48 protein-coding genes (2 of these 48 cut by a window edge) are annotated in these 56,966 nt (G+C 72.3%); 21 read left to right on the top strand and 27 right to left on the bottom strand.

The features are described 5' to 3' along the window. The 3 genes in view from RT054_RS08390 to RT054_RS08380 are tightly spaced (at most 37 nt apart) and all read right to left on the bottom strand, a layout consistent with a single transcriptional unit that may run on beyond the window. Nucleotides 1-842 carry the 5' portion of an ABC transporter permease gene (locus RT054_RS08390; RefSeq protein ID WP_313023082.1) on the bottom strand. 124 nt of this gene lie to the left of the window's left edge, so only the first 842 of its 966 coding nucleotides appear in the window; it begins with the start codon at nucleotides 840-842; its stop codon lies beyond the left edge, outside the window. Between the two features lie 37 nt (nucleotides 843-879). Next, nucleotides 880-2,382 carry a sugar ABC transporter ATP-binding protein gene (locus RT054_RS08385; RefSeq protein WP_313023054.1) on the bottom strand — a complete coding sequence of 501 codons (1,503 nt, stop codon included), beginning with the start codon at nucleotides 2,380-2,382 and terminating at the stop codon, nucleotides 880-882. Beyond that, nucleotides 2,375-3,391, bottom strand: coding sequence for a LacI family DNA-binding transcriptional regulator (locus RT054_RS08380; protein WP_313023052.1), 1,017 nt, complete (start codon nucleotides 3,389-3,391; stop codon nucleotides 2,375-2,377). Before RT054_RS08380 ends, RT054_RS08385 begins: the two co-directional genes overlap by 8 nt. A 302-nt stretch (nucleotides 3,392-3,693) precedes the next feature. Here RT054_RS08380 and RT054_RS08375 point away from each other — a divergent pair, with 302 nt between their 5' ends. Then, complete coding sequence (locus RT054_RS08375) at nucleotides 3,694-4,695, top strand: hypothetical protein (RefSeq protein ID WP_313023051.1); 1,002 nt, start codon at nucleotides 3,694-3,696, stop codon at nucleotides 4,693-4,695. Nucleotides 4,696-4,862: 167 nt separating this feature from the next. Here the strand turns inward: RT054_RS08375 and RT054_RS08370 are convergent, their stop codons facing one another. Then, a complete protein-coding gene (locus RT054_RS08370) occupies nucleotides 4,863-5,555 on the bottom strand; it encodes a hypothetical protein (RefSeq protein WP_313023050.1) in 693 nt (230 codons plus the stop codon). 31 nt (nucleotides 5,556-5,586) lie between these two features. Then, nucleotides 5,587-6,453, bottom strand: a complete 867-nt coding sequence (locus RT054_RS08365; RefSeq protein ID WP_313023048.1) for a hypothetical protein — start codon at nucleotides 6,451-6,453, stop codon at nucleotides 5,587-5,589. A gap of 312 nt (nucleotides 6,454-6,765) precedes the next feature. Between RT054_RS08365 and RT054_RS08360 the strand changes: the two genes are divergently transcribed. The 3 genes from RT054_RS08360 to RT054_RS08350 all read left to right on the top strand — a co-directional run bounded on the left by RT054_RS08360 (nucleotide 6,766) and on the right by RT054_RS08350 (nucleotide 8,915). Further along, nucleotides 6,766-7,455 (top strand): hypothetical protein, encoded by a 690-nt coding sequence (locus tag RT054_RS08360; RefSeq protein ID WP_313023046.1) that lies wholly within the window; start codon nucleotides 6,766-6,768, stop codon nucleotides 7,453-7,455. Between the two features lie 136 nt (nucleotides 7,456-7,591). Next, on the top strand, nucleotides 7,592-8,047 hold the full coding sequence (locus RT054_RS08355) for a DUF1810 domain-containing protein (protein ID WP_313023045.1): 456 nt from the start codon (nucleotides 7,592-7,594) through the stop codon (nucleotides 8,045-8,047). 106 nt (nucleotides 8,048-8,153) lie between these two features. Further along, entirely contained in the window at nucleotides 8,154-8,915 is a 762-nt protein-coding gene (locus tag RT054_RS08350; RefSeq protein WP_313023044.1) for a class I SAM-dependent methyltransferase, read from the top strand. Between the two features lie 174 nt (nucleotides 8,916-9,089). Here the strand turns inward: RT054_RS08350 and RT054_RS08345 are convergent, their stop codons facing one another. From RT054_RS08345 to RT054_RS08320, 6 genes are all read right to left on the bottom strand, one after another. Further along, a complete protein-coding gene (locus RT054_RS08345) occupies nucleotides 9,090-11,375 on the bottom strand; it encodes an immune inhibitor A domain-containing protein (RefSeq protein WP_313023043.1) in 2,286 nt (761 codons plus the stop codon). A 284-nt stretch (nucleotides 11,376-11,659) separates the two neighbouring features. After that, nucleotides 11,660-13,021, bottom strand: a complete 1,362-nt coding sequence (locus RT054_RS08340) for a YihY/virulence factor BrkB family protein (protein ID WP_312718279.1) — start codon at nucleotides 13,019-13,021, stop codon at nucleotides 11,660-11,662. A gap of 68 nt (nucleotides 13,022-13,089) precedes the next feature. Next, on the bottom strand, nucleotides 13,090-13,914 hold the full coding sequence (locus RT054_RS08335) for an HAD-IIA family hydrolase (protein WP_313023041.1): 825 nt from the start codon (nucleotides 13,912-13,914) through the stop codon (nucleotides 13,090-13,092). 182 nt (nucleotides 13,915-14,096) lie between these two features. Further along, nucleotides 14,097-14,399 carry a transcriptional regulator gene (locus tag RT054_RS08330; RefSeq protein ID WP_313023039.1) on the bottom strand — a complete coding sequence of 101 codons (303 nt, stop codon included), beginning with the start codon at nucleotides 14,397-14,399 and terminating at the stop codon, nucleotides 14,097-14,099. Further along, nucleotides 14,396-14,833 (bottom strand): hypothetical protein, encoded by a 438-nt coding sequence (locus tag RT054_RS08325; RefSeq protein ID WP_313023038.1) that lies wholly within the window; start codon nucleotides 14,831-14,833, stop codon nucleotides 14,396-14,398. The genes RT054_RS08330 and RT054_RS08325 overlap by 4 nt, the downstream gene beginning before the upstream one ends. A gap of 50 nt (nucleotides 14,834-14,883) precedes the next feature. Further along, entirely contained in the window at nucleotides 14,884-15,279 is a 396-nt protein-coding gene (locus tag RT054_RS08320) for a hypothetical protein (protein ID WP_313023037.1), read from the bottom strand. Nucleotides 15,280-15,552: 273 nt separating this feature from the next. Between RT054_RS08320 and RT054_RS08315 the strand changes: the two genes are divergently transcribed. Then, nucleotides 15,553-16,122, top strand: coding sequence for a TIGR01440 family protein (locus RT054_RS08315; RefSeq protein WP_313023035.1), 570 nt, complete (start codon nucleotides 15,553-15,555; stop codon nucleotides 16,120-16,122). Nucleotides 16,123-16,194: 72 nt separating this feature from the next. Here the strand turns inward: RT054_RS08315 and RT054_RS08310 are convergent, their stop codons facing one another. Next, nucleotides 16,195-16,827: a TRIC cation channel family protein gene (locus RT054_RS08310; protein ID WP_313023034.1), complete on the bottom strand. Its 633-nt coding sequence runs from the start codon at nucleotides 16,825-16,827 to the stop codon at nucleotides 16,195-16,197. 36 nt (nucleotides 16,828-16,863) lie between these two features. Beyond that, nucleotides 16,864-17,811: an NADP-dependent oxidoreductase gene (locus tag RT054_RS08305; protein WP_313023033.1), complete on the bottom strand. Its 948-nt coding sequence runs from the start codon at nucleotides 17,809-17,811 to the stop codon at nucleotides 16,864-16,866. A gap of 277 nt (nucleotides 17,812-18,088) precedes the next feature. Here RT054_RS08305 and RT054_RS08300 point away from each other — a divergent pair, with 277 nt between their 5' ends. Further along, nucleotides 18,089-19,195 (top strand): PfkB family carbohydrate kinase, encoded by a 1,107-nt coding sequence (locus tag RT054_RS08300; RefSeq protein ID WP_313023032.1) that lies wholly within the window; start codon nucleotides 18,089-18,091, stop codon nucleotides 19,193-19,195. 54 nt (nucleotides 19,196-19,249) lie between these two features. Here RT054_RS08300 and RT054_RS08295 read toward each other — a convergent pair whose 3' ends face one another. From RT054_RS08295 to RT054_RS08275, 5 genes are all read right to left on the bottom strand, one after another. Next, the gene (locus RT054_RS08295) at nucleotides 19,250-19,801 is read right to left on the bottom strand and encodes a LiaF domain-containing protein (RefSeq protein ID WP_313023030.1); all 552 of its coding nucleotides are present in this window, start codon (nucleotides 19,799-19,801) and stop codon (nucleotides 19,250-19,252) included. An 80-nt stretch (nucleotides 19,802-19,881) separates the two neighbouring features. After that, nucleotides 19,882-21,351, bottom strand: coding sequence for a DHA2 family efflux MFS transporter permease subunit (locus RT054_RS08290; protein WP_313023081.1), 1,470 nt, complete (start codon nucleotides 21,349-21,351; stop codon nucleotides 19,882-19,884). Between the two features lie 205 nt (nucleotides 21,352-21,556). Next, nucleotides 21,557-22,753: a fumarylacetoacetase gene (fahA, locus tag RT054_RS08285; RefSeq protein ID WP_313023029.1), complete on the bottom strand. Its 1,197-nt coding sequence runs from the start codon at nucleotides 22,751-22,753 to the stop codon at nucleotides 21,557-21,559. Further along, nucleotides 22,750-23,658 (bottom strand): hypothetical protein, encoded by a 909-nt coding sequence (locus RT054_RS08280; RefSeq protein WP_313023028.1) that lies wholly within the window; start codon nucleotides 23,656-23,658, stop codon nucleotides 22,750-22,752. Before RT054_RS08280 ends, fahA begins: the two co-directional genes overlap by 4 nt. Continuing rightward, a complete protein-coding gene (locus tag RT054_RS08275) occupies nucleotides 23,655-24,923 on the bottom strand; it encodes a homogentisate 1,2-dioxygenase domain-containing protein (RefSeq protein WP_313023027.1) in 1,269 nt (422 codons plus the stop codon). The genes RT054_RS08280 and RT054_RS08275 overlap by 4 nt, the downstream gene beginning before the upstream one ends. Before the next feature lie 181 nt (nucleotides 24,924-25,104). On the opposite strand from RT054_RS08275, the gene RT054_RS08270 reads away from it, so the two are divergent. Further along, on the top strand, nucleotides 25,105-25,896 hold the full coding sequence (locus RT054_RS08270) for a hypothetical protein (RefSeq protein WP_313023026.1): 792 nt from the start codon (nucleotides 25,105-25,107) through the stop codon (nucleotides 25,894-25,896). A gap of 173 nt (nucleotides 25,897-26,069) precedes the next feature. Here RT054_RS08270 and RT054_RS08265 read toward each other — a convergent pair whose 3' ends face one another. Continuing rightward, nucleotides 26,070-27,950: a cation:proton antiporter gene (locus RT054_RS08265; RefSeq protein WP_312718301.1), complete on the bottom strand. Its 1,881-nt coding sequence runs from the start codon at nucleotides 27,948-27,950 to the stop codon at nucleotides 26,070-26,072. A 222-nt stretch (nucleotides 27,951-28,172) separates the two neighbouring features. On the opposite strand from RT054_RS08265, the gene RT054_RS08260 reads away from it, so the two are divergent. Together RT054_RS08260 and RT054_RS08255 are read left to right on the top strand one after the other, a co-directional pair. Then, nucleotides 28,173-29,207, top strand: a complete 1,035-nt coding sequence (locus RT054_RS08260) for an aspartate-semialdehyde dehydrogenase (protein WP_313023025.1) — start codon at nucleotides 28,173-28,175, stop codon at nucleotides 29,205-29,207. Between the two features lie 126 nt (nucleotides 29,208-29,333). Then, entirely contained in the window at nucleotides 29,334-30,191 is an 858-nt protein-coding gene (locus tag RT054_RS08255) for an HAD family hydrolase (RefSeq protein ID WP_312718305.1), read from the top strand. A 40-nt stretch (nucleotides 30,192-30,231) separates the two neighbouring features. On the opposite strand, the gene RT054_RS08250 is transcribed toward RT054_RS08255, so the two are convergent. Continuing rightward, on the bottom strand, nucleotides 30,232-31,266 hold the full coding sequence (locus RT054_RS08250; RefSeq protein ID WP_313023024.1) for a hypothetical protein: 1,035 nt from the start codon (nucleotides 31,264-31,266) through the stop codon (nucleotides 30,232-30,234). 427 nt (nucleotides 31,267-31,693) lie between these two features. Here RT054_RS08250 and RT054_RS08245 point away from each other — a divergent pair, with 427 nt between their 5' ends. The 3 genes from RT054_RS08245 to RT054_RS08235 are packed head-to-tail and all read left to right on the top strand — an operon-like array spanning nucleotide 31,694 to nucleotide 34,838. Next, on the top strand, nucleotides 31,694-32,995 hold the full coding sequence (locus tag RT054_RS08245; protein WP_313023022.1) for a sugar ABC transporter substrate-binding protein: 1,302 nt from the start codon (nucleotides 31,694-31,696) through the stop codon (nucleotides 32,993-32,995). Further along, nucleotides 32,992-33,996 (top strand): sugar ABC transporter permease, encoded by a 1,005-nt coding sequence (locus RT054_RS08240; RefSeq protein ID WP_313023020.1) that lies wholly within the window; start codon nucleotides 32,992-32,994, stop codon nucleotides 33,994-33,996. The genes RT054_RS08245 and RT054_RS08240 overlap by 4 nt, the downstream gene beginning before the upstream one ends. Then, nucleotides 33,993-34,838, top strand: a complete 846-nt coding sequence (locus RT054_RS08235) for a carbohydrate ABC transporter permease (RefSeq protein WP_312718311.1) — start codon at nucleotides 33,993-33,995, stop codon at nucleotides 34,836-34,838. The genes RT054_RS08240 and RT054_RS08235 overlap by 4 nt, the downstream gene beginning before the upstream one ends. Nucleotides 34,839-34,866: 28 nt before the next feature. Here the strand turns inward: RT054_RS08235 and serA are convergent, their stop codons facing one another. Next, nucleotides 34,867-36,060: a phosphoglycerate dehydrogenase gene (serA, locus tag RT054_RS08230; protein ID WP_312718313.1), complete on the bottom strand. Its 1,194-nt coding sequence runs from the start codon at nucleotides 36,058-36,060 to the stop codon at nucleotides 34,867-34,869. A 250-nt stretch (nucleotides 36,061-36,310) separates the two neighbouring features. Between serA and RT054_RS08225 the strand changes: the two genes are divergently transcribed. Both RT054_RS08225 and RT054_RS08220 read left to right on the top strand, forming a co-directional pair. Beyond that, entirely contained in the window at nucleotides 36,311-36,940 is a 630-nt protein-coding gene (locus RT054_RS08225) for a DUF4870 domain-containing protein (RefSeq protein WP_312718314.1), read from the top strand. A 253-nt stretch (nucleotides 36,941-37,193) separates the two neighbouring features. Next, the gene (locus RT054_RS08220; RefSeq protein WP_312718315.1) at nucleotides 37,194-38,228 is read left to right on the top strand and encodes an acyltransferase; all 1,035 of its coding nucleotides are present in this window, start codon (nucleotides 37,194-37,196) and stop codon (nucleotides 38,226-38,228) included. A gap of 45 nt (nucleotides 38,229-38,273) precedes the next feature. Here the strand turns inward: RT054_RS08220 and RT054_RS08215 are convergent, their stop codons facing one another. Continuing rightward, nucleotides 38,274-38,909, bottom strand: a complete 636-nt coding sequence (locus RT054_RS08215; RefSeq protein WP_312718316.1) for an LON peptidase substrate-binding domain-containing protein — start codon at nucleotides 38,907-38,909, stop codon at nucleotides 38,274-38,276. Nucleotides 38,910-39,202: 293 nt separating this feature from the next. On the opposite strand from RT054_RS08215, the gene RT054_RS08210 reads away from it, so the two are divergent. Beyond that, a complete protein-coding gene (locus tag RT054_RS08210; protein WP_313023016.1) occupies nucleotides 39,203-40,864 on the top strand; it encodes a DEAD/DEAH box helicase in 1,662 nt (553 codons plus the stop codon). A 152-nt stretch (nucleotides 40,865-41,016) separates the two neighbouring features. Here RT054_RS08210 and RT054_RS08205 read toward each other — a convergent pair whose 3' ends face one another. Continuing rightward, a complete protein-coding gene (locus RT054_RS08205) occupies nucleotides 41,017-41,769 on the bottom strand; it encodes an AraC family transcriptional regulator (RefSeq protein ID WP_312718318.1) in 753 nt (250 codons plus the stop codon). 115 nt (nucleotides 41,770-41,884) lie between these two features. Between RT054_RS08205 and RT054_RS08200 the strand changes: the two genes are divergently transcribed. Continuing rightward, nucleotides 41,885-45,493, top strand: a complete 3,609-nt coding sequence (locus RT054_RS08200; RefSeq protein WP_313023015.1) for a bifunctional proline dehydrogenase/L-glutamate gamma-semialdehyde dehydrogenase — start codon at nucleotides 41,885-41,887, stop codon at nucleotides 45,491-45,493. 237 nt (nucleotides 45,494-45,730) lie between these two features. Here the strand turns inward: RT054_RS08200 and RT054_RS08195 are convergent, their stop codons facing one another. From RT054_RS08195 to RT054_RS08185, 3 genes are all read right to left on the bottom strand, one after another. Further along, complete coding sequence (locus RT054_RS08195) at nucleotides 45,731-46,390, bottom strand: hypothetical protein (protein WP_312718321.1); 660 nt, start codon at nucleotides 46,388-46,390, stop codon at nucleotides 45,731-45,733. Further along, complete coding sequence (locus tag RT054_RS08190) at nucleotides 46,387-47,043, bottom strand: SAM-dependent methyltransferase (RefSeq protein ID WP_312718322.1); 657 nt, start codon at nucleotides 47,041-47,043, stop codon at nucleotides 46,387-46,389. Before RT054_RS08190 ends, RT054_RS08195 begins: the two co-directional genes overlap by 4 nt. 126 nt (nucleotides 47,044-47,169) lie before the next feature. After that, complete coding sequence (locus tag RT054_RS08185; protein WP_313023014.1) at nucleotides 47,170-48,189, bottom strand: enoyl-CoA hydratase/isomerase family protein; 1,020 nt, start codon at nucleotides 48,187-48,189, stop codon at nucleotides 47,170-47,172. Nucleotides 48,190-48,627: 438 nt separating this feature from the next. Between RT054_RS08185 and RT054_RS08180 the strand changes: the two genes are divergently transcribed. The 4 genes from RT054_RS08180 (at nucleotide 48,628) to pheA (ending at nucleotide 55,429) form a co-directional block, all read left to right on the top strand. Beyond that, nucleotides 48,628-52,860 carry an efflux RND transporter permease subunit gene (locus RT054_RS08180; RefSeq protein ID WP_313023013.1) on the top strand — a complete coding sequence of 1,411 codons (4,233 nt, stop codon included), beginning with the start codon at nucleotides 48,628-48,630 and terminating at the stop codon, nucleotides 52,858-52,860. A gap of 141 nt (nucleotides 52,861-53,001) precedes the next feature. Next, the gene (locus tag RT054_RS08175) at nucleotides 53,002-53,481 is read left to right on the top strand and encodes an ATP-binding protein (protein WP_396837243.1); all 480 of its coding nucleotides are present in this window, start codon (nucleotides 53,002-53,004) and stop codon (nucleotides 53,479-53,481) included. Nucleotides 53,482-53,582: 101 nt separating this feature from the next. Further along, entirely contained in the window at nucleotides 53,583-54,500 is a 918-nt protein-coding gene (locus RT054_RS08170; RefSeq protein ID WP_312718326.1) for a DUF5926 family protein, read from the top strand. After that, entirely contained in the window at nucleotides 54,497-55,429 is a 933-nt protein-coding gene (gene pheA, locus RT054_RS08165) for a prephenate dehydratase (protein WP_312718327.1), read from the top strand. The genes RT054_RS08170 and pheA overlap by 4 nt, the downstream gene beginning before the upstream one ends. Before the next feature lie 100 nt (nucleotides 55,430-55,529). Here the strand turns inward: pheA and RT054_RS08160 are convergent, their stop codons facing one another. Continuing rightward, a complete protein-coding gene (locus RT054_RS08160) occupies nucleotides 55,530-56,738 on the bottom strand; it encodes a diacylglycerol kinase family protein (RefSeq protein ID WP_313023010.1) in 1,209 nt (402 codons plus the stop codon). Between the two features lie 107 nt (nucleotides 56,739-56,845). Between RT054_RS08160 and serS the strand changes: the two genes are divergently transcribed. Continuing rightward, nucleotides 56,846-56,966: the 5' portion of a serine--tRNA ligase gene (gene serS / locus RT054_RS08155; RefSeq protein WP_312718329.1), read on the top strand. It continues 1,211 nt past the right edge of the window; the window shows 121 of its 1,332 coding nt (coding positions 1-121); it begins with the start codon at nucleotides 56,846-56,848; its stop codon lies off the right edge, out of view.

The raw sequence follows: 56,966 nt of genomic DNA, 5'->3' as shown, positions 1-56,966 counted from the left end.
AGCGCACCGATGAGGGTGCCGGTCGCCTTGCCGGAGCCACCCGCGAGGCTGGCCCCGCCGATGACGACCGCGGCGATGGCGTCGAGTTCGTAGCCGCTCGCCGCCTGCGGTTGCGCGGAGGCGAGCCGCCCGGCGAGGACCATGCCGGCGATGCCGGCGAAGAGCCCGGACAGCGCGTACACCGCGGCGAGGGTCCGCTTGACCGGCAGTCCGGCGAGCCGGGCGGCCTCCTCGTTGCCGCCGATGGCGTAGAGCGAACGGCCGAACACCGTGCGGTTGAGGACGAAGGCGGTGACCGCCCACGCGACGAGCAGCACGAGGATCGGGACCGGCACCGGGCCGAGGTCGCCACCGAGGGCCGCGACGGAGTCCGGCATGTCGATGGGGCGTCCGCCTGAGACGACGAGGGCGAGGCCACGCGCGATGGACAACATCGCGAGCGTCGCGATGAACGCCGGGAGCCTGCCGTACGCGACGGCCGCGCCCGAGACGAGGCCGGTGAGCAGACCCACGAGTGGGGCGGCGAGGAGCGCGGTCGGCCCGGGCAGCCCGGCCGAGGCGACGAGCCATCCCGCGCAGATCGAGGACAGGGCCGCGACCGACCCCACCGAGAGATCGATGCCGGCGGTGATGATGACGAACGTCATCCCGAAGGCGAGCACGGCGACGACGGCGGCCTGGACGCCGACGTTGAGCAGGTTGGGGACCGTGAGGAACGCGGGCGTGGCGATGAACATGACGACGCAGACGGCGGCGAGCCCGACGAGGGCACCGTTGTCGGCGAGCCAGTCCTTGACCGCACGTCGCCGGTCGGAGGTGGCGGCGGCCTTCGTGCCCGTCATGGGCGTCTTGCCTCCGTCGGCGGTGTTGGTGAGCGATTCAGCGGGCACGGGACGACTCGACCTCCTTGACGGCCAGCGACATGACCGCATCTTGCGTGGCCTCCTCGGCGAGGAGTTCTCCGACGACGCGACCCTGGGCCATGACGAGGACCCGGTCGCTCATGCTGATGACCTCGGGCAGGTCGCTGCTCGCGAGCAGCACACCCCCGCCCTTGGCGGTGACGGCGTTGACGAGCTCGTAGATCTCGACCTTGGCTCCCACGTCGACCCCGCGGGTCGGCTCGTCGAGGAGCAGGACGTCGGAGCCGGCCATCGACCAGCGTCCGAACACGACCTTCTGCTGGTTGCCGCCGGACAGTCCCTTGACGGGTTGGTCGAGGGAGGCCATCCGGATGCGCAGCTTCTCGGCGACCTCGGCGCTGCGGCGGCGTTGCCCCTTGAGGTCGGCGAGACCGGCCTTGCGGGTGGGGCGAAGGGTGGCGTAGCCGAGGTTCTCCTCGACCGAGGCCCCGAGGACGAGTCCGGCCGACTTGCGGTCCTCCGGGACGAGACCGACCCCCGCGGCGACGGCGGCGGCGACGTCTCGTGTCGGCAACGCGCGACCGCGGACGCGGACCGAGCCGCGCTCGTAGGTGTCGGCCCCGGCGATGGCACGCAGGACCTCGGTGCGACCGGCGCCCATGAGACCGGCGAGTCCGACGACCTCCCCGGCGCGCACGGTGAGGGAGATGTCCTCGAACACGCCTGTCTGCGTGAGGGTCTCGACCTCGAGGAGGGTCTCACCCGTCTCGCCGCGGCGCCGGGGGTAGAGGTCGTCGATCTCGCGACCGACCATGAGGCGGACGAGCTCGGCCTCACCGGCACCCGCGGAGACGGTCTCGACGGCCGTGCCGTCGCGCAGCACCGTGATGCGGTCGCCGATCTCCTCGATCTCGTCGAGGTGGTGGCTGATGAAGATCATCGCGACCCCCGCCTCCCGCAGCTCGCGGACGACGCCGAAGAGGACGTCGGTCTCGGTGCGGGTGAGGGCGGCGGTGGGCTCGTCGAGGATGAGCAGGCGGGCGTCCATGGCGAGGGCCTTGGCGATCTCGACCATCTGCTGGCGGGCGACGCCGAGGGTCCCGACGGGCCGGTCGACGTCGACGTCGAGCCCGATACGGGCGACGGCCTCCTCCGCGTATCGCCGGGCGGCCCTGCGGTCGACGAGACCGAAGCGACTCGGCGTGCGTCCGAGCGTGAGGTTCTCGGCCACCGACAGGCCGGGCACGAGGTTGAGTTCCTGGTGGATGGTCGCGATGCCGAGGGCCTCCGAGGCGCGGGTGTCGGCGATGCGCACCTCCTCGCCGTCGAGGACGATGCGGCCCTCGTCGGGTTCGTGGACCCCGGCGATCATCTTGATGAGGGTGGACTTGCCGGCACCGTTCTCCCCGAGGAGCACGTGCACCTCGCCCCGGCGCACCTCGAGGCTCACGTCGTGGACGGCGCGCACGCCTCCGAAGGACTTCGACACCCCCTCGAGGCGGAGCAGGACGTCAGACATGGGCGTTCTCCTTCACGTCGTCGGTCTCGCCGAGGGATCGGCGGACGATCAGGCTCGTGGGGACGGGCTCGACGCGGACGTCGCGCCCGGCGATGCGGGAGAGGAGGGCGGCGACAGCGCGCTCGGCGAGGTCGGTCGTGTCCTGGGCGACGACGGTGACCGGGGTGTCGAGCACGGCGAACCAGGGGTTGTCGTCGAAGGCGGTCACCCCGACGTCGACGCCCGCGCGGAGTCCGCGTTCGCGAAGAACGGCGAGGACGCCGAGGGCCATGAGTCCGTCGGCGGCGATGACCGCCTGCGGGGCGGGCTCGCGGTCGAGAAGGCGTCGGGCGGCGCGCAGACCGCTCTCGAAGCGGAAGTCGCCCTCGACCACGTCGTCGTCGGTGAGGACGAGGCCGTGGTGGGCGAGTCGTTCGCGAGCGGCGCGCAGGCGGATGCGTCCGGTCGAGGTCGACTGCGGGCCCGCGACGACGGCGACGCGTCGGTGCCCGAGGGAGACGACATGGTCGACGAGGTCGTGCATCCCGGTCGCGGAGTCGGAGGCGATGACGGGCACCCCGAGGCCCGCGTCGCGGTCGATGGCCACGGTGGGGAAGCTGTCGACGACGCGGCACAGGCCGGGCGTGGCCCCACCCTGGGGGACGACGAGGAGGCCGTCGACGCGGTGGCGTTCGAGCGCGGCGAGGTAGCGGTCCTGGGCGGCGCCGTCCTCGTCGGCGTTGCCGATCATCACGGTGAGGCCGGAGCGGGCCGCGCTCTTCTCGACGGCGTAGGCGAGGTCGGTGAAGAACGGGTTGCGCACATCGGGGATGAGCAGGCCGATCGTGTCGCTGCGGCTCGTGCGGAGACTGCGGGCGGCGGTGTTGCCGACGTAGCCGAGACGGCGGGCCGCCTCGGCCACCCGGTCCCGCGTCCCCGCGGACGCCGACGCCGTGGGATCGAGCGCGCGTGAGGCCGTGGCGGGGGAGACCCCGGCCAGCTCGGCGACGTCACGCAGCGTCACGCTCATCCCACACCCCTTCGTGCGCATGTGCAATCGATTGCATGGAATCGATTGCACCCATGCTGCCCCCGCCGGGTTGCCCCGTCAACCCCCGTGCCGACAGCACTCCGCACCGGAAACCACCGCTCCGCACTTGAAGGTTCGCGAGGGATGAGGTCGTTTCCGGTGCGGAGTGGGGTTTCCGGTGTGGAGTGGGGAGGAGTTCGGGGAGTCGGCACCGCTCCACAGGGTTCGCCGGGGGTCGGTGTCGTCCACAGACGCGGGTGCGGGGTGTGGCGGTGCCCGTGGCGCGGCGCAGAGTGGTCGGCATGGCCGTGCCCGAACACCTGCTTCGGCAGCTCTCCCAGCTCCACGGGCAGGGTGTCTTCTCGGCGGTGGAGGCAGGGCGCGTCGGGGTGTCCGGGCCGGTGCTGGCCCGGTGGGTGGCACGCGGGATCGTCCTGCGCGTGATCCACGGGTGGTACGTGCTCGCCGGTGAGCCCGGAGCCCGCCCGGATCGGCACGACTGCGTGCTCGCCGCCGTGCTCGCGGCCTACGACGGCGCCGTCGTCGCGAGCCACCACAGCGCGCTTCGGATGCACGGCCTACCCGTGTTCGGCTGCCCCGACGAGGTGCACGTCACGCACCGGCGACGTCCGTCGATCCGGATCGGCCGCGGATACGTCGTCCACGCCGCCGACCCCGTCGCGGTCGCCTCGGCCCACTCCGTACCGGCGGGAGCGCTGGCCGCGGTCCCCGTCGCGGCGGCCCTCGTGCAGTGCGGACTCCGGTTCGGGCCGGTGCCGTTGCTCGTCGCAGGAGACGCAGCGCTGCTGGAACGACGGGTGGCTCCGCCCGAGATCGACGAGATGGTCCATTCGTACGCGCACGCGCCGGGGATGGCGGCGGTGCGCCGAGCGGTGCCGCTGCTCGACCCGCGCAGCGAGTCGGTGGGTGAGTCGCTGCTCCGGTACGCCCTGCACCTACTGGGGTGGGCCGTCGAGAGCCAGTACCGCCCTCCGGGGGTGGCGCGGCGCTGCGACATGCTGCTGCTCGGCACGCGGCTCGTGGTGGAGTTCGACGGGATGGCGAAGTTCACCACCGGCCGAGCGGTGGACACCGTAGGCGCCACCCAGGCCGCCGTACGGTCGGCCGTGACGTCGGTGTTCGACCGCGACGAGGAACTCGCCGGCCGCGGACTGCACGTCCTGCACGTCACCTGGCGGCAGCTGCTCGATTCCGACGGCACGCTACGGCTCGCCGACCTCCGACGTCGTGTCCGCACCCGGCTCGCCGCGATCCGTGAGCAGGAGTCGCAGGGAGCCGGGTGAGCACGATCCGGGCGCCCGGCGGGTCGATGTCGAACCCACGTTCCACCCGGCCGGACCAGTGTCGGCGCGGAGAGGGCGTGTCGACGGTCCAGGGCGTCCGGCGACACTCCGAGGGCATGGTCATGGCCCGCCCGGCGTGCAGAGGCCACCCCGTGCGACGTCGCCCCTCACCGGGGGAGGCGACCGAGCAGGGTCGCCACATCCTTCGCCTCGCCTCGGGCGATCCCCCGGTCACCCTCGGTGCGGGGGGCCCACGGCATCATCCACACGCTCGAGGCGGCGACCGAGCGCCCCCTGCGGGCGACCACCGTCGAGCGCCCCCACGGGTAGTCGGCCACGGAACCATCGCGGTAGCGCAGGGCCTGGGTGTTGAGGGCGACGGACTCGTCCCACCTGCCCTTGACCGGCATTCGCACGGCCCACGCGCTGCGTCCGACAACCGTGTCGGTGCTCTGGCAGCGGCGGGCGGCACCCCTGACCTGTGCCATGAGGAGCTTTGCCGACGCGACATCTCGCATGACGATCCCCGCCTGCATCGAACCGCTCTCGGCGGTGTCGCTCACCGTCACGCCGAACAGGCTCGCGCGTCGGCGCGCGAGCGCGGGCAGTGCGCCCGACCCCAGCCAGCACAGACCGAGGATGTCGGTCGAGGAGTCCCGCGACATCCGCGAGGTGAACCGGAACCCGGCCGGCATCCGCCCGACGTTGGCCACCGGCGGCTTGGCTGCCGCGGTCGACGCGTGGGTCGGCGTGGCCGTGTGTGTCGGTGTGGCCGTGACCGCTTTCGCGGGGCCGGTCGCGGCGCCACCGGCGACGAGCGCGAACGCGATGCCGCCGGCGACGACGATGCTGCGTGCCATCGGACCTCCCGGGTGCGTTTGTGGGTCGTCGTCAGCTGAAGCAGCGCTGACCGCGGTCGAGCTGAAGTCGGCTGACCCGTTCGCCACGGATGTCGGCGGTGTCGTCGGCATCGGCCGGTCCCGCTCCCGGGAAGTGGATGCCGAGCACCGGCCCGTTGCTGCCGCGAGCGTCGACACCGGGGCGGGTGCGGTAGTCGCGACCCACGGCGATGTAATCCCACGTGTTCACGTCGAGGCGGGTGCGCGTGAACCGGTAGATCGACCGGGCCTTGGCATAGGTGTCGCCGACGCCGAGACCCTCGGCGGTCAGGACGTCCTTGCGGGCGGTGATGAACGCCAGTCGACCGTCGGGGTTGAAGACGACCGTGTCCGCGAGCGAGGACGTGGCGGATACGCACAGATGGCGGTCACGGACCCGCAGGCTCGGATCGGCCTGCCGTGCCTGGGCGACGGTCATGCCGAGGCGAAGGGTGCCGAGGCCGTCGAAGGTGAGCCGCGCGGGCCGGTAGCGGCGGACGACGCTCGGGCGCGGAGTCTTGGCGTTGATGGTGACTCGCGTCGTGGTCCGATCGGGGTAGCGCAGCCCGGCGCCGCGCCCGAGAACCCCCAGCCTGACCGTGTACACCCCGTCGGTGCGCAGGCGGAGCGTCGCCGTCTTCCGCGCCGTCCCGAGCCTGACCTGCTGCCGGAACCCGCGGGGGCCGGTGATCGTCGCGGTCGGGGCGGACTTCGCCGGTAGCCCCCGCAGACTCACGGTCAGCGTCCGGGGCGCCGCCACGGCGGTCGACGTGGCCGCCGTGGTCGGGGCGGCCCACGAGCCGGAGGCCGTCGCGGAGGCGGGCGGCGCCGTCAACGCGAGCATGGTCGCCGTGGCGGTGATGAGGGCGGCGCGTCTCATCTGTCTTCCTCTCTCTGGTCGGCGTCCACCCAGAGGGACCGACCCGGGGGAGATCGGACCTGAGCGGGGCGAGGGGAGTGGCGCGGCGCACTGCCGGCGAGTGGACGCTACTCCGCCGGGGTCTCGCGTGGATGCCCCCCGAGTGGGTGACGCGCCGAACGCCGCGCCATGGCGCCGGCCGCTCGACCATGGTGGTGCGATCGCCGCCACGGATCGACCTCACCGAACACTCGGGCCGGGGTTCCTCGCTGGCGTGTCGCACGTGCTCAGCGACGGCGCGTCGGCGTCGTCGCCCGATCGAGAGGGTTCGACATGGTCCGTCACCGCCGCCCCGTCGTCGCTGGAATGGCCGCCGTCGTCCTCGCGGGTGGAGCGACGCTCGCCGACGGGACGGCCGGGGCCGCGACCCCCGTCGCCATGACGCCCACCGCGCGGCCGGTCCCGCGGATGACCGTGAAGGTCGTGGACCCGTGGCGCGATGGTTCGACCCGCCGGGCGATCGCCGCGAAATCCGTGACGAGGGTCACCGGCAGCTGCTCCGACTCCACGATCTCCGGTCGTCGAGACGCCTATCGGTGCTTCCTCGGGAACCTGGTGCTCGATCCGTGCTTCGTCAACCCCCGCTCGTCTCGACAGATCGCCTGTCCAGGAGGAAGCCGCACCGGCTGGCTCGTCGCGACGAACGTCAGGACGCGCCGGAACATGGCCGGCTCGTCGCCGACGAAGGGCTGGATCTTCCAGGTGCGCCTCGTCAACGGCGCAATGTGCTACCGCGCGACCGGGGCCTTCCCTCCGGGGCCGCGGGGATGGGAGGCCGGCGCCGGCGCCTGTCGCGGCGGACCGTTCAAGAACGAGGACGACCTGTGGCGGGTCGGGGATCGATCCACTGAGTCCCCCGCCTTCTATCCCCTCGTCTCCCGCGGTTCCGGCCGGTGGGCGGCGGCGGTCGAACGCGTCGAGGGGCGGGTCACCCTGTTCCCCGTGCGCACGGCGTGGCGGTGACCCCGCGCCGGATCGCACCGCCGCCCCGGGGCGCTGGGCACCAGGAAACCCCCTCTGCACATCGGAAACGCGTGGGCGAAAGAGGGGGTTTCCGGTGTGGGGTGACGCCTCGGGGTCTCTCCCGCAGGATGGACCCATGAGCGATCTCGAGCGGTTCGTCACGGCCCAGGACGGCGGCACCTACGACGCGGCGATCGCGGAGTTGCGGCGGGGGCGCAAGACGTCGCATTGGATGTGGTTCGTCTTTCCGCAGATCAGCGGGCTGGGACGGAGCCCGATGGCGCAGCGGTACGCGATCGCCGATCTCGCGGAAGCCCGGGCCTACCTCGCGCACCCCGTGCTCGGCCCGCGGCTCGTCGAGGCTGCGCAGTCGGCCCTGGACTCCGGGGTCACCGACGCCGTGACCCTGTTCGGCGGCATCGACGCGGTGAAGTTCCGCAGCTCCATGACGCTGTTCGAGGTCGCGGCCTCGGGCGAGGGGGCCGCGGCATCCGGTGGGGGGCAGGCCGGCGATGCCGAGCGAGTGTTCGCGACGGCGCTGGAGACGTTCGCGAACGGCGAGCGCGACCCCGAGACCCTCCGACGCCTCTGACCCCGTGCACGTCGAGGTCCGTCGCCGGCCGGTGCGTCCTGCCCGTGCCGCCGCCTCGTCGCAAACCGCACCCGGCCGGGCCCGGAGGTCGCGTAGCGTCGACGGCATGAGTGCCGACGCCCGCCGCCGTGGGGCCGACGCCTTCACCCGAGGTGGTGGCGCCTACGAGCGGCTCCGCCCCACGTACCCGCGGGCGGCCGTCGCCTGGGCGCTCGCCACCGCGCCTCCCGGCAGGGTGGCCGACGTCGGCGCGGGCACGGGCAAGCTCACCCACGTCCTGCTCGATCTCGGACGGGACGTCGTGGCTCTCGACCCGAGTCGAGACATGCTGGCCCGCCTCCGGGCGTCGAGTCGCGGGGCGTCCAGGACCGACCTCGACATCCGCGTGGGCCGCGGCGAGCAGACCGGGCTCGACGACGCCTCCGTCTCGGCCGTCGTCTACGGGCAGGCGTGGCACTGGGTCGACGCCGACGCGGCGTGCGAGGAATCCGCTCGGATCCTGGTCCCCGGCGGCACCCTCGCGTTGGTGTGGAACCTCATGGACGTGGACGACCCCGCGACGGCCGCCTGCCATCGCGCCATGCACGTGCTGTCGGAGGGCCGGGAACACACCGATTCGGTCGCGGACGTCACCGCGGCCTTCGGGCGACGCGAATCGCGGACGTTCCGATGGTCGCGGCACCTCACCACTCGCGAGCTCGCCGACACCGTGACGACCCGGAGCTACTACCTCGCCGCCGACGAGCCCGATCGTGCACGTCTCCGTGCAGCGGTCGCCGCCGCCGTGACGCAGCACTTCGGACCGCTCGGAGAGGCCGTGATCGAGGTCCCTCACCTCACCGAGGTCCACCGCTTCACCCGCGCCTGAGACAGCCCTCGACTCCCGGACGGGCGCGGGCCGCGTCCTTCGCCGCGACGCCGCGACGCCGCGACGCCGTGACGCCGTGCCGCAGCGACGCCTCGGCTACCCGTGACGGCCGCGACGCGAGGGCGCCCCGGCCCGCGCGAGGCGGACCGGGGCGCCGGGGCGAGAGTCAGGAACTCACTTGGTGAACGTGACGTCGACCTGCATCTCGTCGCCCTGCTTGGACATGCTCTTCACCGTGATCCGGGTGCCGGAGCCCGCGACCTTGGTCGAGTTCCACGGGTTCGCGGCCGACCAGTAGCGGTCCGGGTCGGAGTCGTCGAACGTCGGGATCGCCGGCTGCGACGGCACGTCGACGGCGACACCGTTGCGGTGGAACGTCACCGGGTCGGTGGCCTCGAGGCCGAAGGTCGCGTCGAACGGCTGACGCCGGTTGCCGAGGCGCGCGCCGTTCGGGAACACGATCGGAGCCGGGCGGGCGTCGACCGGCAGGCTCTGCCCGGCGCCGGGGTGGACGCTCGTGTTGTTGTCCGAGACCGTCCCGTCCTGGAACCAGACGAGCAGACCGTTCTGGTAGGGGTAGTGCTCGACGAAGTCGGGGCGGGTGTCGAGCCAGCCGAAGTTGTACGGGCCGGTGCGCAGGTACCTGTCGTACCCGGCGTAGACGCGGTTCTCGGCGAGGTAGGACTGCGGCACGGACTTCGTCACCGAGCCGTCGATGCGGCTGAAGCCCTTGGCGACCCATCCGTTGTCGCTCTCGGCGTCGTCGGAGAGCAACGTCGCGCCGTCGGCCGTGATCGTGATGTCGTCGATGAAGGCCCCGGCCTCGTGCATCGCCCCGTCGGTGGCGTAGCGGAACCGCACGTCGACCTTCGACCCGGCGAACGGGGTGAGGTCCCACGTCCGCTGTGTCCAGTCGGCCTTGCCCGTGAGGGACGGCGGCACCTGGGTCCACGTCGTGCCGCCGTCGCGGGAGACCTCGACGTGGAGGAAGTCGTAACCCTCCTCGATCTGGTGCTGCACCCACGCCGACAGGGAGGCGGTCGTGCGGCCGGTCAGGTCGACGGTGCGGCTCAGGGTGGTGTTGAGGTCGTCGTCGCTGCCGCTCCACCACTCCCCGGTGCCGGAGTGCGGGGTGTTGTAGTCCGTGCGCACCTTCTTGTCCGGGAGGTTGACGGCGATGGCCTGCGGAGTGTTGCGGCCGTCGCGGTCGGCCGGGCCGAGCTTGACGCGGGTGTTCGTGCCGTGGTGGACGGTCTTCACGTCGAGCCAGCCGAGCTGCAGCTTCTCCCACGGACCCATGTAGCCGGGCTTGCTGCCGATGTCGACGGTGCCGTCGCCGAGCCACGACCCGGCGCTCATCAGCGTCCAGTGGCCGGTGCCGTTGTCGCCGCCGCGGGTGTCGTACAGGTCGGGCAGGCCGAGGTCGTGGCCGAACTCGTGCGTGAACACGCCGAGGCCGCCGTTCTCGGGTTCGGTCGTGTAGTCACCGACCCACAGGCCGGTGGTGCCGATCTGCACGCCGCCGGCCTTGTTGCCCGTCGGTCCGGTCTTGCCGAACTGGGTGCCGTAGGCGTACCAGCGGTGCGACCAGATCGCATCCTCGCCCTGCGCACCGCCGCCGGCCTCCTCGCCCTCGCCGGCGTGGATGGCCTGGAAGTGGTCGATGTAGCCGTCGGGCTCGTTGAAGTCGCCGTCACCGTCGTAGTCGTACCGATCGACCTGATCGAACTGGGCGAGGTAGCTCTTGATCTGGGCGTCGCTCCTGCCGGCGGCCTTCTGCGCCGCGTACCAGCCCTGCAGGCTGTCGCCGATGAACGACCAGGACCCCTCGGCCTCGCTCGTGCCGTCGCCCGGGACGGGGTTGTGGCCGTATCGAGCCTCGTTGTAGGGCACCGTCACCCAGTCGGACACGTCGCCGGAGGTGTCGAAGCGGCCGTTGGACTGCTTGAGGTAGAAGTCCCGGAACGACTCCCCGCCGCCGAACATGAGGTCGAGGTAGTGGGCGCGGGAGAAGTCGGGCTTCCAGATCGTCGTGTTGTCGTCGGTGGCGCTGCCGTCGTAGACGCGGTCGGGCTGCGGGATCTGGTTGTGCAGCGGACCGGGCGTGCCGCCCTGAGGGCTCTTGGTCCGGGTGCCGAACTCGGCGAGGACCGTGAACACCTTCTCGTGCCGGTCGACGTCGTAGTTGACGAACTTGCCCTTGCCGAGCTTGACGACCTTCTTGCCCTTCTTGTTGGTCGTCACGTTCGCCGTGCCCTTGATGACCTGCTCGGCCGCGGTCCGCGTGAGGGTGCGCTGCCGTTCCGAGAGGGGGCCGGGCCGGTCGTCGTCCCGGTGGGCGCGGACCGAGGGGTGCCCCGGATCGATCGGCGGGGATGCCGCCGCGCTCTGGGCCGGGATGAGGCCTGCCGTGACCACCCCGAGGGTGAGGGCGGCGAAGGCCGCGGGTGTACGTCGCATGTCGGTGGTGCTTTCGTGAGTTGGGTCAGGGGTCCCCGAGTGAGCGAATCCTCGCGCGGTGAAAGCCCTTTCGGACCCCGAAGGAAGCGCTGTGATGCGCCTCACCGTGCGCTCGTGATGCGTCCCTCCCCCGGCCGGGGGCCCGGCCCACCTCGGCGGCGCACGCCGCCCGGCAAGCCCGCACCACGAGCGTTTCGGCGCCTGGACCGGAACGCGGACGCGCCCCCCGCGACGGTGGCAGGGGGCGCGTCGACGTGCGCGTCGAGGCTCGGGCGGACGAGGCCTCAGGCGTTCTTGTGCCTCTTCTTGAAGCGACCCGTGATCCCGCGGCGCTTCCAGTACTCGAGCTCGGCGGCCTCGAAGCGAGGACGCTGCCCGAGGCGCGCGCGGAGCTCGACGGCGGACCGCTCGTGCTTGCGGGCCTTGCGCATCGTGCTGCGCACCGACCACGGGCTGACGAGCACCTCGTCGATCGGCTCGCCGTCGGGCCGCAGGTCGTACGTGCCCGGCTTGCGGTCGCGTCCCTTGGGGGCCTTGTAGCCCGGACGCAGGGTCTCGTCCACGTCGATCTGGCCGGTGACGTCCTGGTGCTTCCACTCGAGCGTCCGGGGGTCGGACAGGGTGACGAAGTTGGGCGTCTCCTTGAAGTGGACCTCCTCCGGGGATTGCGGGGTGTCGGGCGCGGGCGGGTTGGCCGTGAACGCCGCGACGATCATGAGCACCTGGGCGAGGAGGTTGACGAACAGCAGCAGGGTGACCAGGGAGGCCGACGCCGCGAGGAGGGGGTTGTCGCTGACGGACTTCACGATCCCGACACCGAGCGCCAGGATGATCTGGACGACGAGCCCGCCGATCGCCGACCCCAGCCACAGGTCCTTCTTGAGCGGACGCACGGCCGCGGTCACGCGGAAGAGGAACGCGAACGTGAGGGCCGCGACCGCGGCGGCGACGAGGAGGCTGACCGCCCGCAGGACGAACCCGATGATCGGGTTGTCCCCGAGCCCGATCCAGCCGAGGACGACGCCGCCCATCGTGCCGGCCGCGGAGCCCAGCGTGGAGGACAGCACGATGCCGAGGGCCATGACGATGAATCCGAGCAGGTCCCGGAGCTTGCCGATGACGAAGTTCTCGGCCGGGGCGACGATGCCGAACATGGCCTGCACGGTGGAGCGGATGTTCGTCATGAGCCCGACCGCGCTCCACAACAGCACGAGCGCCGCGATGATCGACGCCGGGTTGAGCGCCGTGTCGAGGACGAGCGAGTCGGGGTCGACCATGCCCGCGCCGGTTCCGTCCTTGAGGATGCCGGGGAGCGCGTCGTTGACCGCGTCGATGACCTGAGCGCGCAGCGTGGGATCGCCGCCCAGCGTCGCGGCGAAGACCGTCCAGGCGATCGTCAGCGCCGACACGATCGAGAACAGCGAGGTGTAGGCGATGCCACCCGCGAGGAGGCTGCCACGGGCCTTGCCGAACCGCATCACGGCGCGGACGGGCCGGGACTCCTTGATCGTCTCGATGAGCTTCTTGGGCGTCGACTCACCCCCCGAGGAGTCGTGGCCACTCGAGGACGGGCTCGATGACGGCGTGGGAGACCCCGGCGCGTGGCCCGGGGAACGATTCGCGGTGTCGCTGTGCGCGGTCGACATGGGACAAACGTAGCCAGGACACGCCGTTCCGGCACGTCACGCCACCCCGCGGATCCGCCGGGGCGGGATCACTCCTCGTCGCGGCGGGTGCGCTCGTGCACGAGGTCGACGACGTCGGCGATGGAATCGGCGATGCGCGTGGGCCGGAACGGGTGCCACTCGACCTCCTGCCGGCTCGTCGACCCGGAGAGCACGAGGATGGTCCGCATCCCCACCTCGAGGCCGCTGATGACGTCGGTGTCCATCCGGTCGCCGATCATCACGGTGTGTTCGGAGTGCGCCTCGATCCGGTTGAGCGCCGTGCGCATCATGAGCGGGTTGGGCTTGCCGACGTAGTAGGGGGTGCGGTCGGTGGCGGCGGTGATGAGGGCGGCGACGCTGCCGGTGGCAGGGAGCTTGCCCTCGGGCGAGGGGCCGGAGACGTCGGGGTTCGTGGCGATGAACCGGGCGCCGCGGTCGATGAGCCGGATCGCCGTCGTGATCGCTTCGAAGGAGTACGTGCGGGTCTCGCCGAGGACGACGTAGTCGGGGTTGCGGGAGCTCATCGTGTACCCGGCCTCGTACAGCGCCGTCGTGAGCCCGGCCTCTCCGATGACGTACGCCGACCCGTGCGGCCGCTGGTCGGCGAGGAAGCTCGCGGTGGCGAGCGCCGAGGTCCAGATCGCGTCCTCCGGCACGTCGATCCCGCTGCCGAGGAGCCGCGCTCGCAGGTCACGCGGGGTGTAGATCGAGTTGTTCGTGAGGACCTGGAAGCGCAGCCCGTTGCTCTTGAGCGCCTCGATGAACTCGGCGGCTCCGGGGATCGCCTCCTCTTCGTGGACGAGGACGCCGTCCATGTCGGTGAGCCAGGAGTCGACGGGTGCGGCATTCGCCGGTTCGGGTGAGATCGCCATGGGGCCAGTCTCTCGCGTCCCGGGCCCGGTGTCCGAGGGACCCGACCTCCGCGGCCCGGAGACGCACAGCGCGGAGATGCGCGGCCGGGATGGGTGGGGCCGGGATGGGCGAGGACCCGGACTCGTGGTCGGCGCCGGTCGGGCAGGCCTGCCCGTGGAGTGGGCGTCGCGGGTGGAGGGGGTCAGGCCGACCCGGCGATCTCGCGGAGCGCGGCGAGGTGCGCCTCGAACGCGGCGCGCCCCGCGGGGGTGAGGGACAGCCACGTGCGCGGACGTTTGCCGACGTAGCCCTTCTTGATGCGCACGTACCCGGCCGCCTCGAGCGCCGAGGCCTGCTTGGAGAGCACGGAGTCGCTCACCTCGACCGCGTCCCGGACCGCCTTGAACTCGGCCTGATCCACCTTGGCCAATGCGGCGACGATGCTGAAGCGCACCGGGGCATGGATGACCTCGTCGAGGCGGTGGCGGGCGTGTTCGAGCGTCATCCGGCCCTCCCGAGTCGCGTGATGGCGCGTGCCCCGAGGAGGGCGGGCAGGACCGTGAGCAGCGAGAACAGGGCGGTGACCGACCACGAGGCACCCTGGGGGATGACTGCGCATCCGAGTCCGTACATCGCGGAGGCCCCGGCGATGCCCAGGCCGTACCGGAGGCCGTAGCCCCGCGGGGCGGCGGTGACGGTGCGCTGCCAGCGCAGGAGCAGGGCGAGGATGACGAGGTAGGCGAGGAGCGCGAGACCCATGCCCCACGGGTGGCCACCCGTGGCCTTGAGGAGCGGGAGCAGCACCGCCATCGCCGCCCCCACGCCGAGCAGGACCCGGGGGAGGACGTGGCGGTCACGGTGGGAGAGCACCCGGATTCCGGAGGCCTCGTCCAGGGCGCGTCGTGCCTCGTCGGGGGTGGGGCGGGTGGGGTCGGTCATCATCGGTCCTCTCGTGGTGGCGGGGGATCGGGTCCTGGTTCGGCGGGGGGTCAGAAGGTGGGGGCCACACGGCCGGGTCGTGAGACGGCGTGGGCGGCGAGGAGGGCGGGGGTGGCCGTGGCCATCGCCATCATGAGCGCCGCTCCCTGGTCGAGCAGGCCCGCCGAGAACAGTGCGACGGCGAACGCGTACACCGCCGTCGCTCCGGCGATCCCCCTCTGCCCGAGCCGGCGATGCTCGGGCGCGACGGGCACCCGGCGAGTGCGGAGTGCGAGGCCGACGATGACGGCGAGGCAGCCGGCCATCCCCAGTCCGAGGGCCACGGGCACGCCCTCGGTCGCCGTCACGACGAGGACGGCGGATCCGAACGCCAGCCCGATGCCGATGAGGCCCTGCTCGAGAACGCGCAGGTCGGCCGAGATGGTCGCAGTGGTGGTGTTCCTCATGGTCGGCATCCTTTCGGGGGCTGTCGTGTTCTCTCGTCGAGAACACTCGAACCGTAGCAACTACTTGCCATACGGGCAAGTACTTTATCGAGATCACGCTCGGGGGTGCCCGACCGTCCCGTCGGGCGCGATGGGACGACGGACGATCGAACAGGGTTCTCCCGGCGAGACCAGCGCGTTCCCCATCCGTCCCGCAGGCCGCGTCCATCGGTGGAGGGTGGTGGGGCGGTGATTCGGCGGGTGCGGGAGCGGCGACCGCGCGAGACTGGGGTGATGGACCAGGTGGAGACCTCGACCCTCGATCTCGGCGACGTCGCCGCCCGCGCGGGCGCCGCGATGCGCGAACTCCTCGACATCGCCGCCGTGCCGGAGGGTGGGCTCGTCGTCCTCGGGGCGAGCAGCAGCGAGATCCGCGGCGGACGCATCGGCAAGGCCGGCAGTGCGGAGGTCGGCGAGGCCGTCGTCGCGGGCATCCGCCCTGTCGCCCTCGACCGCGGCGTCCGTCTCGCCGTCCAGGGCTGCGAACACATCAACCGAGCCCTCGTCGTCGAGGCCGAGTACGCCCGGGCCGAGCGTCTCGAGGTGGTGAGTGTCGTGCCCGCCCTGCAGGCGGGAGGTGCGGTGTGCCGGGCCGCCTTCGTCGCGGCCGACGACCCGGTGATGGTCGAGCACGTCGTGGCCGACGCCGGTCTCGACATCGGTGACACCGAGGTCGGGATGCACGTGCGCTTCGTCCAGATCCCCGTGCGACTCGCGACGTCCGAGGTCGGTGGCGCGCGCGTCACCGCCCTCCGCAGTCGACCCAGACTGATCGGCGGGGAACGGGCGCAGTACCGACTCTGACCGGGACGATCTCCCGCGGGGTGAGCCGGGCGTCGGGCGCCCTGGGCCGACGACCGAGCGCGCAGGGGTCCCTCAGGTCGTCGTCGGTCCGGCCTGGGGGAGCTGCCACCGCTGTCGCAGAGCCAGCCCCCGGAACCCGAACACGAGGGCGATGACGACGAGCTCGCCGAGTCCGACCCGCAGATGGGGGTTGAAGCCGAGAGTGGCCGACGTCGCGACGAGCGCGGCGCCGATGGCCGCGGGAACGGCGTACAGGCCACCGTCGATCCGGACGACCTGTGGGATCTCGCGGGCGACGACGTCCCGCAGGAGGCCACCGCCCGCGACGGTCGTCACGCCCATGAGTGTGGCGCCGACGGGGTTGAGGCCGTGACGGAGCGCGATGAGCGTGCCGCTCACGCTGAACAGGGCGAGTCCGCCCGCGTCGAAGAGCAGCAGGGTGCGGTGAAAGCGTCCGGGTGTGATCCAGCCGAGTCGCACGACGATCGTCGCGATGAGCGGCGCGACCAGGTAGACGGGACGGTCGAACGCGGTCGGCACGAACCCGTCGAGGATGACGTCGCGGATGATTCCACCGCCGAGACCCGTGAGCAGGCCGAGCAGGAACGAGCCGACGATGTCGAACCCGCGGCTCACGGCGAGCAGGCAGCCGGAGAGCGCGAAGCAGAAGACCCCGAGGAGGTCGACCGCGAGGAGCAGGCTCACGCGTCGCGTCCGGTCGGTCGGTGCGGCGGGCCGGGCTCAGCCACCGGCCACGTCGAGGACGATCTTGCCGGGGGTGTGGCCGGCCTCGACGATGCGGTGGGCCTCGGCGACCTCGGCCAGCGGCAGGACCTCGGCGATCGTGAGCGTGAGTCGGCCGTCGGCCAGCGCGGCGCCGAGGGCGTCGAGACGCTCCCGGTCGGGCGCGATGCGGGGGATCGAGACGTCGATGCCGCGCTCCTTGGCCGGGCCGATGTCGGCGAGGGAGGGCAGCAGGACGAGCCGTCCGCCCTCCGCGAGGTGGTCCATCGAGGGCTCATAGGTGCCCATGTAGACGCAGTCGATGATGACGCTCGGGCGGGGCGTGACCTGGGTGAAGTCCTCGGAGGTGTAGTCGACCGGCGTCGCGCCCACCTGGCGGAGTCGTTCGGCGTTGCGGGCCGAGGCCGTCGCGTAGACCGTCGCCCCCGCCTCCCGGGCGAGCTGGACGGCCATGAACCCGACGCCGCCGCCACCGCCGTGGACGAGGACGACGTCCTCGGGGCCGACGTGCGCGAGGTCCTGCACCGCGACCCAGGCGGTGAGTCCGACGAGGGAGAGTCCGGCGAGAGCGACGTCGTCGACCCCGTCGGGGGAGTGGGCGAGCGCGCTCTGCGGGAGGGAGACGTACTCCGCGTAGCAGTGCCCCTTGTGGTCCAGCGGCGCCATGCCGAACACGCGGTCGCCGGGAGCGAACTCGCTCACCCCGGGGCCGACCTCGTGGACGGTGCCCGCGCACTCGCGGCCGAGGACGAGGGGGAAGTCCTCATCGCGCAACTGCGCCGCCATGCCGGAAGAACCGTCGCGGATCTTGTGGTCGAGCGGGTTGACCCCGGCGTCGGCCACCTGGACAACGACCTCGCCCTCGCCCGCGGTGGGGTTCGGGAAGTCGTCGACGATCTCGAATTCCTCGGGGCCGCCGAAGCGGTGGATCACGGCTGCACGCATGGTCCGATTCTTGCGCGTCCCCCGGGGTGAGCCCAAGGGTGGTCGGCGAATCGGACCGACGGACGGTCGACCTGAGCGGGTGAAGAGCGCCCTTCACCCCGGGGACGAGGTGCCCCTCGTCGCCCGCCGTCACCCCGGCCGGCACCCCGACCACCACCGCGTCCCTGCCGGATGGCGCGAGTCAGGGCGAGTCGGGGCGGGCGGGCCACGGGGCGGTGCACGGGAGGCATCATGGGCGGGACCCCCTGCGTCACACGGTCCGGCCCGAGGAGTCACGGTGATCGACGTCGATCCACACGCCCCTGAAGCGCCGGCGACCAGGCGGGTGCGTGGTCTGTTCGCCGGGCTCGCGACGCTGGACATCGTCAGCCACGTGGACCGCGCTCCCGGCCCCGACGAGAAGGTCACGGCGACATGGCAACTCGTGGCGGCCGGCGGTCCCGCCCTCAATGCGGCGGTCACCTTCGCCGCGCTCGGGGGGCAAGCGCTGTTGCTCACCCGCGTCGGCTCGGGTCCGACGGCCGACGTGGTGCGCGCCGACCTCCGCGCCTGCGGGGTCGAACTCCTCGACGTCGCGCGTGACGGGATGAGCCCGCCGGTCTCCTCCGTCACGGTCGAGGCCGACGGCACCCGCCGCGTCGTCGGCCTCGATGCGGTTCAGTCCGCTCACCACGTCGTCGCCGACGGTGGTCCCACCCCGAGGACGCCCGTCGCCGGGTCGGCGTCGCCCGTCGTCGACCCTCCCGTCGACACCGACATCGACATCCCCGCCATCGACACCGACATCGAGATCGACACCGACATCGACATCGTGCTCGTCGATGGTCACCATCCCGACCTGGCGGAGCGTGCTCTCGACCTCGCGGGGTCGCGGGTCCCGCGTGTGCTCGACGCCGGGAGGTGGAGGCCGGCGATGGGTCGGATCGTGCCCCGCTGCACCGAGGTCATCGCCTCGAGCGCCTTTCGGCTCGACGGGGTCGAGGACGATGTCGACACCCGGCTCGCCCGGGTGCTCGACCGACTCGCCGGGGCCGGGGCCGGTGCAGGTGAGGGTGCGGCATTCGCGGCGGTGACCGCCGGTGACGGGGCGATCCGGTGGCGGCGGCGCGAGGCCGGCAAGGTCGTCGTGGGGGCCACCCGCCCGCCGTCGGTGCAGGTCGTCGACACGCTCGGCGCCGGGGACGCCCTGCACGGTGCCTACGCCTGGGCGCTCGCGGCAGGGGAGGAGGATCCGCTCGCTGTCGCCGCGGCGATCGCCTCGGCCTCGTGCGAGGTCCGAGGCACCCGCGCCTGGTTGGCGGACGCGCCGGCGGTCGCCGCGCGGGCGGGGGGCCCCGGCGGCGTCACCACCGCCATCCGTCGCGGGGCGCCGCCCGGGCCGTGAGCGGCCTCCGGCACCGGCCTGGGCGGTCGCGCCGGCCCAGGTGGGCGCTCTCCCTCAGCCCTTCTGCCGCTTCCACCACTTCGGGGGCTCCTCACCGATCTCGAGGGTCCGGACGGTGACGTCGCCGAAGACCCCGTAGGCCGAGAGGACGACGGTGCGCGCGTCCGGCCCCGGGGCGGCGCGGCGCGTCTTGTCCTTCTGGTCCCCGAAGATCTGCACGCCGCGGACGTCGACCTCCCATCCGGGCGGGACGATGAGCGTGAGGTCGCCGAAGAGGGTGTACAACCGCAGGTCGACGGTCTCGTGGTCGACCACGGCCTCGCGGAGGTCGAGTTCGATGTCCCCGAACACGCTGAACGCCGACGTCGTGGGCGCCACCCGCCACGCGCCGCGGCGTCGGCAGTCGCCGAACACCGTGACGATCGTCGATCCGCCGGGGCGGCCCGCGGGGAGGGGAGGCGAGGCCCGTCGCGGGGTGAGTTCCCCACCGGGTCGGTGGATGCCGGTTTCGCCGATGACCGGCATCGGGGCGTCGACGTCTGCTCCGTCGATCGGGCGTGGGTTCCGGCGAGGGACGTCGTCCTGCGGCGAAGGTGGCATCGTCATGCACCAACGCTATCCGCGGCTCGTCCCGTGGGGGTGGGGTTCGGGCGCCGCCCGTCGCGACGTGACGTGGCGTGACGGCGTCAGGGGGCGAGGTGGCGGGGCCGTTCGTAGAAGAGGGCCGCGACCCACGCGAGAAGCAGGACCGCGGCGGGCAGGAGCATCGTCTGGGCGAGGGCGGTCGCGAACCTCTCGGCGACGGCGGGAGGCATGTGGCCTCCGGCGCCCATCGCCGCCGGACCGACCCCGCCGCCGGCGCCGGGCAGCTGCGCCGAGATCCGCGCCTGCATGAGCGCGGCGATCGCGGCGCTGCCGAGCACGGAGCCGATCTGCCGGGTGGTGTTGTAGACGCCCGACCCGGCGCCCGCGAGTGCACGCGGCAGGTTGCGGCTCGCCGAGGTCGCGAGCGGGCCCCACACGAAGGAGCTGAACGTGCCGATCGCGACGGCGTTGAGCAGGATGGCCCAGGTGGGGGAGCCGGGGACCATGAGGCGCGTGAGGGTGAACACGCTGAGGGCCCAGCCGAGAGTGCCGATCCCCGCGAGGATCCGCGGGTGGGTGTTGTCGACGAGCTTGCCGACGGGTCGGGCGAGGATCAGGGCCATGACGGCCTGGGGCGCGAGCAGCAGGGCCGCGCCCGTGGGGGTGAGGCCGCGCACGGTCTGGGCGTAGATCGTGAACGGGAACGCGAAGGAGGTCACCGAGAAGCCCACGGCGGTGATCGCGATGTTCGAGAGGCAGAAGTTGCGGTCCCGGAACAGCGACAGCGGCACGAGCGGCTCGGTGGGCACCCGGGACTGCCACCACACGAACGCGGCGAGCAGGACCCCGCCGACGACGAGCAGCAGGGGCACCGAGATCGGGCCGACGATCGTCCCCCAGTCGTAGGTGGAGCCCTCCTGGATGGCGAACACCCCGCAGAACAGCCCGACGGCCGAGAGCGCGACGCCGACCCAGTCGAAGCTGCGCGCATGGGTGGCGAGGTCGGGGACGAGTCGCCAGGCCAGGACGATCCCGAGGATCCCCACGGGCACGTTGACGAAGAAGATCCACTCCCACCCGAGGGAGTCGATGAGGAACCCCCCGAGGATCGGGCCGACGAGCGAGGCGATGCCCGCCGTGGCGCCCCAGAGGGCCATCGCGCCGCCGCGGCGGTCGGGCGGGAACGTGCGGGTGATGACCGACATCGTCTGCGGCGTCATGAGCGAGGCGCCGAGGCCCTGGACGACGCGCGCGACGACGAGCCCCGTGATCGAGCCGGTGAGTCCGCACCACAGCGACGACAACGTGAACACCGCGAGGCCCGCGACGTAGACCCGCTTGGGTCCCACCCGGTCACCGAGTCGGCCGGTGATGAGCAGGGGCACCGCGTAGGCGAGGAGGTAGGCGCTCGTCACCCACAGCACCTCGGTGACCCCCGCCTGGAAGTGGGACATGAGGGCGGGCGTCGCGATCGAGACGATCGTCGCGTCGACGAGGATCATGAAGAAGCCGAGGACGAGTGCCCACAGCGCCGGCCACGGGTTCTCGACGGCCTCGGAATCCGGCCGCATCGGGGAGGGCTCGGGCTGGGGTGGGGCGATGCCGTCCGACGACACGTTCTCGGCCACGGGCCCTCCGGGAGTCTCGATGGGGAGTCGCGGGACGGCGGACACGTCCCCGAGGAAGGGTACGCCCGGTCGCGGGCAGCCGATCCCTCGCGCCCCGGACGGGAACGGCCGGCCTCCCGTGAGGAAGGCCGGCCGCCGAGGGGGTGGATCAGCGCGCGGGGAGGATCGTCGTGCGCACCTCGCCGAAGGACAGGCGCTCGCCGCCTGCGCCGGGCGCGGTCGCGCGGATGACGATCGTGTCGCCGTCCTCGACGAACGTGCGCTCCTCGCCGCCGACGGTGACGGGTTCCTTGCCCCCCCAGGTGAGTTCGATGAACGCGCCGCGCTGGTCCTTCTCGGTGCCGGAGATCGTGCCGGAGGCGAAGATGTCGCCCGTGCGGGTGCGGGCGCCGTTGACGGTGAGGTGGGCGAGCATCTGGGCCGGCGACCAGTACATCGTCGCGTACGGCGGTCGGGAGACGACCTGCCCGTTCCACTCGACCTCGAGCTCGATGTCGAGACCCCAGGGGGAGTCCATCCGCAGGTAGGGCAGCGGGGTGGGGTCCTGGACGGGGGTGTCGACCTTGGCGTCGGCGAGCGCGGCCATCGGCACGATCCACGGGCTGATCGAGCTGGCGAAACTCTTGCCCAGGTTCGGGCCGAGCGGCACGTACTCCCAGGCCTGGATGTCGCGGGCGGACCAGTCGTTGAAGATCACGGCGCCGAAGAGGTGGTTCGAGGCGTCCTCGGTGCTGATCGAGGTGCCCATGTCGTTGCCGACGCCGACGACGAACCCCATCTCGGCCTCGATGTCGAGGCGGGTGCTCGGCCCGAACACGGGTTCGGGATCGTTCGGCCCCTTGCGCTGACCCTTGGGGCGCACGACGTCGACGCCGGAGGGGACGATCGTCGAGGACCGACCGTGGTAGCCCACCGGGAGGTGCTTCCAGTTGGGCATGAGGGGGTCGGGGTTGTCGGGCCGGAAGAGGCGGCCGAGGTTGGCGGCGTGGTTCTCGCTCGCGTAGAAGTCGACGTAGTCGGCGAACTCGCACGGCAGGTGCATGTGGACCGAGTCGGCGGGGTGGAGCGCTCCGTCGGGCACGTCGCCGGTGAGGATCTGCTGGAGTTCCTCGCGTACCTGCGCCCACTTCGCGGGACCGGTGCGCATGAACCGGGCGAGGCTGCCGCTCGCGAAGAGCGCGTGGGCCGCGCGGTCGCGCCGATCGAGCACGCTGGCGAGGTCGACGACGGTGTCGCCGACGCGGGTGGCGCAGCGCCGCTCCCCGTTCTCGCTGGTCGAGTACACGCCGTAGGGAAGGTTGGCGAGGCCGAAGCCGGAGCCGGCGGGAACGACGGGGGTGGTCATGACGCTCCTGGTGGGTCGATGAGGCCGAGGGCGGTGAGCTCGTCGAGGGGTTCGCGGACGCCGCAGCACCCGAACGAGGTGAACGAGGCGCGCACGGCCATCGCCCGGGACGGTTCGAGGGCGGCGACGCGCTCTGCAACGACGTCCCGATCGCGGTCGGCGAGCGTGGCGGCGAGCTGGTCGCGCAGCCCGTTCTCCTCGCTGTCGACACCCTGGCGGGCGGCGTCGACGGCGAGGAAGAGGTTGAGGAATCCGTGCTGTTCGAAGCCGTTCTCGGCGTCGGTGTTGCGGATGGCGTGGTGCAGGCCGGCGGTCGCCTTGAACGGCAGGTGCCGGCGGACGGCGCCGAGGATCGCGTCGGCGAGTTCCTCCTCGCCGGGGTAGAGGTCGGCCCGCATGCCGCCGGTGCGGAACTTGGCGTCGAACTCGGAGTCGGCGAGGGCGTCGAGGACGTCGTCGCGTCGGTCGTCGCGCGGCACCTCGACGTAGATCTCCGTGCTCGACACCCCGGCCTCGACGAGGGCGGCGGCGAGGTGGCGCGGCAGGTGCCGGGGCGTCGTGTCGGCGGCGAGGGCGACCTCGGCGCCGGCGAGCCGGATCGCGGGCATCGCGAGCGATCTCGACAGGGCGTCGCCGAGCGCCTCGGGGCTGGGCACGGTGACGGCGAACCACAGGGAGTGCGGTGGGAGGTCGGCCGTGAGGGGTGCGAGCTCGTCCAGGCGGTCGGCGGAGACGATGAGCGGGCCGAGGAACCGGCGGTAGGCCGACCACGAGCCGTCGACGTGCGCGGCGAGCGCGACGTCCAGCGGCGCGTTGCCGGGCGGGAAGATCGCCGCGTCGTCGCAGAGCCGTTCGAGGTGCGGCGGGATGCGATATCGGTGCGGGTCGGGGGTGCGCTCGGTCATCGCGCGCCTCCGGGGCCGGGCGCGTCGGTGCCCGCCTCGCCACCGGTCCACGACCACTGGTACCGCCCGTCGTCGCAGGCCAGCGCGCCCTCGCCGAGGTCGAGGGGTCGGAACGTGTCGACCATGACGGCCGTCTCGTCGAACCGTTCCGCGCCGAGGGAGGCCTCCATCGCGCCGGGCTGCGGGCCGTGGGCGTGACCACCGGGGTGCAGGGACACCGACCCGCGCGCGATGCCGGATCCCTTGCGGGCCTCGTAGTCGCCGTCGGTGTAGAACATCACCTCGTCGGAGTCGACGTTGGAGTGGTAGTAGGGCACCGGGATCGCGAGCGGGTGGTAGTCGACCTTGCGCGGCACGAAGTTGCAGACGACGAAGTTGTGGCCCTCCCACACCTGGTGCGTCGGCGGCGGCTGGTGCACGCGGCCGGTGAGCGGCTCGTAGTCGCTGATGTGGAAGAGGAACGGGTAGAGGCAGCCGTCCCAACCGACGACGTCGAGGGGATGGAACGGCGCCGTGTGGATCGTGCCGCCGATGCCCGAGGGGCCGGTGCCGCGGTGCTTGATGTGGACGGCCGTGTGGGCGCGGGGGTCCTCGTCGATGTCCTCGGCGAGCAGGGGAGCGGTGGGGACGACGTAGTCGCGCTCGCAGTAGGGGGAGTGCTCAAGGAGTTGGCCGTGCGTGGACAGGTAGCGCCGCGGCGGCCCGACGTGGCTGTTCGCCTCGACGAACATCGCGCGGAAGGGCTCGGCGTAGTCCGCGTCGCCCTCCACGAGGGGACGCCAGCGGTGCGTGGTCGCCCGCGGAAGGATGGCGTAGTGGCCCTCGCGCACGTCGAACGCACCGAACACCGTCTCGAGACGGGCGCCGCCGCGCTCGACGTAGACGCACTCGTCGCCGATCGCGTTGCGGTACCAGGGACTCACCGCGTCCGCGGCGACGTAGGAGAGGCGCACGTCGGCGTTGCCGAGCACGAGACGGCGCCCGCGCACGGCGTCGACGCCCTTCGCGTCCCCGGGGGCGAACAGGTCGTGGAGGCGCAGGTGCAGCGGCCGCAGCGGGGAGTTGGGGGTGAGGCTCGTGTCGCCGAGATCCCACGGCTGCACGTCGGCGAGGGCCGAGGGGATGTTGCGGTGGTAGAGCAGCGAGGAGTCCGAGGAGAAGCCCTCCTCGCCCATGAGCTCCTCGTAGTAGAGGTCGCCGGCCGCGTCGCGGTGCTGGGTGTGACGCTTGGGCGGCACCGAGCCGATCGAGCGGTAATAAGGCATTCGACGTCTCCTTCGAGCCACGTGCGCACGGCCACCGGGTGTGCCGACAGCGTGCCCCGCGGGCAGGCCGTGTACGGGCGGCCGCCGGCTGTGATGCAGGTGACACGACACTACCGGCCGGGGCGCCACGCATCTCGTGGTCGAGAGAACTCCTCGCGCACCGTGGGCGCAGGATGGACGCATGTGGACCGGATACGCCGCCGCGGTCGGTGGGATGGTCGTCTACGGGGTGGCCTCCGTCCTCCAGGCGTACGCAGCTCGGCGGGCGACGGGGCCGCGGGTGGTCGTCGACCCCTTCTACCTGGCCGGGCTCGTCGGCGACGGAGTCGCGTTCGTGCTGTCGGTGGTCGCGCTCGCGACCCTGCCGCTGTTCGTCGTGCAGTCGCTTCTCGCGGGCTCGTTGGCCGTGACGGTGCTCCTCGCCCTGCCGGTCCTCCACCTCCGCCCGACGCGCCGGGACGTCGTCGCCGTCGGCGTCGTCACCGTCGGACTGTTGCTCGTGTCGGCGTCCGCAGCGGCGGAGTCGACCCGGACCCCGCCGGCCTGGTTCTCGACGGTGATGGTCGTCGTGGCCGGTGTCGTCGTGGTGGCCTCGGTGCTCCTCTACTCACGGGGGACGTCCGTCGCCGTCGCGGTGTGCGCGGGTCTCGGGTTCTCCCTCGCCGCGCTGGGTGCACGTGCCCTGCACCTCGGCGAGGGGCACTGGCACGAGCTGCCGGGCGAGCCGATGACGTGGGTCGTCGTCGTGGGCGGAGGGCTCGGGGCGCTCATGTACGCGCGATCCCTGGAGCGCGGCGACGTCGGCCCGGCGACCGCGGCGCTCTGGGTCGTCGAGGTCGTCGTCCCGGGTGCGGTCGGCGTCGCCGTGCTCGGCGACGCCGTGCGCCCGGGCTGGGAGGCGGCGGCCGTGATGGGCGTGATCGCCGCCGTCGCCGGCTGCGTCGTCCTCGCCCACAGTCCCGCCCAGGCGTGAGGCCGTCGGCCGCCACGGGCGGGCCGAGACGCCGACGGATGCCGACCCTGGGTGACGTCCACGCACCCCGTGTTCGCGGGTGCACCGGCGGTTCCGGCGAAGCCCCCCCTGCAGGGAGTGCATGGGCGAAGGTGGCGGTGCCTCGGCGAGGAGGCGGTGCACGGTCCTCGGCTCTACCCGAGGATCGTGTCGACGAAGCACCAGCGCCAGGCCTCGCCCTCCTCGAAGGAGCGCATGACCGGGTGTCCGGTCTCCTCGAAGTGCCGGGTGGCATGGCGTCCGACGGAGGAGTCGCAGCAACCGACATGACCGCACGTGAGGCAGAGGCGCAGGTGGACGGGGTCGTCACCGTTGGCCTGGCAGGCGAGGCAGGTGGTGCTCTTCGGCCGGGGGTGTCGGTGGCGGGTCCGGCGCAGGTGTTCGCAGCCGTCGCCGCTGCCTTCGGGGGCGACGAGGTCGGCGGCGGCCGACCAGCGTTCGGCCCGCTCCGTGAGACGCAGGAGCATCGTCTCCTCGAGTTCCAGGGTCGCGAGCAGGCGGACGATGATCTCGTTGTCCACCTCGCCCGCGTCCCGGGCGCGGAGGATCTCTCGCCGCTCGGCGGTCATCATCGCGAGCCGGGCGCGACGGTAGGCCTCGCCGGGCGCCTCCTTCTCTCCCGCGCCGCCGCGCAGCTGCTCCCAGGCGGCGTTGACGGTGCGGGTGGAGCGGCCGACGAGGTCCTGCCGCACCTGGTCGCTCACGGCCGTCGTGGGGTCGGCCTGGAGTTCCTCGAGTTCGGCGAGCCCCGCGTCGACGGAACGACGCAGGAGGGCGCTGCCGTGGAGGGCATCGGCCCGCGGGTCGGGGCCTTTCGCACCGAGACGCCGCGCGACCAGCGGCAACGTGAGCCCCTGGAGCAGCAACGTGCCCGCGACGACGACCATCGCGACGAGTTCGACGACCTCCCGGTGTGGTGTCGAGGGCGGCAGCATGAACACCGCCGCCAGGGTGACGACGCCGCGCATCCCCGCGAACGACAGCACCCCGAGCTCGCCGTTCGTCATCGTCGCGCCGGTCCTGTCCGGGGAGTTGAGCAGCCACGCCATCGCGAAGATCCACAGCGGACGCACGAGCACGACGGTGAGGAACACGGCGACGCAGAGCGCGGCGATGGGGCCTGCGCCGAGGCGCGACTCCCGCACGGAGGCGACGATGACGGCCAGTTGCAGCCCCGAGAGCAGGAACACCGAGTTCTCGAGGAAGAACTGCACCGTGCTCCAGTTGAGGCGGGTGGCGTGGCGGGCCGTCGCCGACATCTGCTCGGGGGCGCGGTGGGCGATGAGGAGACCGGCGACGACGACGGCGAGGACCCCCGACCCCTGGATCGCCTCGGCGGGCAGGAACGCCACCCACGGGGTGACGAGGGAGATCGCCGTGCTCGTCAGCTGGTCGTCGGTCTGCGTGTGCAGCCACCCGACGAGACGGGAGACGAGGAACCCCACGACGAGCCCTCCGGCGACCGAGAGGACGAACGCGAAGCCGAGCTGGGCGGCCGTGACGCTCCCCACGATCGCCGCGGTGGTGGTGTGCAGGAGCACGATCGCCGTCGCGTCGTTGACGAGGGACTCGGTCTCGAGCACCGTGACGAGCCGTCGGGGAAGGCCCACGCGCCGACCGACGGCGGTCGCCGCGACCGCATCCGGCGGACCGACGACCGCTCCCATCGCGAGGGTCACGGCGAGCGGGACGGGCAGGAGCCACACCCCCACCGCGCCGACCGCGAGCGTCGTGACGATGACGAGCCCCACGGAGAGCACGAGCACCGCGCGCCATTCCTTGGCGAAGTCGATGAGACTCACCTGGATCGCCGCGGCGTAGAGCAGCGGCGGCAGGAGTCCGGTGAGGATGAGGTCGGGGCTGAGCTGCGGGTGCGGGATGAACGGCACGAAGCTGCCGACGAGCCCCAGTGCGGTGAGCACCAGCGGCGCGGGCAGCCCTCGACTCCGGCACCAGGACGCCACGATGATGACCGTGACGACGAAGGCCAACAGCCACCCGGCGAACTGCTCCATGGGCGTAAAGGTAATGCGCGCGCCACCTGTGCTGCGATCGTGCTCGCCGCCCCCGGGGGCCGGATGGCCGGGCCGGCCGTCGTCATCGCCCGAGGTCCCCCTCCGCCGCCACAGCCCGGCCGCACCCGCCGCACCGAGACCGTCCCGCAGTGCTCACCGAATCGTTGTCCATCCTTCGAGTCGTTCGTACCGGCAGGTGGACCGCCCTCGTACGCTGGTCCCATGCGTGTTGCTGTCTTCGGAGCCACCGGCCAGGTCGGAAACGTCATGCGGACCCTCCTCGAGGAGCGCGAGTTCCCCCTCGACGACATCCGCTTCTTCGCCTCGGCGCGATCGGCGGGTACGACCCTGCCCTTCGCGGGCCGTGACGTCACGGTCGAGGACACCGAGACCGCCGACTTCTCGGGCATCGACATCGCCCTGTTCTCCAACGGCGGCTCGGCGAGCAAGGAGTACGCCCCCAAGGTCGCCGCCGCCGGGGCGACCGTCGTCGACAACTCCAGCGCGTGGCGCAAGGACCCGGAGGTGCCCCTCGTCGTCTCCGAGGTCAACGCGGACGACCTGCGCGACATCCCCAAGGGCATCGTCGCGAACCCCAACTGCACGACGATGGCGGCGATGCCCGTGCTGAAGCCGTTGCACGACGAGGCCGGTCTCGTCCGGCTCCACGTGAGCAGCTACCAGGCCGTCTCCGGCTCGGGCGGCAAGGGCCTCGACGAGCTCGACAGCCAGTTGCGCGCCGGGTACGCCGCGGGCGACCCCAAGGACCTCGCCCTCCACGGCGACGCCCTCACCCTGCCCTCGCCGACCGTCTACGAGGTGCCGGTGGCGTTCAACGTCGTCGCGATCGCCGGGTCGCTCGTCGACGACGGCTCCGGCGAGACCGACGAGGAGCAGAAGCTCCGCAACGAGTCGCGAAAGATCCTCCACGCCCCCGACCTGCGCGTCTCCGGCACGTGCGTCCGTGTCCCCGTCTTCAGCGGGCACAGCCTCACCATCCACGCCGAGTTCGAGCGGGACATCACCCCCGAACGCGCCCTGGAGATCCTCGGCGCCGCGCCGGGCGTCATCGTTGCCGACGTCCCCAACCCGCTCGAGGCCACCGGCCGCGACGAGGTGTTCGTCGGGCGGGTCCGGGCCGACCAGGCCGCCCCCGAAGGCAGGGGCCTCGTGCTCTTCGTCGTCGGCGACAACCTCCGCAAGGGTGCCGCCCTCAACGCCGTGCAGATCGCCGAGGGGCTCCTCGCGGCCCGGTGACGCGATCCCACCTCGAACCGGAGGTCGGCGCTCGAACCGGAGCGCGTCGCCACCGGTGTCAGCACTACTCTCCGGTGTGAGAGAGAGCATCACCTCCGGTGTGAGAGGGGGAGAGGATCGATGAGGATGTCGGCCCCCCGGCTCGTCGCCACCGACCTCGACGGCACCCTGCTCGATCCGCGTGGACGGGTGACGCCGTTCACCCGCGGCGTCCTCGAACGCGTGTGGGCCGCGGGCATCGAGACGCTGTTCGTCACCGCTCGCCCACCCCGCTGGATCGACGCCCTCGCGGACGCCGTCGGCGGACACGGCTACGCGATCTGCGCCAACGGGGCGTTCCTCTACGACGTCAACGCCCGCCGGGTCGTCCGCTCCGACCTCATGGGCGTCGAGGACGTCCGCGCCCTCGTGGCGGACCTCCGCGCCGCCATCCCGCACATCGGGTTCGCCCTCGAGCACGCGCGGGGCATGCATCGGGAGGACGCGTACGGCGCCGTCGATCTCGCCCTCGCCGGGGCCGGCGCCACGCACGGCCCGCTCGACGGCGACGACGTCACGGCGTTCGGGGGGATCGGCAAGCTCCTCGCCCGCCTGCACACCGACGACCCTGGCGCCGATCTGCGCCCCTCGGCCGAGACGCCCGAGGGCCTCGCGTTCCTCGACCGGGTCCGCGATGTCGTCGGGGACCGGGCCGTCGTCAACTACTCCGGCGCATGCGGCCTCGCCGAGATCGGTCCGTCGGGGGTGAGCAAGGCGAGCGCGCTGGCGGCCTGGTGCGAACGTCGCGGCATCGACGCCTCCCAGGTCTGGGCCTTCGGCGACATGCCCAACGACGTCCCCATGCTCACCTGGGCCGGGCGTTCGTTCGCCGTCGCCGGGGCACCGCCCGAGGTGCGCGACGCCGCCACCGACACCTGCGGGTCCAACGACGCCGACGGCGTCGCCCGCGCCCTGCTGCCCCTGCTCGAGGACTCCGGCATGTGACGAGGGGCCCGACGCCTGTCGGGCCCCTCGTCGGCTCAGGTCAGGGACGTAGACCCACCTGGCCGTGGTTGGCGATGTCGCGCCCCGATCCGTCGGTCGCGTCACGGTCGACGTAGAGGCGCACGGACCGGCCCATCGTGCCGAGCACCGGGACCGACCGCGTGACCCGCGCCGAGGGCGACGAACTCGTGAAGCACGCCCCGGCGTCGACGCGGGTGATCGCGCCCCATCCGCGCCCGACGAGCTCCCGCGTGATCACGCGCGGCCGCTCGGTGCGGGGAACGGTGTACTCGACGAGGCGGGCGCCGTCGAGGCCGACGAGGACGTCGGCCGGGACGCCGCGCACGGTCGTCTGTCGTGTCCACGTGATCGACCGGACTCCCGCGAACCCGGCTGTCGCCGCGTGCGGACCGGTGCGCACGATGGCGTTCCCCTTGGCGTCCGGCCGGACCGTGTAACGGTTGAGGCGATCACCGAGCAGGGCGAACAGGTACGGGGCGCGCTCCTCGCCCGGCACCGCGACGTCGCGGACCTGGTGCCACCCGCGCCCGACGCGGACCGGCGGGTCGACCTTCCACGCCGCTGCGGGGGCGTTCGCGAGGCCCCAGGAGAGCCCGGGCGAGGCGGTCGCGCCGCCGGTCGACGCCGCGTGGACGCGGACCGATTCGAGGATCCCGTCGGGGCGGGCGACGAGAGACGTCAGGGTCACCGACCGCCGTCCCACGTCGTACCCCACGGGCTCGACGAACCGTGGCGCGGGCGAGATCTTCCACCCGTCGTAGGCGTAGGCGGCGAACTCCCGGTCGGCGTAGGTGAGCGAGGTGACGACGCCTCCCCGGCCCGTGACGGTGTATTCCGCGAAGCAGTGACGCGGCAGCGCCGCGCTGCCTGCGGTGGCCAGGAGCGGTGACGAGGCCGACGACGTGGCCGCCGGGGGTCGTGCCGAGGCCGACGTCGATGGCGACGTGCTCGCGAGGGAGGCGGGTGGGGTGAGGAGCGCCGGTGCGGCGAGCGCGAGGGCGAGTGCCGCGGCGCCGGCGAGGCGGGTGCGTGCCCGAAGGCCTGAACGAGTCATCGAACTCCCTTGTTCGGCAGCGACGTTCGGCCGTCGCCGGGTGCCCCAGCCTACGTCCGGAGTCCCCCCGTCCGGGGTGACGACGTTCGTGCAGGTGGCCGTGAGGTCACGAACCGGTCTCACCGCGGCGGCGATCCGCACCTGGACGGCGGGCCTGTGGTCCCCGAGGGCTCGGAACCTGGTTGAATCGGCTCCCACGGACGAAAGGACGCGCGGTGAACGTGATCGCGCGACCCGACGCTCCGGTGACACCGCAGAACCGCACCGGTGCCACGAGGGACGGCACGACCGCATGACGACACGACGGCAGGACGCACGACACAGACGACGAACAGCGATGCACGACATCACGAGCGACACGCTCGACACGGCGTTCACCGGCCACCCCCGACGGCCGGGTCCACGAATCCCCTGAGGACACCCCGCAATGACTCTTCCCCCCTCCGACGGTCCGCAGCTCACCCGGCGACGACTCCTCGCCCTCACCGGTGGCCTGGCCGCGGCGGCGAGCCTCGCCGCCTGCGGTGACGACACCGGACGCCCCGACTCCTCGCCCGGAACGGGTGGCCCCACCGGCGGCGGGCCGACGCTGCAGCAGTGGTATCACCAGTACGGAGAGGCGGGCACCCAGCAGGCGGTGCAGCGCTATGCCGAGGCCTACCCCGACGCCTCCGTCGAGGTCACGTGGAAGCCGGGTGACTACGACCAGGCCGTCGCGGCCACGTTGGTCACCGACAAGGCTCCCGACGTGTTCGAGTACGGCAACGGCCCGACGATCGACATGATCCGCAGCGGTCAGGTCGTGGACCTCACCGACGTGTTCGGCAACGCCCTCGGCGACTTCAACCCCGCGCTCGTCAAGCGCGTGTCCTATCAAGGGCGCATCTGGGCGGTGCCGCAGGTCATGGACATGCAGCTGCTCTTCTACCGCCCCTCGATGTTCAACGCGGCGGGCATCGCGCCGCCCACGACGATGGACGAGCTCCTCAAGGCCGCCGAGAAGCTCACGAACGACAAGGTCAAGGGGCTGTTCCTCGGCAACGACGGTGGCGCCTCCCTCATGGGTGGCCCGATGTTGCGCTCGGCCGGGTTCGACTACCTCACCGACTCGGGGTCCTTCGGCTTCGACGACCCGGCGGCCGCCAAGGCCCTCGCGACGCTGCGCACGCTCTTCACGAGCGGGCATCTCCTGCTCGGCGCGCCGAGCGACTGGTTCGCCCCCGACGCGTTCACCCAGGGCCTCGCCGCGATGCAGTTCACGGGCCTGTGGAACCTCCCCGACATCTCCAAGGCACTCGGCAGCGACTTCGGGGTGCTGCCCTGGCCGGCGATGGACGGCGGCTCCGCCAACGTGACGATCGGGGCCTACGGGGCGTGCGTCTCGGCGAAGAGCGCCCACGTCGACGAGGCCAAGAAGTACGTCAAGTGGTTGTGGGTCGACGGCACCGACAAGCAGATCGACTTCGCCACGAGCTACGGGCTGCACGTCCCGGCACGCCAGAGCATCGCCCGGGAGGCCGAGAAGCTCCAGAGCGGTGCCGCCGCCGAGGCCGTCCAGCTCGCCCAGCGTCATGGGCACGCCCAATCGCATCTGTTGTGGACTCCCAAGAGCACGACGGCGTTCACCGACATGATGTCCCGCATCGTCAAGAACGGTGCCGACCCCGTCAAGGAGATCGCGGCGCTCAAGAAGATCGTCGACGCCGAACTCGCCCGCGTCACGGCGTGACGTCCGTGCCGGCCCACGACGGTGGCGGGTCGGGGACCCTCGCCACCCGCGGTCGTCCTCCGCCCGATCCCCGCGGGTCGCGAGCGCCGCGCCGCACCCTGGCGCGGCGCCTGCGCGGTCGCGGGGACGACACGCTGTGGTTCTGGGTGTTCGTGGGCCCGTTCTTCGCCGGGCTCGTGCTCTTCACGTACGTGCCGATCGTGTGGAGCCTCGTCCTCAGCTTCTTCGATGCGTACAACACCGTGACCCCCACGCAGTTCGTCGGCCTGCGCAACTACGTCGACATGCTCTCCGACGCCGCGTTCGTCGCCTCACTGCGAACCTTCCTCGTGTTCGCCGCGGTGATCGTGCCGGTGACCTTCGCCCTCAGCCTCGGGACCGCCGTCCTCGTCGCGCGCTCGCGGTGGGGGCAGACGTTCTTCCGATCCGTGTACTTCCTGCCCACCGCGTGCTCCTACGTCGTCGCCGCGCTCGTGTGGAAGATGTCGATCTTCTCCGGGGTGCACTTCGGGTTCGCCAACACCGTGCTGTCGTGGTTCGGGCTCGGCCCGGTCCCGTGGCTCTCGGTCACCGACCCGCCCTGGTACTGGCTCGTCATCGTCACCGCGCGGCTGTGGTTGCAGATCGGGTTCTTCATGATCCTGTTCCTCGCCGGGCTCCAACGCATCGACCCGAGTCTGTACGAGGCCGCCGCGATCGACGGCGCGCAGGGGTGGCGGGTGTTCCGCTCGATCACGCTGCCGCTCCTGCGGCCCACCTCGGTCGCCGTCACCCTGCTGCTGCTCGTCAACGCGTTCCAGGCGTTCGACGAGTTCTACAACATCCTCGCGAACTTCGGGTCCTACCCGCCGTACGCCCGCCCCCCGCTCGTCTACCTGTACTTCGTCGCGCTCGGCAGTGGGCAGGACTTCGGCCACGGAAGCGCCGGGGCGCTCATCCTCACGCTCCTCATCGCCCTCGTCGCGCTCCTGCTCGGCCGCTTCGCCCGGGAGGACTCATGATCGTCGGTGGTCGCCGCGGCCGCGTGAGCGCCGCGATCCGGTACGTCGTCCTCGTCGTGGGCGCACTGGTCATGCTCGTGCCGTTCTACCTGCTCGTGCGCAACGCCCTCATGACCTCGGCGCAGATCACCGCGCCGCAGTGGCAGTGGCTGCCACCCACCCCGAGCCTGTCGAACCTCACCGGGCTGTTCTCGGACCCGACGGTCCCCTTCGCCCGCGCGCTGCTCAACTCGGCGTTCATCGCCGTGACCCAGACCCTCGGGGTCCTCGTGCTCTCGGGCCTCGCCGGATACGGCCTCGCGCGCATCCCCTACCGGTGGAGCGGGCTCGTCATGGGCCTCGTGACGGCGACCCTGCTCGTGCCCGCGGCCGTGACGTTCGTGCCGAGCTTCGTCCTCGTGTCCACCCTCGGGTGGGTCTCGACGCTGCGCGGTCTCATCGTGCCGGGGTTGTTCCAGGCCCTCGCCACGTTCCTCTTCCGGCAGTTCTTCCTCGGGTTCCCCCGTGAGCTCGAGGAGGCCGCCGCCATCGACGGTCTCACCCCGTGGGGCACCTTCTGGCGCATCGTCGTGCCGAACTCGTGGGGATTCGCGGCCGCGATCGGCACGATCACGTTCATCGGCACGTGGAACGCGTTCCTCTGGCCGCTCGTGGTCGCGCAGGACCAGAACGCGTGGACCGTCCAGATCGCCCTGTCGACGATGCTCACCGCGCAGCGCGTCGACCTCGGCCACCTGTTCATGGCCGGCCTCGTCTCGATCCTGCCGCTCATGGTCGTCTTCGTCCTGCTGCAGCGCTGGATCGTCGAAGGGGTCGAGCGCACCGGCATCGCCGGGGACTGAGCCCCCGGCGATGCCGGGTCCGGAGGACTCAGATGACCCGCAACCGGCGCGTCTCGGGCATGGCGCGCATGGCCTCGATGGCGTCCTGGGAGATGTCGCCGCTGACGTCGGTGACGACGTAGCCGTACTCTCCGCGCGTGGCGAGAAGCTGCCCGTCGATGTTGATGCCGCCCTCGGCGAGGATCGCGTTGACCGTCGCCATGACGCCCGGCGTGTTCGCGTGGATGTGCGCGAGCCGAACCTCGCCCGGGGTGTGCGACAAGGTGAGGGTGGGGGCGTTGACGCTGAGCGTCGTCGTGCCGAGCGCCGTGTAGTCGCGGAGCTTGCCGGCGACGAACCGGCCGATGTCCTCCTGCGCCTCCTCGGTGGAGCCGCCGATGTGGGGGGTGAGGACGACGTTCGGGATGCCTTGCAGCGGCGAGGTGAACGCGTCGCCGCGACTCTTGGGCTCCTCGGGGAACACGTCGACCGCCGCCCCCGCGATGTGCCCCGACAGCAGGTGTTCACGCAACGAGGCGTAGTCGACGACGAATCCGCGCGACAGGTTGAGGAACAACGACCGTGGACGCATCCGGGCGAACTGCTCGGCGCCGAAGAACCCGGCGTTGTTCTGCGCACCGTCGACGTGCAGCGTGATGCACTCCGCGACGTCGAGGAGTTCCTCGAGAGAGCCGCAGCGCGTGGCGTTGCCGAGGGCGAGCTTGTCGTCGCGGTCGTAGAAGTACACGTCCATGCCGAGCATCTCCGCGACGACGGACAGCTGACTGCCGATGTTGCCGTAGCCGACGATGCCGAGCCGGCGGCCGCGGATCTCGTGGCTGCCCTTCGCCTGCTTGTCCCACATGCCCTGGTGGAGGTTGCGGTCCTTCTCGGTGAGGCGTCGCGCGAGCAGGATGATCTCGGCGATGACGAGCTCGACCACCGAGCGGGTGTTGGAGAACGGCGCGTTGAACACCGGCACCGCGAGGGAGGACGCCGCGGCGAGGTCGATCTGATTCGTCCCGATGCAGAACGCCCCGACGGCGAGCAACTGCGGGTTGGCCGCGAGTGCCGCGCGGGTCACCTGGGTCGTCGATCGGATGCCGAGGAGGTCGACTCCGTCGAGTGCCGCGGTGAGCTCGGCCTCGTCGAGGGCGCCCGTGCGCGTCTCGACGTCGAACCCGGCCTCCTCGAGGGTGGCGACGGCGACGGAATGGATGTTCTCGAGAAGCAAGGCCTTCACGATCCGATCGTGCCACCGTCTCGCACCTCGACATCATCGGTGTCCACGTGTCGTACACCCGAATCTCGTGGGGTGGCTCTCCGTGTGGCGGAGGGGCGGGCCGGGCCGGGCCTCGACGTGCCTGCCCACGGCACTCGGGGGCGTGACGGAGGGTCTCGGGGCCGGCTCGGGGTGGGGATCCGGGTCGTCCCCGATGACGTGGTGTGGTCGTTCTCACTACCGTGGTGGTCAACCGATCAGGAGGCTCATCATGTCCTACCCGTACTCGCCCGACGGCTCGCAGTCCGACCCCACCAGCTCGACGTACGGCTCCGAGGCCGGGCGTCCGATGCCCGCGCCCTCCGGATCCGGTGCCGGATCCCCCCAGGACTCCGTGCATTCCCCCGGCTTCTCCTTCGACCCCGGGTACTCCGGGTACGCCGGTGACGACTCTGCCCAGGGCGTCCGCCCCGGATCGACCGGGAGTGCGCCGTACGGGTCGCCGGGCGGAGGAGGCGTGACCGGCTTCGGCCCGACGGGCCCCGTCGACACCTCCGAACGCTCGATGGCGATGCTCGCTCACCTGTCGATGATCATCGGCATGCTGCTCAGCGCGGGGTGGTTGACGTTCGTCGGCCCGCTCGTCCTGTGGTTCGTGTACAAGGACCGCAGCCCGTTCGTCCGCCAGGCCTCTGCGGGCGCGTTCAACTTCTCGCTCGCGGCCTCGGTCGCGGCGATCGTCGCCTGGCTCCTCCTGCTCACGATCATCGGGATCCCGGTCGCGATCATCATCTTCATCGCCGTCGCCGTCGTCACGATCCTCTTCCCGATCCTCGGGGCGATGAAGGCGAACGGTGGGGAGCCCTACCGCTATCCCTTCCAGATCCCCGTCCTCACCTGACCCCACCCTGAACGGTGGACGAGCCGATGACGTCATCACGACGTCATCGGCTCGTCCGTCGCCTCCGTTGCACGTATCCCACACCCTCCCGTAACGTCAGGGTTACGGAACCGGGGCGGCATAGGGTGACGACGGGGGGATGACGGGGATGGCATTCGTGACGAGGAGCACCAGCAGAACGGGTTCGGAGCCGGCTGGGCCGACTTCGCTGAACCTGCGTGAGGCTTTCGACCCGAGGCGCAACAGCCTGACGATGATGCGCCTTGCCCTCGCGGGGCTCGTCGCCGTCGCCCATGCCCTCGCGGTGGCCTTCGGGTGGCAGCCCCAGTTCCACGAGGACCCCGTCCTCGGCAGGACGACCCTGGGCGACCTTGCGGTCGACGGGTTCTTCGTCGTCAGCGGCTTCCTCGTGACGATGAGCTACCTGCGGCTCGGGAACGTCGGCCGTTATCTGTGGCACCGGTTCGTCCGCATCATGCCCGCGTTCTGGGTGTGTCTCGTCGTCACCGCCCTCGTCGTCGCCCCGATCGTGGCCTGGCTGGAGGGCGCGAGCCCCACGTCGGTGTTCCCCGAGTCGCTGGCGTACATCACGCGCAACGGGCTGCTCCTCATCCGGGACTACGGCGTCGCCGGGCTCCCCAGCGGGACGTACGAGCCCGGCGTCATCAACGGGGCGCTGTGGACGCTCTACTACGAGTTCCTCTGCTACCTGGGGGTCGTCGCGCTCGGACTGATCGGGGCGCTGACCCGTCGTCGCCACCTCGTCCTCGTCGCCGTCGGGCTCCTGTGGGCGGTCGGCCTCGCCGGCGTGGTGCTCGCCGTCGAGCTCCCGGCCTTCCAGATGCGCCGCCTCGCGCTCATGTTCCTCTTCGGCGTCGTGGGTTACGTGTATGCCGAGAAGGTCCGCGTCGACGGACGCCTCGCCGTCCTCGCTCTCGCCCTCCTGGCGCTCGCTCTGGCGTGGCTGCCCGACTACCGCGTCCTCGCCGGGCCGGCCTTCGGTTACCTGGTCCTGTGGGCGATGGTGCGGTTGCCGTTCACGTGGAACCCCCGCACCGACCTCTCCTACGGTCTCTACATCTGGCACTGGCCCGTCGTCGTCATCCTCGCCCTCCTCGGCGCGACCGCCCTCGGGCAGGTCGGGTTCGTCATGCTCACCCTCTGCGTCACGGCGCTCGTCGCCCTCGGCTCGTGGCGGTTGGTCGAGGCCCCGGCCCTCGCCCACAAGTCGATGGCCGCACCGTGGCACGCCCGGTCCCGCGGCGTGTCGGCGGACCCCTCGACCTGAGCCTCGCCCGACTCCGCCTGAACCTCGACGACGGACCGGTCGCCCTCAGTTCGGGTTGAGGCGGGTGCTCGGCGTCACCGCCGCATTGCGGACCCCGAGGGTCTCGGCGAGCGCGGCCTCTCGACGGCACAGCCGACGGACCGCGCGGAGGCGCTCCGCGGCGTCCCCCGCCTCCAGCAGCGCCTGTTGCTCGGGCAACGGCAGGCCCAGCCCGTCGAGGATCGACGCGGCGAGGAGATCGGGGTCGTCGGGGAGGAGGTCGGCGCGGCCACCGACCGCGTCGAGGAAGTCGACGAACCCCTGCCGGGCCTCGCGCGCGAGATCCTCGGTGCCGGCGTCGCCCGGTTCGTCGAGCCACGTGACGTCCGCGACGAGATAGGGCGCCCGCTGCTCGTGGACGGACTCGATCCGGAAACGCCGCTCGAGGTTCGCCTCGATGAGCAGATGCCCCTCGTGCCGGACGACTGCGTCGAGGCTCGCCGAGCACCCGACGTCGAACAACTGCGGGGTGGCGACCCCCACCTCGTGACCCCGACGGATCGCGACGACGCCGAACACCGGTTCGTCGCTGCGCTCCAGGTGCCCCACCATCGCGACGTACCGCGGCTCGAACACCCGCAGCGGCAGCCGCACGCCCGGCAGCAACACCGTGCCGAGCGGGAACAGGGGCAACGACTCCATGTCGCGAAACGCTACCCGGCCGATCGCCGCCCACGCCTTCCGACGAGGCGGTGACGCGGTGTGGGGTCCGCGACGGGGCGGCGCGGGCGGCCCGTCGGGGCGGGCGGCGCGGCTGACCCGACGGGTCGACGTGCACGGATGTGCGGCGCGTGACGTAAGCTGGGAGGACGTCCGTTCCGAGTGCCTGACCTTCAGAGCCTCCGCCCGGCGGACATCGACGGCCACACGAGTCGTCGTCACGACGCAGCCATCGACGGCGCGCGTGTGCGGGCCCCCACCGAAGAAGGACGTTCTTGACCACCTCTGCTTTCGCGCGCCTCGGCGTGCCCACCGCCCTCGCCTCCGTTCTCGAGGCCGACGGCATCACCACCCCCACCCCCATCCAGGCCGCGACCCTGCCGGACTCCCTCGCCGGGCGCGACGTACTCGGCCGGGGACGCACGGGCTCGGGCAAGACGTACGCGTTCTGCCTGCCGCTCGTCGCCCGCCTCGCCGCGTCGCCCGCGCCGCGACGGGCCGGTCGCCCGCGCGCGCTCATCCTCGTGCCGACCCGCGAACTGGCCCGTCAGGTCGAGGCCTCGCTCGCCCCCCTCGCCAAGGCCGCCGGCCTCAAGACCCTCCTCGTCTTCGGCGGCGTCGGTCAGAACCCGCAGGTCCAGGGCCTGCAGCGCGGCGTCGATGTGCTCGTCGCCTGCCCCGGACGCCTCGAGGACCTCATCGGTCAGGGGCACTGCCGGCTCGACGCCGTCGAGATCAGCGTCCTCGACGAGGCCGACCACATGGCCGACCTCGGCTTCCTCCCCGGCGTGAAGCGGCTCCTCGCCGCGACGCCGTCCACCGGCCAGCGGCTTCTCTTCTCCGCCACCCTCGACGCGGGCGTCGGCGTCATCGCCGACCGCTTCCTCCACGACCCCGTCACCCACCACGCGGACTCCGCGCAGTCGCCGGTGTCGAAGATGGAGCACCACGTCCTCCACATCGCCGCCGCCGACCGGCTCGACGTCGTCGCCGGGCTCACCGGTGGGGAGTCGCGCACCGTCGTCTTCACGCGCACGAAGTACGGCGCCAAGAAGCTCGCCAAGCAGCTCAACGGCGCCGGGGTGCCCTCGGTCGAGCTTCACGGGAACCTTGGGCAGAACGCCCGCGTGCGCAACCTCGACGCCTTCCACGCCGGCGACGTGACGACCCTCGTCGCCACCGACATCGCCGCCCGCGGCATCCACGTCGACGACGTCGAACTCGTCGTCCACGCCGACCCGCCCGTCGAGCACAAGGCCTACCTCCACCGCTCGGGCCGCACGGCGCGGGCGGGGGCGGCGGGCACGGTCGTCACCCTCATGACCGACGAGCAGGTCAAGGACGTCCGGCAGCTCACCAGGGCCGCCGGTATCGCCCCGACGACCACCCGCGTCAACCCGACCCACCCCCTCCTCGCCGAGCTCGCCCCCACCGGCGGCGCCGCCACGGGTGAGGTCCGCGCCCCGATCACGCCGATCGCCGCGTCCGAGCGCTCCGGTGGCCAGGGTCGCTCCGGTGGACGTGCGGGCGGACAGCACCGCCCGGCCGGCGAAGGTCGGTCTCGCCGCGGTGACTCCCCGCGTGGGGAGTCGGGCGGCGCGTCCGGGCAGGGCCGTCGTCGCTCCGGTGGCGCCGGTGCCACCGGTGAGGGTCGTCGGTCCGCCGAGCAGAGCGAGCAGCGAGGCTCCGACGGGGGCCGTGGTCGTCGTGGCGGGACCGGCCGCAGCGGCGCCGGCCGTGGCGCCGGGCGCCCCGCGGCGTCGTCGAGCACGTCGACGTCGGGGTCGCGCTCCGGCGGTGGCACGACGCGGCAGGGTCAGGGGTCGGCCCAGTCCGCCTCGCGTCGTGCCGGTGGAACCGCGGGCACCGGGGGCGCCAGTGGCGCCGGTGGCGCCGCGGCGTTCTCGGCCCGCTCCTCGGCCGGTCGTCGCCGCTGACCTCCCACCGATCCTCACCGTGCTCCGGCCCGGCTTCCCGTTCTGCCACGGGAGCCGGGCCTTGGCATCTCCTCGGCCGCTTTCTCGAGGTGACCTCGTGACCTCGTGACCTCGTGCGCTCTGCTCGGACGGCGACGACGGAGGCGCCTTGCCTAAGCGCCTCTGCGGTCGAGGTGGGCGCGGCGGAACTGGGCGGGGGTGCGGCCGGTGAGGCGGGCGAAGGTGCGGGTGAAGGCGGCCTGGTCGTAGAACCCGCACCGGCCGGCGATCTCGGCGAGGGGGAGGTCGGACTCCCGCAGCAGGGCCGTCGCGAGGTCGATGCGCGTCGTGAGGACGAGCTGCCCCGGGGAGCGGTGGAACACGCGCCGGACGCGCCGCTCGAGGGTGTCGACGCTGCACCCGGCGACCTCGGCGAGTTCGGGGACCCGGATCGGTCGGTCGATGTGTGCCGCGATGTGGTCGACGATGCGGGTGAGCGACGTCATCGCGGGATCGTCGACGGCGTCGGCGCCGACGTCCTGGCTGAGGGAGGCGAGGCCGACGACACGTCCGTCGTGCCGCAGCGGGACCTTGTTCGTGAGGAACCACCGCGGTCGACCGCCGCGGGCGCTGATGAGCTCGAGCTCATGATGGAGCGGGCGGCCCGACTCGACGACCGCGCGATCCTGCGTCTCGTACCGCTCCGCGAGCTCCGGGACGAACAGCTGTGCCGCCGTCCGGCCCAACACCTCGCGCCGCGACCGCTTGCCCGCCCGGTGGACGAAGGTCGCGTTGACCGCGACGTAGCGTCCCTCGTCGTTCTTCACGCAGAACATCGTCGACGTGAGGTCGTCGACCAGGTCGAGCATCGCGCCCGCCAACGCCGCCCGAAGCTCGGGGGTGAGGAGGTGCGGTTCGCCGGTCATGTCCATCATCGTCGGCCATCGAGTCCTTGGAGAACGGCGCGGGGGACCGCGGAGGCGCGACGGATCCGCGGGGATTCGACAAGACGACCCCGCTCGCGGTCTCGATACTGGCCGGATGACCGAGCCGACGACGTCCCACGCTCACAGCGCCCACCCCGCCGCCGACACGACGTCGGCCGCCCCCACCGACAGCGCGACACCGCTGGAGACCGCGACACCCGCGGACACGGCGGCCCGCGACGCCCTCGCCCCCCTCGTCGAGGACGCCGTCGCGCTCGCCTACCGCTGGGTCGAGGCCACCGAACGCGAACAGACGAAGACCGAGCGCGCGACCACCGGACAGCTCGCCTCCCTCGTGCGTGACGAGGCGGGTCTCGACTTCGCGGTGCGGTTCGTCGACCGCGTCGCCCGCCCCGAGGACAACGCCGCCGCGGCCCGGGAGCTCTCGCACCTCACGACGAAGAACGCCTCGGGGTTCCTCGACACCGGCGACCGCGCCCTCCTCGGCCTCGGGGCCAAGGTCGCGACGCTCGCGCCGAGCCTCGTCGTGCCCCTCGCGCGTGGGCGGCTCAAGCAGATGGTCGGGCACCTCGTCGGCGACTCCCACGACCCCGCGCTCAAGAAGCACCTCACGCAGGCCCGTGCCCAGGGCTTCCGGCTCAACGTCAACCTCCTCGGCGAGGCCGTGCTCGGCGAGGCCGAGGCCGCCTCCCGCACCGAGCGGGTCACCGAGCTCCTGCGCCGCGACGACGTCGACTACGTGTCGATCAAGGTGAGTTCCCTCGTCTCCCAGATCAGTACGTGGGACCACGAGGGCACGGTCGCGCACTGCCTCGACCGGCTGCGGCCGCTGTACCGGGTCGCCAACGAGAAGCCCGAGAAGGCGTTCGTCAACCTCGACATGGAGGAGTACCGCGACCTCCACCTCACGATCGACCTCTTCCGCCGCATGCTCGAGGAGCCCGAGTTCCACCAGCTCGAGGCCGGCATCGTGCTCCAGGCGTACCTGCCCGACGCCCTGCCCGCGCTCGAGGGACTCATCGCCTTCGCGCAGGAGCGGGTCGCCGCCGGCAAGGCGGGTATCAAGATCCGCCTCGTCAAGGGTGCGAACCTCGCGATGGAGGCCGTCGAGGCCGCCGTCCACGGCTGGGAGCAGGCCCCCTACGACACGAAGACCGAGGTCGACGCCAACTACCTGCGCTGCGTCGAGCGCGCCCTGCGCGAGGACGCCGCCGCCCCGGTCGACGGCCGCCCCGCCCCGATCCGCGTCGGTGTCGCGAGCCACAACCTCTTCGACATCGCCACCGCCCACCTCCTCGCGCAGAAGCGAGGCGTGTCCGACTCCCTCGACATCGAGATGCTCCAGGGCATGGCGCCCGCGCAGTCGCGCGCCGTCAAGGAGGCCGTCGGCACCGTGCTCCTCTACACCCCCGTCGTCGCGCCCGAGGACTTCGACGTCGCGGTCAGCTACCTCATCCGCCGCCTCGAGGAGAACGCCACCCCCGGCAACTTCCTCCACGCGATCTTCGACGACGGCGCGAGCACCGCCGCCTCCGACAGCCCGATGGCCGAGCAGGAGGAGCGCTACCGCGAGTCGGTCGAGGCGATCCCGGGCACGTCGGTCGGGCCACGCCGTCGCGCCGAGCGCGCGGAGTTCGGCGAGGTGTTCGACAACACACCGGATTCCGACCCCGCCCTCCCCGAGGTACGGGAGTGGGCGGTGGCGGCGCTCCGGGCCACCCCCGCGCCCCTCACCTCTCCGGTGCTCCGGACGACCGAGGCCGTCGACGAGGTCGTCGCCGCCGCCCTGCGCGCCCAGCGGGAGTGGGTCGCGCGACCGGCCTCCGAACGCGCCGCGCTGCTGCGGGCCGCCGCCCGTGAGATGGAGAAGCGCCGCGGGGAGTTCCTCACGGTCATGGCCGCCGAGGGCGGCAAGACGATCGAACAGGCCGACCCCGAGGTGAGCGAGGCGATCGACTTCGCCCGCTACTACGCCGATCGGGTCGCCGACCTGGGCTCCGGTCTCGCCGCCGACGGTGCGCGGTTCCGGCCCTCCCCGGTGACGCTCGTGACGCCGCCGTGGAACTTCCCCGTCGCCATCCCGCTCGGCGGTGTGCTCGCCGCGCTCGCCGCCGGCTCGGCCGTCGTCATCAAGCCCGCGCACCCCACCCCCGGGTGCGTCGAGGTCGGCATGGCCGCGATCCACGCCGCCGGCATCCCCGCCGACGTCGCGCAGGTCGTCCGCACCGACGAACGGGCGGTCGGCCGGCACCTCGTCGCGCACGCCGACGTCGAGACCGTCGTCCTCACCGGGGCGAGCGAGACCGCCCACCTCTTCTCCGGGTGGCGCGTCGGGCACGAGCACGGCGCGCGGGTCTACGGCGAGACCTCCGGCAAGAACGCGCTGGTCGTCACCCCGGCGGCGGACCTCGACCTCGCGGTCGCGGACCTCGTCAAGTCCGCGTTCGGGCACGCCGGTCAGAAGTGCTCGGCGGCCTCCCTCGGCATCCTCGTCGGCTCGGTCGCGACCTCCGACCGGTTCCGGCGGCAACTCATCGACGCCGTCCGCTCGCTGCGTGTCGGCTGGCCGCAGGAGCTCTCGACGACGATGGGCCCGATCATCGAACCCCCGGAGGGCAAGCTGCTGCGAGCTCTCACGACCCTCGAACCGGGGGAGCGGTGGATCGTCGAGCCGCGCCGGCTCGACGACACCGGTCGGCTGTGGAGCCCCGGCCTCAAGGAAGGCGTGCGGCCCGGCTCGTTCTTCCACCTCACCGAGGTGTTCGGTCCCGTGCTCGGCCTCATGCACGCCGACTCCCTCACCGAGGCGATCGAGCTCCAGAACGCGACCGCCTTCGGCCTCACCGCCGGGCTGCACTCCCTCGACGCCGACGAGATCGACGAGTGGCTCGAGACCGTCGAGGCCGGCAACCTCTACGTCAACCGCCACATCACCGGCGCCATCGTGCGGCGGCAGAGTTTCGGTGGCTGGAAGGAGAGCTCGGTGGGCCCCGGCGCCAAGGCCGGCGGACCCAACTACGTCGCGCAGCTCGGCCACTGGGCGCCCGAGGGGCTGCCGCGGCAGTTCGGCGACCTCGAGCCGGCCGTGCGCCGTGCGCTGCGGGCGTTCCTGCCGATGCTCCCCGATCGCGAGGAGCGCACCTGGCTCCGCGCCGCCGCAGCGAGCGACGCGCGCGCCTGGCAGGACGAGTTCGGCGTCGACCGCGACGACTCGGCGCTCGTCGTCGAGACCAACGTGTTCCGCTACCGCACCCACCCACAGGTGTGGGTGCGCACCGAGGCCGGTGCCTCGCTCGCCGCACTGCTGCGACTCGTGCTCGGAGCGATCGTCACCGGTTCGCCGCTGCGCCTCAGTCTCGACCCCGGGATGAGTGCGCGGCTCAAGGACCTCCAGGGCCGCGACGCCGACGTCGACGAAGCGCTGCTCGTCATCGCCCGGTACGTCGACGCCGCCGAGAGCGGCGAGGACTTCATCCTCCGCGTCGAACGCGGCGACGTCGGCGGACGCCTCAAGGTCCTCGGCGAGAACCCGACCCTGACGACCGCCCTGCGCGAGGAGGAGGCGCGCGGTCTCGTCACCCTCTTCACCGACCCCGTGCTCGCCACCGGCCGCCGCGAACTGCTGTTCTTCCTGCGCGAGCAGGCCGTCAGCCGCACGCGCCACCGCTACGGCCACCTCGACAAGGGCGCCGGAGCCTGGTGATCCGACGCGACGCGCCCCCTCCGGTCTCCTCGACCGGGCGGGGGCGCGTCGTCGTCTCGGGCGTGGCGTCGTGTCGGGCGTGGCGCCGCGCCGCGGGCGTCGCAGGGCCGGGTGGCGGCGGGCGGGTCGGCACGCGGCGGGGCGGGGGTTGGCCCCGGCGGGGCAGTGTTGGCACCCGGTTGGGGGCGGCGGCACGCGTGAGTCACGCGCGGCGGCGCGGGCCGCGGGGGACGTAACTCAGGCGGCGGGGGTGCGGGGCGCGCCAGGGGTGTCCGGGATGTCCGGGGTGTCGACGGTCGTGACGACCGACGTCACGCTCGGGCGGGCGGGGGTGGAGCCGAAGCCGAACCGCACCGGCGGGGTGACGGGGCGCAGGTCGCCGAGGTCCGTGCCGGTCCACGACGCGACGAGCGAGGTGAGGTCGTGCACGTCGTGGGCGCCGTAGTACTCCCGACGTCCGTGGCCCGCCGTGCCCGCGGTGCGCAGGCCGACCACGCGGGCGGGAAGGTCGGTGAACCGGCAGAATGCGGGGGCCGTCGCGATTGGACGCGGGATCGCCCGGAGCAGCCACCCCAGCCCGGTGCGGCTCCCGGTCGTGAACGCCAACCGGAGGGGACCGGCCTCGACCGTCCACGTCTGCGCCGGCCCGATCGTCGGGGCGCCGGCGATGTCGCAGGTCACCGGCGTGAGGACGACGTCGTCGAAGGAGTACGTCGCCGTGACGAACTCGGCGACCTCCATGCCCGGGGCGAGCAGGAGGCGTTGCCCATCCGGCCGCTCGACCATGACGTCGGTGAACGAGCCCAGCGGTGAGGTGGGCCAGTGACCGACGACGAGCCGCGTGCCCTCGGCCGTCCCCATGCCGGCGATGAAGCCCTCGAAGGTGTGACGGGTCATCGGGTCTCCTCGGGTGAGGTCGGGAGGTGGTCGGCGTCGTCGCCGTTCGCGGTGTCGCGGCCGCCGACGTCGTCGGGGACGTCGCGGGAGAACACCCCGAGGAGGAACTCGACGTCGGCGTGGGTGACGACGCGTCCCCACCCCCGCTCGGCGAGCGCGGCGCTCGCCTCGTTGAAGGCCTCGAGTCCGGAGACATGGGCGTCGTCGGGGTGGGGTCCCCAGTTGACGAGCACGAGATCCGCGGCAGGGGCGGCGATCTCGTCGACGAGCGCGTACGTGGCGGCCCGGTCGTCGGCGTCGAGGTAGTAGAGGACCTCGCTGACGACGAGGAGGTCGGGGGCCTGCGCGAGGCCGTCCGGGCGTTGCGGCAGGGGGGAGTGGGCGACCTCGACGTGCGGGGTGTCGGCGAGGCGCGTCGTCGCGAGGGCGACGGCCGCCCGCGAGGCGTCGGTCGCGAGGATCCCGTCCACCCGCTCGGCCAGCGCGGCGACGAGTTCCCCCGTGCCGCAGCCGGCGTCCCAGGCCGATCGGTATCGCGGGCGCCGCAACGACGCGAGGACGATCGCGATCTTGCGCCGTTCGTACCAGCTCGACGCGACCTTCCACGGGTCCGGATCGTCGGCGTACAAGCGGTCGAAGTCGGGGGTCCTCACCCGCTCATCGTGCCAAAGCCGCACCGTCTCGCCACCCGAGCCCGACCCGAGACGGCAGATGGGAGGGAAGCTCTCCTACTCCTGGGGCAGTAGTGCCGCTGCCATCCCATCTGCCGTCTCGGGTTGTCAGCGGAGGAGGGGTGGGAGGTCGGTCCGGGGGACGTCGGCGACCGAGGCGTGCCGCCAGCGGGGATCGTTGCTCTTGTCGACGAGCAGCGCCCGGACGCCCTCGCGGAAGTCGGGCTCCTCGGCGAAGACGCGGGCGAGGGCACGGTCCTGGTCGAGGACGGCCTCGAGCGTCCCGAGACGCGCGGCGCGGCGCAGCGCGGCGAGGGTGAGGCACACCGAGAACGGTGAGCGGGCCCTGATCGCCGCGGCCGCCTCGTGCGCGCGGTCGGCGCCCTCGCCGTCCCACTCCTCGAGCCGGGTGAGGATGGCCGCGGCGTCGTCCCCGGCGTAGCAGGCGTCGATCCACGCGCGGTCCTTCTCCAGGGGTGCGGGGTGGGAGGTCGACCCGAGGTCGGCCGGCGCGGGGACCTCACCCGAGGCCAGTCCCTCGACGATCCCGGGGAGGTGCTCGCTCGAGACGAGGACGTCGGCCATCCCGAGCATCACCGCATCGGCGCCGGTGGCGACGGTGCTCGTCAGTGCGAGGTGCGTCCCGAGCTCGCCCGGCGCGGCCGCCAGCAGGTGCAGCCCGCCCACGTCGGGGAAGAAGCCGATCTTCGTCTCGGGCATCGCGATCTTCGTGCGCTCGGTGACGAGACGCAGTGAGGCGTGTCCGCCGATGCCGATGCCGCCGCCCATGCACACCCCGTCCATGAACGCGACGGTCGGGACGGGGAAGGTCCCGATGAGCGCGTCGACGTCGTACTCGGTGTCGAAGAACGCGAGCGCCGCGTCGGGATCGCCGTCGAGCAGCGAGCGACGCACCGAGACGACGTCCCCCCCGGCGCACAGCCCCTTCTCGCCCGCGCCGGTGATCGCGACGACCCGCACGGCGTCGTCGGCGGCCCACTCCCGGAGCTGCGCGCGCATCGCGTCGACCATCGCCCACGTGAGGGAGTTGATCGCCTTGGGCCTGTCGAGGGTCACGAGGCCGGATGCACCCCGGCGCTCGAACCTCACCTCGGTCGTCTCGCTCACCGTCGTCCTCCTTCGTCCTCGTGCGTCGCCCTGTGATCCTCGTGCGTCGCCGTCGTCGGTCTCACCCTCGTCGTCATCCGGCCGACCTCGTCGCGCCCACGAACCCGCGGTGACTCGCGACGTCCCGCGTGCCGCTCCTCCGCGACACCGGGAGGACGGTCGGTCACCGCGATGTCCCCGGCCAGACCGGAGGCCACGTGAACGGTGGCGCCGGAGCGGCCGATCGTGGGCGGATCGGCGCCGCGGCGGGCCACCGGCCGGATCGCCACCACCGTATCCCCGGCCCCGGGAACGGACGCGACATGGTGCCGACGGTGCGGGTCCGGTCGTATCGAGGAGGCATCCGCGCAGACCGAGAGGCTGTCAGTGGGCTGTGGCAGACTCCCGATCGTCGGCCACGGGGATCCTGCGTCGACGGTTCGACTCATCGGAGTTCGCGTGTTCCTCACCCGGTTCAGCCTGCGCAACCGCGCGCTGATCGCTCTCGTCACCGTCTTCGTCATGATCGGCGGGTTCATCGCCCTCGGGGGCATGCGTCGGGAGCTCATCCCGCCCATCCAGATTCCGGTCGCCGGAGTCGTCACCGTCGTGCCCGGCGCGGGCCCGGGGGTCATCGAGGACCAGGTCACGAGCCCCATCGAGGCGGCCGTGCTCGGCGTGGAGGGCGTCGAGAAGGTGGAGTCGACCTCCTCGGCCGGCCTGTCGTCGGTGACGGTCAACCTCCAGTACGGCACCGACCTCCCGCAGGCACAGGCCAAACTGCAGCGCGCCGTCCTCGCCGTGCGCAACCTCCCCGACGGCGCCGATCCTCGTGTCATCACCGGCAGCATCGACGACTTCCCCGTCATGCAGATCTCGGCGAGCGGTGGCGAGAACGCCGATCAGCTCGCCACCCGCATCAAGGACCTCGTCGTCCCCGACCTCAAGGACGTGCCCGGAGTCCGTGAGGTGCAGGTCAGCGGCGCCGCCGACAAGATCGTGCGCATCGACCTGGACGAGGACGAGATGAAGCGCACCGGCGTCACCGCGTCGTCGGTCACGAGCCTGCTGCAGGCCAACGGCATCGTCGTGCCCGGCGGCCGCCTCACCGAGGGCTCCCAGGACCTCGACGTGCAGACCGGCAGCCGCCTCACCAGCGTCAAGCAGATCCGCGAGCTCCCACTCGCCTCCCTGCCGGCGCGCGCGGCGAACCCGCTCGCGCAACTGTCCGGCGGCGGGGCGGGTCGGGGTGCCGCGGGTGGTGCCGGTCGTCCGAGCAGCGCGGGAGGGGGTGCCGGGGCCGGCGGCGGATCGTCCCTGGGCGGGTTCGGCATGCGGGCCCCGATCCCGCTGGCACGGCCCCTCGCGCCCACGACGCCCCCCTCGCCCACGACGCCCCCCGCCCCCACGGGCTCGCCCACCACGCCTCCCTCACCGTCGGCGCCCTCGCCCACTCCGGCGCCGACGACGGCCCCGCCCACGCCCACGACGTCGCCGACGCCCCGGCCCACGGGACGGCCCACCACGCTCCCCACGGGCCTGCCCACGGCCATCCCCACCAGCCTGCCGCCGGGCACACCGTGGCCCGAGGGACTGCCGCCGCTGCCCGAGCTCCTCGCGCAGCTCGAACAGCTCCCGCGCCTGATCTCCGCCCTCGAGCAGCTCGAACAGCTGCAGGGTCAGCTCCAGGGCCTCGACCAGTTGCAGAAGCAGCTGCAGGGCCTCGAACAGCTGCAGGAGTTGCAGGGCCAGCTCGGTGAGCTGCGCCGGCTGCAGGGCCAGCTCGAGCAGCTGCGTGGCCTCCAGGGGCAGCTCGCGCAGCTGGCGCAGCTGCAGGGACAGCTGCAGCAGCTCCAGGGTCTGCAGGGTCAGCTCGCCGGGCTCGCGCAGCTGCAGGGCCAGTTGCAGCAGCTCCAAGGGCTCCAGGCCCAGCTCGCCGGACTCTCCGAGCTGCAGAAGCAGCTCGCCGCGTTGCAGGGCGGTCAGACCGTCCCGACGCCCAAGATCCACACCCTCGGCGACGTCGCCAAGGTCGCCCTCGTCGACGCCCCCGGCGCCGGTGTCTCCCGCTCGGACGGCCGCCCCAGCGTCACGCTCGCCATCACCAAGACGCCCGAGGCCGGTGCGGTCGACGTGTCCCACGCCATCCACGAGAAACTCGCGGACGTCGAGGCCACGATCCCCGGCGGCAAACTCACCGTGGTGTTCGATCAGGCCCCGTTCATCGAGAACTCGATCGAGGACCTCGGCACCGAGGGCGTCCTCGGACTCGCCATGGCCGTTCTCGTCGTGTTCGCCTTCCTGCTGTCGCTCCCGTTGACGCTGGTCACAGCTCTGTCGATCCCGATGTCGCTGCTCATCGGCATCATCGGTATGAAGATCGGCGGCCTCTCGCTCAACATCCTCACGCTCGGCGCGCTCACGATCTCCGTCGGCCGCGTCGTCGACGACTCCATCGTCGTCATCGAGAACATCAAGCGGCACCTCGACCTCGGCGAACCCAAGAATCTCGCGATCCCCCGCGCGGTCAAGGAGGTCGCCGCGGCCATCACCGCCTCGACGGCGTCGACGGTCGCGGTGTTCCTGCCCATCGGCGTGGTCGGCGGGCAGGCCGGCGAGTTGTTCCGGCCGTTCGCCATCACGGTCGCGCTCGCGATGAGTGCCTCGCTGCTCGTCGCGCTCACGATCATCCCCGTGCTCGGGTACTGGTTCGTGCGTGGCTCCTCCGAGGCCGGCCGAGGCCGGTGGCGCCTGCCCTGGCGCCGCCGGAACGCGCACGCCGAGGGCGACGGCGCGGACGAGGGCGCCTGGGGCCAGGCGGAGAACCCGGGTGCCGAGAACCCGGGTGTCCTCGGCGCCCGTGACGACGTCGATGACACGGGCGGGAACGTCGTTGACACGGGCGAGAACGTCGATGACACGGGCGTGAACACGGACACACGGCCGCAACCCGTGGCCGGATCCGCCGCCCACGGCTCCGCCGGGATCGTCCATCGCGCCTACCTGCCGGCGCTCGGATTCGCCATGCGTCGCCCGATCGTCACGGTGCTCGTCGCGTTCCTGCTCCTCGGCGCGACCGGGGTGGCCGCGACGGGCCTCAAGACCGACTTCATCGGCGACTCCGGGTCGAACTCGTTGCAGATCTCCCAGGAACTCCCGGCGGGCACCACCCTCGCGACCACCGACGCGAAGGCCAAGATCCTCGAGCGCATCGTGCGGTCACGCCCCGAGGTCGACTCCGTCCAGACGACGATCTCCGGCTCCGGCGGCAACGGCCTGGAGGCGCTGTTCATCGGCGGCGGCAGCAACACCGCCCGCATGACCGTCACGCTCAAGGACGACACGGACGCCGAGGCCACGTCCCAGGCGCTGCGCTCCGAGGTGGGCACGCGGACCGACCTCGGCACCGTATCGGTCTCCGAGGCCGGTGGCGGGGGACCTGGGAGCCGCCAGGTCGAGGTCTCCGTGCAGGCCGCGGATGCCGAGGATCTCCGTACGGCGGCCGCAGCCGTCGAGAAGTCGGTGCGTGGCGTCGGCGGTACGCGGGATGTCGCGAACAATCTCGCCGCGGAGGTGCCGCAGCTCTCGGTGCAGGTCGACGGCGGCAAGGCCCTGCAGCGGGGACTCACCGAGCCGCAGATCGGCCTCGCCGTGGCGAGCGCGCTCAAGGGTTCGACCATCGGCAGCGTCGAGATCGACCAGCAGCGACGCGACGTCGTGGTCCACGAACGTCCCTCCCCCAAGACGGTCGCCGCGCTCGAGGACATCCCCGTCGGCAGCGACCTCAACGGCAAGACCGTGCGGCTGCACACCGTCGCCTCGATCGAGGAGACGAAGGCCTCCGCCTCGATCAGCCGCGTGGACGGCCGCCGCACGGCGCTGATCACCGCCGTCCCCGAAGGAAACGACCTCGGCAAGCTCACCCGCGACATCCAATCGGCGCTCGACTCGACGCAGCTGCCCCCGGGCGCGTCCGCGACGATCGGTGGGGTCAGCGCCGACCAGCAGGAGGCCTTCGGTCAGCTCGGCATCGCGTTGCTCGTCGCCATCGCGATCGTCTACGTCGTCATGGTCGCGACGTTCGGCAGCCTCATCCAGCCGCTCATCCTGCTCGTGAGCGTGCCGCTCGCGGCCACGGGCGCGCTCGCGGCGCTCGAGCTCACCGACACCGCCCTCGGCGTCCCGGCGATCATCGGCCTCCTCATGCTCGTCGGCATCGTCGTCACCAACGCGATCGTGCTCATCGACCTCGTCAACCAGCACCGAGAGGCCGGGCTCGGGGTCGACGAGGCGGTGTACGCCGGAGCGCGAGACCGCGTGCGGCCCATCGTCATGACGGCGCTCGCGACGATCCTCGCCCTCGTGCCGATGGCGCTCTCCCTCTCCGGCGGTGGGGCGTTCATCTCCCAGCCGCTCGCGCTCGTCGTCATCGGTGGCCTGTTCAGCTCCACCGCCCTCACCCTCCTCGTCGTCCCGGCGCTCTACCTCCTCATCGAGCGTCGACGCGCCGGCCGTGGCGACCCCCGCGACCCCCTCGCCGAGCAGCGCCGCGACGAGCAGCGCCACGCCGAGGAACGCCGCGCGGCGGAACGTGAGCCGGGTGGGAACGACCCCGAGGGGGAGACCGTCGGGGCCGGCGACGGCGCGAACGGTGACGGGCGACCGACCGGGCCCGGGCCTTCACCGCGCTGACGGGCAGGATCCAGGCGGGACTCAGGTCGACTCCGGGGTCACCGGGAGGCCATGAGGGCGAGAACGTCGACTCCGCTTCTTGCGCAACGCGGGAACGGATGGTTAGGTGACCACACGACGACGACGTCGAAGGAGTGCACCGTGACCATCTTGCAGGACGCGACCACCGCCCCGGACCTCCCCTCGATAGGAGCTCCGAACGCCTCACCGATCGAGGGGACCAAGAGTGTGCGGGTGCCCCACGCCCCCGTCTCGGTGCGCCAGGCCCGTCGCATCGTCTCCGCAGATCTCACCGCCCGCGGCGTCGACCGTGTCGTCGTCGAGGAGGCCGAAGCCGTCGTCTCCGAGTTCGTCGGCAACGCGGTGTTCCACGCCCGCCCTCTCGCCGACGGATGCGTCCGGGTGCGCTGGAAGGTCAAGAGCGGCGCCGTCGAGGTCGAGGTCCGCGACGGCGGCAGCGACACCGTCCCTAAGCCGGTCCGCCACTCGCTGTGGGCGGTGCGCGGCCGGGGCCTTCGCATCGTGCGCAGCATGGCCCACGAGTGGGGCGTGCAGGACGAGCGCAACGGCCGTACCGTCTGGGCCGCGCTCGGCGGACCCTCCCGCCGCCGCCGGCTCTGAACCTGCGATCGGCGGTCTCCGCCACTCCGCCGGGCCCGTGTCGATCGTGACGCGGGCCCGCGGCGTCGAGAGGGTGCCGCCGACGCCCTACGCTGTCCGGCATGGGTAAGGCATCACGACGCGCTCGGCAGGCCGAGCGAGCACAGTCCCCGTCCGTCCCCGCCGCACCGTTCGTCGCGAGGCCGTTCGAGGGGTTGGCGGGGGAGACCGACATCGTCGCGATGCGCGAGATCGTGCCCGCGGCCACCGCGACGCTGACGCTGCGCACCGATGCGGAGCCGCTTCGCGAGGCCGCGACCGTGGGCGGTGGCGAGGTGCCCGAGACCCTCGAACTCGTCACCGTCCTGCCGATGGCATGGCCCGGGCTCCACCGCGGCGACGGCACGTACCTTCTGGGCCTCCAGTCCGGGTCGCACACCGGCGACTACTCCCGCGACACCGCGCACGTGCTCCTCGAGCTCCTGCGCACCCCGGCGGGCAGCCCGGCCCGGCCCACGACGGTCGCGAACGCGTCCACCCCGCGACTGCAGGATCTCGTCGTCGCCGAGGCCCCCATGCCGGTGACGATGCACGAGACGTTCGAGTTCTGGTTCGCGCCGGGCGCCGACCTCGACGGCGAGGCCGGGGCGTCGCTGCAGGAGACGAACGAGGCGATCATCCCCACGACCAAGCTGACGAGCACCGACTCGGCGTACTGGTGCCGAGTCGGCGACCGCACGCACCTGCGCTGGCTCCAGCCGCACGACGAGGACGCCGCCACCGACGCCCTCGCCCGCCTCGTCGCCGCGGGTGAGGCGTCCCTCGGCGAGGGCACCCGGCTGCTCGGCGCCTTCCGAGCGTGTGGCCTCCTCGTGCCCGTGTGGGATCTCGACCCGCGGTTCGAGGCCGACGCCTACGAGGACGCGGCGGCCGACATGGCCGCCCGCTTCGCCGAGGCCGCCGCGGACGGGGGCCCTCTCACGCCGGAGGAGCGCCGGGCCCGAGGCGGGCTCCTCAGCCGCCAGCTCACGCTGCGATGACCGCGCGGATCGGGTACCTCGGTCCCCCCGGGACGTTCACGGAGATGGCGCTGCTTCGCCTCCCCGAGGCGGAGACCTGCGAGGCGGTGCCGTGTCCGTCGGTCGACGCCGCGCTCGCCCGCGTCCGCGCCGGGGAGCTCGACTCGGCGGTCGTCGCGATCGAGAACTCCGTCGAGGGTGGGGTCTCAGCGACACTCGACGGCCTGGCCGCAGGTTCCCCGCTGCACCTCGTCGGCGAGGTGGTCGTGCCGATCCGGTTCGTCCTCGCCGTCCGACCGGGCACTCGGATGGAGGACATCCGTGCGATCTCCACGCACAGCCACGCGTGGGCGCAGGTCAGAGGGTGGATGGCCCGCAACCTTCCCGAGGCCGCGTTCGTCCCGGCGCTCTCCAACGCCGCCGCGGCCGCCGACCTCGTCGGAGAGACGCCCGTGCCGTTCCAGGCGGCGGTCTGTCCGCAGATCGCCGCGGACCGGCACGGCCTCGTTCCCCTCGCCGACGACATCGGGGACATCCCCGACGCCGTCACCCGGTTCGTCGTCGCGGCACGCCCCGGCGCCCTGCCGGCGCCGACGGGTGCGGACAAGACGACCGTCGTGCTCTACCAGCGGGGCGATCGACCCGGTGGGCTGCTCGAGCTGCTCGAACAGTTCGCGGCCCGGGGGATCAACCTCACCCGCCTGGAGTCGCGCCCCACCAAGGAGTCGCTCGGGTCGTACTGCTTCTCGGTCGACCTCGAGGGCCACGTCGAGGACGAGCGGGTCGGGGAGACCCTCATGGGCCTGCGCCGGATCTGCGGGCAGGTGAGGTTCCTCGGCTCCTATCCCCGCGCCGACCGCCGACCGGCCGGCATCGACCCCGACCACGACGATGCGGCCTACGTCTCCGCGCGCACGTGGCTGGACGGGTTGCGGTCGCGCACGACGTGACCGGACCGGCGGGGGCCGGGGAGCGTCCGGGACATGTCCGGGCCCGCGCCTGCGTCGGGACGCTCACTGCTCGGGCGCCCCGGAGCGGGGCAGATGCCGTTCAGCGCACGCGGGTGGCCGCGGTGGCGCCGTCGGCCGGGGCGACGGTCGCCGGGGCGACGGTCCTCGGCGGCAGCACCTCATTGGAGGCGTTCGCCCCGTGGTGCTCGCCCTCCTCACCGGTCGGCGCGACGCGGACGAGGAGCGTCTTCGGCAGCACGCTCACGGTGAGCGCGCGGGCCGGGCCGATGTGGTCGCCGTCGAGCTGCACCTCCTGTTCGTGTCCCCCGGGGAGCTCGACGTTCATGGTGCGGCACTGGAAGTGTTCGATGCGACGGTGACCGAAGTGGTTCTTGGTGAGGATGCCGGTGACCACGGCTCCCCAGCCGACGACGCCCTTGGGGGAGAGCAGCACCGCGTCGAAGGCGCCGTCGTCGACGCACGCGTCGGGGAGCAGCTCGACGCCGCCCTGCAGGCGGCCGACGTTGCCGATGATGATCGAACGGACCCGACGGTGCAGGGGGCGGTCGCCGTCGAACTGCACGGTGGTGCCGAACCGAGGTCCGTTCAGCTGCTTGGCTCCCGAGACGAGGTAGGCCGCCCAGCCGATGCGGCTCTTGAGCTTCTCGGGGGCGTCGGCCATCACCGAGGCGTCGAACCCGAGCCCCGCCATGACGAGGAAGTAGTAGTCCTTGGGCTCGTCCTGGGTGCTGTGCGGCGCGATGAGGAGGCAACCCATGTCGATCGGCCTGTCGACGCCGGTGAGCGCGATGACCAACGACTCCTCGAGCGACTCGAACGGCAGGTCGAGATTGCGTGCCAGCAGGTTGCCGGTGCCGCCGGGCAGCAGCCCCATGGGGATGGGGGAGTCGCGCAACGCGGCGGCCACGGCACGCACCGTCCCGTCACCGCCGAGCGCGCAGACGAGCTCGACCTCCGCGTCCATGGCCTCCCGCGTCTGGCCCGTGCCGTTGTCCTCCTCCGTGGTCTCCCACCAGCGCAGTGCCCAGCCGTGCTCGGCGGCGATCCGGTCGAGACGCCTGCGGACCTGGCTCACGTCGTCGAACTTCGTCGGGTTGACGATGACGGCGGCGACCGGGCGCGGCGCATCGTCGTCGCCGTCGGCATGGCGTCGGGCCGCGTGCGCCGTTGCGGACTCCGTCGGCGTGCCGTCGAATTCGCCACGGCCCATGCCGACGGTGGTCCAGACGACCGTCGCGACGGCGAGGAGGGCGGCGAGGAGGCCGGCGAGCAGGGCGAGATCGGTCACGAGCTGACGTTACCGCCGGCCCGAGCCACCACGCGTCTCGAGTTGCGTCCCGGGCACCCCGGCGTCGCGCGGTCCTCGCCCGGGGTGGCGGCCGATACGCTTGAGCCGTGATCGACATCAAGCTCCTCCGCGAGAACCCGCAGGCCGCCCGCGCGTCGCAGCACGCCCGGGGTGAGGACGAGGGGATCGTCGACGCGATCCTCGCCGCCGACGAGCGTCGTCGATCCT

This window comes from Mobilicoccus sp., assembly GCF_032060985.1.
Taxonomy (GTDB): domain Bacteria; phylum Actinomycetota; class Actinomycetes; order Actinomycetales; family Dermatophilaceae; genus Mobilicoccus.
This window is presented reverse-complemented; position numbering and strand designations above follow the sequence as displayed.

Bases quoted from the DNA above. Each gene is read 5' to 3' on its own strand.
- RT054_RS08385 (WP_313023054.1), bottom strand. From the start codon at position 2,382: ATGTCTGACGTCCTGCTCCGCCTCGAGGGGGTGTCGAAGTCCTTCGGA.
- RT054_RS08380 (WP_313023052.1), bottom strand. From the start codon at position 3,391: ATGAGCGTGACGCTGCGTGACGTCGCCGAGCTGGCCGGGGTCTCCCCC.
- RT054_RS08375 (WP_313023051.1), top strand. From the start codon at position 3,694: ATGGCCGTGCCCGAACACCTGCTTCGGCAGCTCTCCCAGCTCCACGGG.
- RT054_RS08370 (WP_313023050.1), bottom strand. From the start codon at position 5,555: ATGGCACGCAGCATCGTCGTCGCCGGCGGCATCGCGTTCGCGCTCGTC.
- RT054_RS08365 (WP_313023048.1), bottom strand. From the start codon at position 6,453: ATGAGACGCGCCGCCCTCATCACCGCCACGGCGACCATGCTCGCGTTG.
- RT054_RS08360 (WP_313023046.1), top strand. From the start codon at position 6,766: ATGGTCCGTCACCGCCGCCCCGTCGTCGCTGGAATGGCCGCCGTCGTC.
- RT054_RS08355 (WP_313023045.1), top strand. From the start codon at position 7,592: ATGAGCGATCTCGAGCGGTTCGTCACGGCCCAGGACGGCGGCACCTAC.
- RT054_RS08350 (WP_313023044.1), top strand. From the start codon at position 8,154: ATGAGTGCCGACGCCCGCCGCCGTGGGGCCGACGCCTTCACCCGAGGT.
- RT054_RS08345 (WP_313023043.1), bottom strand. From the start codon at position 11,375: ATGCGACGTACACCCGCGGCCTTCGCCGCCCTCACCCTCGGGGTGGTC.
- RT054_RS08340 (WP_312718279.1), bottom strand. From the start codon at position 13,021: ATGTCGACCGCGCACAGCGACACCGCGAATCGTTCCCCGGGCCACGCG.
- RT054_RS08335 (WP_313023041.1), bottom strand. From the start codon at position 13,914: ATGGCGATCTCACCCGAACCGGCGAATGCCGCACCCGTCGACTCCTGG.
- RT054_RS08330 (WP_313023039.1), bottom strand. From the start codon at position 14,399: ATGACGCTCGAACACGCCCGCCACCGCCTCGACGAGGTCATCCATGCC.
- RT054_RS08325 (WP_313023038.1), bottom strand. From the start codon at position 14,833: ATGACCGACCCCACCCGCCCCACCCCCGACGAGGCACGACGCGCCCTG.
- RT054_RS08320 (WP_313023037.1), bottom strand. From the start codon at position 15,279: ATGAGGAACACCACCACTGCGACCATCTCGGCCGACCTGCGCGTTCTC.
- RT054_RS08315 (WP_313023035.1), top strand. From the start codon at position 15,553: ATGGACCAGGTGGAGACCTCGACCCTCGATCTCGGCGACGTCGCCGCC.
- RT054_RS08305 (WP_313023033.1), bottom strand. From the start codon at position 17,811: ATGCGTGCAGCCGTGATCCACCGCTTCGGCGGCCCCGAGGAATTCGAG.
- RT054_RS08295 (WP_313023030.1), bottom strand. From the start codon at position 19,801: ATGACGATGCCACCTTCGCCGCAGGACGACGTCCCTCGCCGGAACCCA.
- RT054_RS08290 (WP_313023081.1), bottom strand. From the start codon at position 21,351: ATGCGGCCGGATTCCGAGGCCGTCGAGAACCCGTGGCCGGCGCTGTGG.
- fahA (WP_313023029.1), bottom strand. From the start codon at position 22,753: ATGACCACCCCCGTCGTTCCCGCCGGCTCCGGCTTCGGCCTCGCCAAC.
- RT054_RS08280 (WP_313023028.1), bottom strand. From the start codon at position 23,658: ATGACCGAGCGCACCCCCGACCCGCACCGATATCGCATCCCGCCGCAC.
- RT054_RS08275 (WP_313023027.1), bottom strand. From the start codon at position 24,923: ATGCCTTATTACCGCTCGATCGGCTCGGTGCCGCCCAAGCGTCACACC.
- RT054_RS08270 (WP_313023026.1), top strand. From the start codon at position 25,105: ATGTGGACCGGATACGCCGCCGCGGTCGGTGGGATGGTCGTCTACGGG.
- RT054_RS08265 (WP_312718301.1), bottom strand. From the start codon at position 27,950: ATGGAGCAGTTCGCCGGGTGGCTGTTGGCCTTCGTCGTCACGGTCATC.
- RT054_RS08260 (WP_313023025.1), top strand. From the start codon at position 28,173: ATGCGTGTTGCTGTCTTCGGAGCCACCGGCCAGGTCGGAAACGTCATG.
- RT054_RS08255 (WP_312718305.1), top strand. From the start codon at position 29,334: ATGTCGGCCCCCCGGCTCGTCGCCACCGACCTCGACGGCACCCTGCTC.
- RT054_RS08250 (WP_313023024.1), bottom strand. From the start codon at position 31,266: ATGACTCGTTCAGGCCTTCGGGCACGCACCCGCCTCGCCGGCGCCGCG.
- RT054_RS08245 (WP_313023022.1), top strand. From the start codon at position 31,694: ATGACTCTTCCCCCCTCCGACGGTCCGCAGCTCACCCGGCGACGACTC.
- RT054_RS08235 (WP_312718311.1), top strand. From the start codon at position 33,993: ATGATCGTCGGTGGTCGCCGCGGCCGCGTGAGCGCCGCGATCCGGTAC.
- RT054_RS08225 (WP_312718314.1), top strand. From the start codon at position 36,311: ATGTCCTACCCGTACTCGCCCGACGGCTCGCAGTCCGACCCCACCAGC.
- RT054_RS08220 (WP_312718315.1), top strand. From the start codon at position 37,194: ATGATGCGCCTTGCCCTCGCGGGGCTCGTCGCCGTCGCCCATGCCCTC.
- RT054_RS08215 (WP_312718316.1), bottom strand. From the start codon at position 38,909: ATGGAGTCGTTGCCCCTGTTCCCGCTCGGCACGGTGTTGCTGCCGGGC.
- RT054_RS08205 (WP_312718318.1), bottom strand. From the start codon at position 41,769: ATGACCGGCGAACCGCACCTCCTCACCCCCGAGCTTCGGGCGGCGTTG.
- RT054_RS08200 (WP_313023015.1), top strand. From the start codon at position 41,885: ATGACCGAGCCGACGACGTCCCACGCTCACAGCGCCCACCCCGCCGCC.
- RT054_RS08195 (WP_312718321.1), bottom strand. From the start codon at position 46,390: ATGACCCGTCACACCTTCGAGGGCTTCATCGCCGGCATGGGGACGGCC.
- RT054_RS08170 (WP_312718326.1), top strand. From the start codon at position 53,583: ATGGGTAAGGCATCACGACGCGCTCGGCAGGCCGAGCGAGCACAGTCC.
- pheA (WP_312718327.1), top strand. From the start codon at position 54,497: ATGACCGCGCGGATCGGGTACCTCGGTCCCCCCGGGACGTTCACGGAG.